Annotated in this window: 61 protein-coding genes and 2 tRNA genes (1 of these 63 running past the window's edge); 55 read left to right on the top strand and 8 right to left on the bottom strand. The window is 68.0% G+C overall.

Annotated features, from left to right (window positions below; genetic code table 11):
• From AB0K08_RS13685 to AB0K08_RS13510, 36 genes are all read left to right on the top strand, one after another.
• Positions 1-167 carry the 3' portion of a hypothetical protein gene (locus AB0K08_RS13685; RefSeq protein WP_363355353.1) on the top strand. Its footprint begins 115 nt before the window's first position, so 167 of the gene's 282 nt are visible here — the last part of the coding sequence; the start codon falls outside the window, past its left edge; the stop codon is at positions 165-167.
• The gene (locus AB0K08_RS13680; RefSeq protein WP_363355351.1) at positions 167-436 is read left to right on the top strand and encodes a hypothetical protein; all 270 of its coding nucleotides are present in this window, start codon (positions 167-169) and stop codon (positions 434-436) included. The genes AB0K08_RS13685 and AB0K08_RS13680 overlap by 1 nt, the downstream gene beginning before the upstream one ends.
• Positions 437-632: 196 nt before the next feature.
• The gene (locus tag AB0K08_RS13675; RefSeq protein ID WP_363355349.1) at positions 633-917 is read left to right on the top strand and encodes a hypothetical protein; all 285 of its coding nucleotides are present in this window, start codon (positions 633-635) and stop codon (positions 915-917) included.
• The gene (locus tag AB0K08_RS13670; RefSeq protein ID WP_363355347.1) at positions 914-1,492 is read left to right on the top strand and encodes a hypothetical protein; all 579 of its coding nucleotides are present in this window, start codon (positions 914-916) and stop codon (positions 1,490-1,492) included. Before AB0K08_RS13675 ends, AB0K08_RS13670 begins: the two co-directional genes overlap by 4 nt.
• A complete protein-coding gene (locus AB0K08_RS13665; protein WP_363355345.1) occupies positions 1,485-1,874 on the top strand; it encodes a hypothetical protein in 390 nt (129 codons plus the stop codon). Before AB0K08_RS13670 ends, AB0K08_RS13665 begins: the two co-directional genes overlap by 8 nt.
• Complete coding sequence (locus tag AB0K08_RS13660) at positions 1,871-2,032, top strand: hypothetical protein (protein ID WP_363355343.1); 162 nt, start codon at positions 1,871-1,873, stop codon at positions 2,030-2,032. Before AB0K08_RS13665 ends, AB0K08_RS13660 begins: the two co-directional genes overlap by 4 nt.
• Entirely contained in the window at positions 2,029-2,430 is a 402-nt protein-coding gene (locus AB0K08_RS13655) for a hypothetical protein (protein ID WP_363355341.1), read from the top strand. Before AB0K08_RS13660 ends, AB0K08_RS13655 begins: the two co-directional genes overlap by 4 nt.
• Positions 2,423-2,692, top strand: coding sequence for a hypothetical protein (locus AB0K08_RS13650; protein WP_363355339.1), 270 nt, complete (start codon positions 2,423-2,425; stop codon positions 2,690-2,692). Before AB0K08_RS13655 ends, AB0K08_RS13650 begins: the two co-directional genes overlap by 8 nt.
• Positions 2,693-2,854: 162 nt before the next feature.
• A complete protein-coding gene (locus AB0K08_RS13645) occupies positions 2,855-3,547 on the top strand; it encodes a hypothetical protein (protein ID WP_363355337.1) in 693 nt (230 codons plus the stop codon).
• Positions 3,544-3,762 carry a hypothetical protein gene (locus AB0K08_RS13640; protein ID WP_363355335.1) on the top strand — a complete coding sequence of 73 codons (219 nt, stop codon included), beginning with the start codon at positions 3,544-3,546 and terminating at the stop codon, positions 3,760-3,762. The genes AB0K08_RS13645 and AB0K08_RS13640 overlap by 4 nt, the downstream gene beginning before the upstream one ends.
• On the top strand, positions 3,755-4,057 hold the full coding sequence (locus tag AB0K08_RS13635) for a hypothetical protein (RefSeq protein ID WP_363355333.1): 303 nt from the start codon (positions 3,755-3,757) through the stop codon (positions 4,055-4,057). The genes AB0K08_RS13640 and AB0K08_RS13635 overlap by 8 nt, the downstream gene beginning before the upstream one ends.
• Positions 4,058-5,194 carry a hypothetical protein gene (locus AB0K08_RS13630; protein WP_363355331.1) on the top strand — a complete coding sequence of 379 codons (1,137 nt, stop codon included), beginning with the start codon at positions 4,058-4,060 and terminating at the stop codon, positions 5,192-5,194.
• Positions 5,191-5,520, top strand: a complete 330-nt coding sequence (locus AB0K08_RS13625; protein WP_363355329.1) for a VRR-NUC domain-containing protein — start codon at positions 5,191-5,193, stop codon at positions 5,518-5,520. Before AB0K08_RS13630 ends, AB0K08_RS13625 begins: the two co-directional genes overlap by 4 nt.
• Positions 5,517-6,209, top strand: coding sequence for a hypothetical protein (locus AB0K08_RS13620; RefSeq protein WP_363355327.1), 693 nt, complete (start codon positions 5,517-5,519; stop codon positions 6,207-6,209). Before AB0K08_RS13625 ends, AB0K08_RS13620 begins: the two co-directional genes overlap by 4 nt.
• Before the next feature lie 72 nt (positions 6,210-6,281).
• Complete coding sequence (locus tag AB0K08_RS13615; protein WP_363355325.1) at positions 6,282-6,551, top strand: hypothetical protein; 270 nt, start codon at positions 6,282-6,284, stop codon at positions 6,549-6,551.
• Positions 6,552-6,699: 148 nt separating this feature from the next.
• Positions 6,700-7,182 (top strand): hypothetical protein, encoded by a 483-nt coding sequence (locus tag AB0K08_RS13610; protein ID WP_363355323.1) that lies wholly within the window; start codon positions 6,700-6,702, stop codon positions 7,180-7,182.
• Positions 7,183-7,235: 53 nt separating this feature from the next.
• Entirely contained in the window at positions 7,236-8,690 is a 1,455-nt protein-coding gene (locus AB0K08_RS13605) for a hypothetical protein (RefSeq protein WP_363355321.1), read from the top strand.
• Positions 8,691-8,707: 17 nt separating this feature from the next.
• Positions 8,708-9,016, top strand: a complete 309-nt coding sequence (locus AB0K08_RS13600; protein ID WP_363355319.1) for a hypothetical protein — start codon at positions 8,708-8,710, stop codon at positions 9,014-9,016.
• Positions 9,017-9,033: 17 nt separating this feature from the next.
• Positions 9,034-10,971, top strand: a complete 1,938-nt coding sequence (locus AB0K08_RS13595) for a phage portal protein (protein ID WP_363355317.1) — start codon at positions 9,034-9,036, stop codon at positions 10,969-10,971.
• A 17-nt stretch (positions 10,972-10,988) separates the two neighbouring features.
• A complete protein-coding gene (locus tag AB0K08_RS13590; RefSeq protein ID WP_363355315.1) occupies positions 10,989-11,744 on the top strand; it encodes an HK97 family phage prohead protease in 756 nt (251 codons plus the stop codon).
• A 67-nt stretch (positions 11,745-11,811) separates the two neighbouring features.
• Positions 11,812-13,122, top strand: a complete 1,311-nt coding sequence (locus tag AB0K08_RS13585; protein WP_363355313.1) for a phage major capsid protein — start codon at positions 11,812-11,814, stop codon at positions 13,120-13,122.
• Positions 13,123-13,202: 80 nt separating this feature from the next.
• Positions 13,203-13,514, top strand: a complete 312-nt coding sequence (locus AB0K08_RS13580; protein WP_363355311.1) for a hypothetical protein — start codon at positions 13,203-13,205, stop codon at positions 13,512-13,514.
• Between the two features lie 22 nt (positions 13,515-13,536).
• The gene (locus AB0K08_RS13575; RefSeq protein WP_363355309.1) at positions 13,537-14,043 is read left to right on the top strand and encodes a hypothetical protein; all 507 of its coding nucleotides are present in this window, start codon (positions 13,537-13,539) and stop codon (positions 14,041-14,043) included.
• Between the two features lie 8 nt (positions 14,044-14,051).
• Positions 14,052-14,411 carry a hypothetical protein gene (locus tag AB0K08_RS13570; protein WP_363355307.1) on the top strand — a complete coding sequence of 120 codons (360 nt, stop codon included), beginning with the start codon at positions 14,052-14,054 and terminating at the stop codon, positions 14,409-14,411.
• Positions 14,411-14,689, top strand: a complete 279-nt coding sequence (locus tag AB0K08_RS13565; RefSeq protein WP_363355305.1) for a hypothetical protein — start codon at positions 14,411-14,413, stop codon at positions 14,687-14,689. The genes AB0K08_RS13570 and AB0K08_RS13565 overlap by 1 nt, the downstream gene beginning before the upstream one ends.
• Positions 14,689-15,063 carry a hypothetical protein gene (locus AB0K08_RS13560; protein ID WP_363355303.1) on the top strand — a complete coding sequence of 125 codons (375 nt, stop codon included), beginning with the start codon at positions 14,689-14,691 and terminating at the stop codon, positions 15,061-15,063. Before AB0K08_RS13565 ends, AB0K08_RS13560 begins: the two co-directional genes overlap by 1 nt.
• 76 nt (positions 15,064-15,139) lie before the next feature.
• Entirely contained in the window at positions 15,140-15,793 is a 654-nt protein-coding gene (locus AB0K08_RS13555) for a hypothetical protein (RefSeq protein ID WP_363355301.1), read from the top strand.
• Positions 15,794-15,905: 112 nt separating this feature from the next.
• Positions 15,906-16,085 (top strand): hypothetical protein, encoded by a 180-nt coding sequence (locus AB0K08_RS13550; protein ID WP_363355299.1) that lies wholly within the window; start codon positions 15,906-15,908, stop codon positions 16,083-16,085.
• A 19-nt stretch (positions 16,086-16,104) separates the two neighbouring features.
• The gene (locus tag AB0K08_RS13545; RefSeq protein ID WP_363355297.1) at positions 16,105-16,509 is read left to right on the top strand and encodes a hypothetical protein; all 405 of its coding nucleotides are present in this window, start codon (positions 16,105-16,107) and stop codon (positions 16,507-16,509) included.
• Between the two features lie 125 nt (positions 16,510-16,634).
• The gene (locus AB0K08_RS13540) at positions 16,635-16,988 is read left to right on the top strand and encodes a hypothetical protein (RefSeq protein ID WP_363355295.1); all 354 of its coding nucleotides are present in this window, start codon (positions 16,635-16,637) and stop codon (positions 16,986-16,988) included.
• A gap of 27 nt (positions 16,989-17,015) precedes the next feature.
• Positions 17,016-20,447, top strand: coding sequence for a peptidoglycan DD-metalloendopeptidase family protein (locus AB0K08_RS13535; protein WP_363355293.1), 3,432 nt, complete (start codon positions 17,016-17,018; stop codon positions 20,445-20,447).
• 28 nt (positions 20,448-20,475) lie between these two features.
• A complete protein-coding gene (locus AB0K08_RS13530) occupies positions 20,476-22,692 on the top strand; it encodes a hypothetical protein (protein WP_363355291.1) in 2,217 nt (738 codons plus the stop codon).
• On the top strand, positions 22,682-23,779 hold the full coding sequence (locus tag AB0K08_RS13525) for a hypothetical protein (protein ID WP_363355289.1): 1,098 nt from the start codon (positions 22,682-22,684) through the stop codon (positions 23,777-23,779). The genes AB0K08_RS13530 and AB0K08_RS13525 overlap by 11 nt, the downstream gene beginning before the upstream one ends.
• Positions 23,776-24,009, top strand: coding sequence for a hypothetical protein (locus tag AB0K08_RS13520; RefSeq protein ID WP_363355287.1), 234 nt, complete (start codon positions 23,776-23,778; stop codon positions 24,007-24,009). The genes AB0K08_RS13525 and AB0K08_RS13520 overlap by 4 nt, the downstream gene beginning before the upstream one ends.
• Before the next feature lie 13 nt (positions 24,010-24,022).
• On the top strand, positions 24,023-24,427 hold the full coding sequence (locus AB0K08_RS13515; RefSeq protein ID WP_363355285.1) for a hypothetical protein: 405 nt from the start codon (positions 24,023-24,025) through the stop codon (positions 24,425-24,427).
• Positions 24,428-24,440: 13 nt separating this feature from the next.
• Complete coding sequence (locus tag AB0K08_RS13510; RefSeq protein WP_363355283.1) at positions 24,441-26,882, top strand: hypothetical protein; 2,442 nt, start codon at positions 24,441-24,443, stop codon at positions 26,880-26,882.
• Between the two features lie 7 nt (positions 26,883-26,889).
• Here AB0K08_RS13510 and AB0K08_RS13505 read toward each other — a convergent pair whose 3' ends face one another.
• Positions 26,890-28,173 carry an O-antigen ligase family protein gene (locus AB0K08_RS13505; RefSeq protein WP_363355281.1) on the bottom strand — a complete coding sequence of 428 codons (1,284 nt, stop codon included), beginning with the start codon at positions 28,171-28,173 and terminating at the stop codon, positions 26,890-26,892.
• 149 nt (positions 28,174-28,322) lie between these two features.
• Between AB0K08_RS13505 and AB0K08_RS13500 the strand changes: the two genes are divergently transcribed.
• From AB0K08_RS13500 to AB0K08_RS13475, 6 genes are all read left to right on the top strand, one after another.
• On the top strand, positions 28,323-28,493 hold the full coding sequence (locus tag AB0K08_RS13500) for a hypothetical protein (RefSeq protein WP_363355279.1): 171 nt from the start codon (positions 28,323-28,325) through the stop codon (positions 28,491-28,493).
• Positions 28,494-28,584: 91 nt separating this feature from the next.
• Entirely contained in the window at positions 28,585-29,049 is a 465-nt protein-coding gene (locus AB0K08_RS13495; protein WP_363355277.1) for a hypothetical protein, read from the top strand.
• Positions 29,046-29,417 (top strand): hypothetical protein, encoded by a 372-nt coding sequence (locus AB0K08_RS13490; RefSeq protein WP_363355275.1) that lies wholly within the window; start codon positions 29,046-29,048, stop codon positions 29,415-29,417. The genes AB0K08_RS13495 and AB0K08_RS13490 overlap by 4 nt, the downstream gene beginning before the upstream one ends.
• A gap of 4 nt (positions 29,418-29,421) precedes the next feature.
• On the top strand, positions 29,422-30,309 hold the full coding sequence (locus AB0K08_RS13485; RefSeq protein ID WP_363355273.1) for a peptidoglycan DD-metalloendopeptidase family protein: 888 nt from the start codon (positions 29,422-29,424) through the stop codon (positions 30,307-30,309).
• Between the two features lie 3 nt (positions 30,310-30,312).
• Entirely contained in the window at positions 30,313-30,663 is a 351-nt protein-coding gene (locus AB0K08_RS13480; protein WP_363355271.1) for a hypothetical protein, read from the top strand.
• Between the two features lie 268 nt (positions 30,664-30,931).
• On the top strand, positions 30,932-31,864 hold the full coding sequence (locus AB0K08_RS13475; protein WP_363355269.1) for a tyrosine-type recombinase/integrase: 933 nt from the start codon (positions 30,932-30,934) through the stop codon (positions 31,862-31,864).
• 68 nt (positions 31,865-31,932) lie between these two features.
• Here the strand turns inward: AB0K08_RS13475 and AB0K08_RS13470 are convergent, their stop codons facing one another.
• Positions 31,933-32,538: a hypothetical protein gene (locus AB0K08_RS13470; protein WP_363355267.1), complete on the bottom strand. Its 606-nt coding sequence runs from the start codon at positions 32,536-32,538 to the stop codon at positions 31,933-31,935.
• Positions 32,539-32,730: 192 nt separating this feature from the next.
• Between AB0K08_RS13470 and AB0K08_RS13465 the strand changes: the two genes are divergently transcribed.
• Positions 32,731-32,803, top strand: a tRNA-Arg gene (locus tag AB0K08_RS13465).
• Here AB0K08_RS13465 and AB0K08_RS13460 read toward each other — a convergent pair.
• Positions 32,804-33,703 carry a tyrosine-type recombinase/integrase gene (locus tag AB0K08_RS13460; RefSeq protein WP_363355265.1) on the bottom strand — a complete coding sequence of 300 codons (900 nt, stop codon included), beginning with the start codon at positions 33,701-33,703 and terminating at the stop codon, positions 32,804-32,806.
• A gap of 674 nt (positions 33,704-34,377) precedes the next feature.
• On the opposite strand from AB0K08_RS13460, the gene AB0K08_RS13455 reads away from it, so the two are divergent.
• Both AB0K08_RS13455 and AB0K08_RS13450 read left to right on the top strand, forming a co-directional pair.
• Positions 34,378-35,337: a GNAT family N-acetyltransferase gene (locus AB0K08_RS13455; RefSeq protein ID WP_363355264.1), complete on the top strand. Its 960-nt coding sequence runs from the start codon at positions 34,378-34,380 to the stop codon at positions 35,335-35,337.
• 232 nt (positions 35,338-35,569) lie between these two features.
• Positions 35,570-37,228 carry a DUF2079 domain-containing protein gene (locus AB0K08_RS13450; protein WP_363355262.1) on the top strand — a complete coding sequence of 553 codons (1,659 nt, stop codon included), beginning with the start codon at positions 35,570-35,572 and terminating at the stop codon, positions 37,226-37,228.
• Positions 37,229-37,286: 58 nt separating this feature from the next.
• Here the strand turns inward: AB0K08_RS13450 and AB0K08_RS13445 are convergent, their stop codons facing one another.
• On the bottom strand, positions 37,287-38,387 hold the full coding sequence (locus AB0K08_RS13445) for an acyl-CoA desaturase (RefSeq protein WP_363355416.1): 1,101 nt from the start codon (positions 38,385-38,387) through the stop codon (positions 37,287-37,289).
• A 268-nt stretch (positions 38,388-38,655) separates the two neighbouring features.
• Entirely contained in the window at positions 38,656-39,717 is a 1,062-nt protein-coding gene (locus AB0K08_RS13440) for a ferredoxin reductase (protein WP_363355260.1), read from the bottom strand.
• A 59-nt stretch (positions 39,718-39,776) separates the two neighbouring features.
• On the opposite strand from AB0K08_RS13440, the gene AB0K08_RS13435 reads away from it, so the two are divergent.
• Together AB0K08_RS13435 and AB0K08_RS13430 are read left to right on the top strand one after the other, a co-directional pair.
• Positions 39,777-41,153 carry a helix-turn-helix domain-containing protein gene (locus AB0K08_RS13435; protein ID WP_363355258.1) on the top strand — a complete coding sequence of 459 codons (1,377 nt, stop codon included), beginning with the start codon at positions 39,777-39,779 and terminating at the stop codon, positions 41,151-41,153.
• Between the two features lie 566 nt (positions 41,154-41,719).
• Positions 41,720-42,610, top strand: coding sequence for a hypothetical protein (locus tag AB0K08_RS13430; RefSeq protein ID WP_363355256.1), 891 nt, complete (start codon positions 41,720-41,722; stop codon positions 42,608-42,610).
• A gap of 195 nt (positions 42,611-42,805) precedes the next feature.
• Here the strand turns inward: AB0K08_RS13430 and AB0K08_RS13425 are convergent, their stop codons facing one another.
• From AB0K08_RS13425 to mptB (AB0K08_RS13415), 3 genes are read right to left on the bottom strand one after another with little or no spacing between them, the layout of a single operon-like run.
• Complete coding sequence (locus AB0K08_RS13425; protein WP_363355255.1) at positions 42,806-44,296, bottom strand: glycosyltransferase 87 family protein; 1,491 nt, start codon at positions 44,294-44,296, stop codon at positions 42,806-42,808.
• A complete protein-coding gene (gene mptB / locus AB0K08_RS13420) occupies positions 44,293-45,903 on the bottom strand; it encodes a polyprenol phosphomannose-dependent alpha 1,6 mannosyltransferase MptB (RefSeq protein ID WP_363355253.1) in 1,611 nt (536 codons plus the stop codon). The genes AB0K08_RS13425 and mptB (AB0K08_RS13420) overlap by 4 nt, the downstream gene beginning before the upstream one ends.
• Positions 45,900-47,471, bottom strand: a complete 1,572-nt coding sequence (mptB, locus tag AB0K08_RS13415) for a polyprenol phosphomannose-dependent alpha 1,6 mannosyltransferase MptB (RefSeq protein ID WP_363355252.1) — start codon at positions 47,469-47,471, stop codon at positions 45,900-45,902. Before mptB (AB0K08_RS13415) ends, mptB (AB0K08_RS13420) begins: the two co-directional genes overlap by 4 nt.
• A gap of 97 nt (positions 47,472-47,568) precedes the next feature.
• On the opposite strand from mptB (AB0K08_RS13415), the gene orn reads away from it, so the two are divergent.
• The 8 genes from orn to def all read left to right on the top strand — a co-directional run bounded on the left by orn (position 47,569) and on the right by def (position 53,293).
• Positions 47,569-48,192 (top strand): oligoribonuclease, encoded by a 624-nt coding sequence (orn, locus tag AB0K08_RS13410; RefSeq protein WP_363355250.1) that lies wholly within the window; start codon positions 47,569-47,571, stop codon positions 48,190-48,192.
• Positions 48,193-48,231: 39 nt separating this feature from the next.
• A tRNA-His gene (locus AB0K08_RS13405) sits at positions 48,232-48,307 on the top strand.
• A gap of 334 nt (positions 48,308-48,641) precedes the next feature.
• Complete coding sequence (locus tag AB0K08_RS13400; protein WP_363355248.1) at positions 48,642-49,136, top strand: hypothetical protein; 495 nt, start codon at positions 48,642-48,644, stop codon at positions 49,134-49,136.
• Entirely contained in the window at positions 49,130-50,353 is a 1,224-nt protein-coding gene (locus AB0K08_RS13395; RefSeq protein ID WP_363355246.1) for a histidine kinase, read from the top strand. The genes AB0K08_RS13400 and AB0K08_RS13395 overlap by 7 nt, the downstream gene beginning before the upstream one ends.
• Positions 50,353-51,030 (top strand): response regulator transcription factor, encoded by a 678-nt coding sequence (locus tag AB0K08_RS13390; protein ID WP_363355245.1) that lies wholly within the window; start codon positions 50,353-50,355, stop codon positions 51,028-51,030. Before AB0K08_RS13395 ends, AB0K08_RS13390 begins: the two co-directional genes overlap by 1 nt.
• 76 nt (positions 51,031-51,106) lie before the next feature.
• Positions 51,107-51,409 (top strand): antibiotic biosynthesis monooxygenase, encoded by a 303-nt coding sequence (locus AB0K08_RS13385; protein WP_363355243.1) that lies wholly within the window; start codon positions 51,107-51,109, stop codon positions 51,407-51,409.
• A complete protein-coding gene (locus tag AB0K08_RS13380; RefSeq protein ID WP_363355241.1) occupies positions 51,409-52,635 on the top strand; it encodes an amidohydrolase in 1,227 nt (408 codons plus the stop codon). Before AB0K08_RS13385 ends, AB0K08_RS13380 begins: the two co-directional genes overlap by 1 nt.
• 55 nt (positions 52,636-52,690) lie before the next feature.
• Positions 52,691-53,293 carry a peptide deformylase gene (def, locus tag AB0K08_RS13375; RefSeq protein WP_363355240.1) on the top strand — a complete coding sequence of 201 codons (603 nt, stop codon included), beginning with the start codon at positions 52,691-52,693 and terminating at the stop codon, positions 53,291-53,293.
• The last annotated feature ends 149 nt before the right edge of the window (positions 53,294-53,442 follow it).

The raw sequence follows: 53,442 nt of genomic DNA, 5'->3' as shown, positions 1-53,442 counted from the left end.
TGAAGGAGGCGGCCCGGGAGCTGGTCTCGGCCGCCGCGGATGACTACGGCCTCCGCCGGGTCGGCTCGGTACAAACGGTGCTTACTCATGGGACGGCCCCGTTCCTGACGGCCCAGGTGGCCGTCCAGTGGGCTGGGAGTCAGCCGGTCATCAGGGGGTGGCTCTGATGGTGGAACAGTCGTTGGCCGATCACATGGTGGCGGAGTTGGCTCGCCGACAGGAGGAGCACCACCGGCTGGTGGTGGACGCAGAGAGGGCACAGGCGGCTCAGATCAGCGCCCAGGAGACCGCGGCGGCCGCGATGCGGGCCACTCAACAGGCGGCCCAGGAGGTCCGTCAGATGCAGACCGCACTGTCGGCCCTGGGCTATGGACCCGGAGGCCGTGGCGCGCAGCAGGAGCCGGCCGAAGGCAGCCAGGGAGGAGATGCCCCGTGATCGGTATCAAGCCGAAGTCGCTGCGTGAGGTGCCCGTCGGGAAGTACTGCTGCGGTATGTGCGGGCGGTTCTCCCACTTCAGGCAGGGCGGGCCCCGGCCGGAGTACTGCGTGGACTGCAGGCCCCAGGCGATCGCCCTGGGATGGCTCGCGCCCCCACCACCACGGAAGAGAAGAACCAGGAAGAAGGCAACAGCATGACGCTCACGAACATCGGTCCCGACTGCCGAGACAACAAGCACCCGGCCTGTGACGCCCGAGCAATGGACCTTGAGACGGACGAAGTCACGGACTGTGACTGCAGCTGCCACGCCCCAGCCGAAGTGGAGTGCTCGTCCTGCGGCCAGCCGCGTCCGGCGGACGAGACGGCCTACAACCCGATGCAGGCCATCACCGGTGGCCCCTTGGGCTGGTACTCCGGGGACGACGGAGAGATCTGCAGTGACTGCATGACCAACATCATCCGAGGGAGCAACCGATGACCACCGCCAAGACCGCCACTGACGTGGCCACGATCCTGCACAAGCACCTGGACGCCCCAATCAGCACCGAGGACGCCCGGAACATCGCCACCGCCCTCGGCCTCACCGTCGCCCCCGAAAAGCCTAAGCCGGGGCTGTATCTGTTCGATGGTCGGTTCCCCGTCATCATCGACGGTGACGGCGACTGGTGGAACCTGACTCTGGGCAGCGATCCCGGTATGGCCTACGAGGACACTCCCGGCGAACCAAGGCACCTCACCCCCGCCCGCGTGGTCCCCGCCGAGCCGCCCGTGCTCACCTCTTCCACTTCGCTCTTGGACGAAGCCCAGATGCAGGAGGACGCCAGCGTCGAGTGGGCGGCATACCGCAAAGACTACGGACCGAAAGACACGGCCACCGCACACAAGGCATTCCACGCAGGCTACCGCGCCGCCCTCGCCAAGCACGACGGGGCGCGGGAACTGCCGGGGCGGGATGAGGTGGAGGAGGCGATTCACAATGCTCTTGGTAAGCACGACTCGAACGCCTGCCGACGCGCATCAGTCGCCGTGATGGAGGTGATCCGCCGTGGCTGACCTGGACCCCCGAGCCATCCTGGCCGAGATGCAGGCCCGCGCTGATGCCGCCACCGAGGGGCCATGGAAAGCGGTGACGGACGAGGGCGTCACCCTCTGCCTGGTTCTGACCGCCGCTGAGGGTGTGGACCCGGAGAGCGAAGACGCCTTCTATGACTCGGGCGTATCGACCGAGACTGGTGGCGACGCCGAGTTCATCGCGCATGCCCGCACCGACCTCCCCGCCATGGCCGCCGCGCTCACCGCCGTGCTGGACCTGCACCCGTCTATCGACGGGGCGGGAGTGGAATGCGACGTATGCGCTGACGACCGTGGCCCGAAGCCTTACCCCTGCCCGACCGTCCACGCCATCACCGACGCGCTGGGTGGTGACCGGGGGTGAGCAACAAGGCTGCCGCGGCATACCACCCGAACAAGTCACCCCACCTCGGCCCCGACTGCAGGGACAACAAGCACCCGGCCTGTGACGGCCGGGCCCTGAACATCATCACCGACGAGGTCACCCAGTGCGGGTGCCACTGCCACCAGGAGAAGCCATGACCACCGAAGCGACCACCACGTACGAGATCCAACTCAGCACCGACAAAGCGGCAACCGTAGAAGGTGCTTGGAGTTACGAGGTCAACGGTGCGGGCATCCTCAGCGTGCGCAACAAGGATGAAGCGCTCGCGACCTACGCAGCCGGGCACTGGACCAGCATCACGAAGGTCAACCCCGAGGCACCCACGGCCTCGGAGCGTGCTGTCGCCCCGACCATGCCGGTCGAGCCGCCGACCGTCTACCAGACCGAGGTCAACGCCCTCTACGAGAAGGCCCAAGCCGACCCCGAGGTCAAGACGAACGGCGAGAAGTTCCTCTACGTCGCCCAGGGAATCGTGGACCTGAAGTGGAAGGCCGCGCTCGCCGGCGACGACGAGCAGGAGGCCCACCGTGGCTGACGCAATCCTCCCCCGAGCACTCCCCCAGCCCCTGAAGATCGACCCGGCCGCGCTCGCTGACCTACCGGAGGGTGCGGTGGTCTACTCCAAGTCCAAAGCCGCTCCGCACGCGGTCGGCGTCATGATCCTGGCCAAGGGCCGGTGGGCGGCTGATGGACGGACGCAGACCGTCCCACAGAGCGACCTGTCCGATGACAGCAACCTCGACGTCATCGAGGAACTGCGGGACACCGTGGACTTCTGGGTGCTGCCCCTGCCATGACCCAGACCGAGTACGACGACCAGTGGGTCTGTGGGTACTGCGGCAAGACCTGGGTGGTCCCATCACTAGCCCGCCGTTGCGAGGCGAAGCACGACGAAGAGGAGCAGGACGATGAGAGTACGAGCTGATGCTGGCGCCCTGTGCGCGGCGCTGAATGCGCTGGTGCCGTTCGTGTCCACGGACAAGGACGCGGGCCCGGACGGGATGATCCATCTGTCGGCGGTGCCGTCCGGGGGCTTGATGGCCACGGCCTACGGGAACGCGCCGGCGGTCGCATGGGTGGCTGCTGAGTCGCTGGACGGTGAGCTGGCCTCGTTCGCAATGGACCGGCAGGACGCGAAGACCATCGCGGGGAACTTCCGGAAAGCGATCGGTGACCTGCTGATCGACGTGGAGGCAAAGGTCCTGAAGTCGGTGGTCCAGACCAACGTAGTGATGATGAACGGCGAGACCATGGACGGCCGGGAAGAGAGACCAGAGACGGCCTACTCGATCACGGTCACAGAGGACTCGGGCCTGTTCGGGAACCGCATGGTGAAGGTGGCGACGGCGGCCCAGCCGGAGGCGAACCTGTCGGCCGTGTGGGCTGCTCTCCTGCAGCCGCTGGTCAGCCCTGTGCCACCGATGGAGGAGTATCACGTGGCGGGCAAGCACTTGGGCATGTTCAGGCCCGCAGAACGCGAGTACGAAGCGAGCCTCACGATCGAACCGGCGACCCTAGCCGGGGCCCTCCTGGTCCGGGTGGGAGCGGACTTCATCGGGTTGGCAAACGGCACCGGAGCCACCGAGCGTGACGACGAGGACCGCAGGGACTGGATGGAGCGGATCCCCGTACCTGACAAGACCGCCCCATGACTCGCCATGCCCGCGGGGAGGCCCGTGAGTGCCAGTGCGGGAAGAACTTCTACGCGACCCTCTCGGACGCGCAGAACGCCCGCTGGCGCATCGGCCTGCAGGCCGGCTACCAGGAACCCGTCAAGTACTACGAGTGCCGCTACAGCGGGTGGCACTGGACCCGCAAGGGCATCCCCGAAGTCCTAACCCAACCGAAGGAGACCGGCAATGCCTGAACTCACCAGCTGGCTCATAGCGGCCATGGCCGGGTACATCACTGGAACGATTGTGGGCTACCTCAAGGAGAGCTCCCGCGAGCGCGGGAAACGTGCGGCTGCGCGACGCCCGTCGGTGGAGATCATCGAGGTCTCGCTGTCCCCTGGCGCGCCGTTCTCCAAGTGGTGTGAGGACTGCAACCGCACTCACCTATGGGTGACGATCTACGCCTACGAGGGCGACGACCCAACTACGGCCCGGCCGATCGGCGTCGCACCCATCGCGGATGACGAGAGCCAGGATGGTGGTGCCTGAGTGGCTTGGCTGAAGACGTCCGACACCAGCGCGAACCACCCGATCGCGCTCGCTGTCCTCGAGGAGGATGAAGCGGATGACCGGATTCTGAATGAGGTGTGGGGCTTCGCTGCGCGGTGTGCGGTGATGTCGGCTCAGCACGAGCAGGACTACATCGTGACGATTGGCACGGCGAAGCAGATGGCCGGGTCTCTCGGCCGGTATCACGTGCTCACCGCGGCCGCGGTCCGTGCTGGGTACTTCACTCGGGTGGAGATCGAGACGGAGGATGGTGAGGCGCGGCCGGCGTTCAAGCTGGTCGAGGACAACGACCTGTTCCACATGATCCTGAAGGACGAGCGTGCCTGGACGAACCAGCGCAAGCGGGACACCGGGAATACGAACCTGACCGTCCCGATTCGGGAGCGTGATGGTGATGGCTGCCGATGGTGTGGCCAGGTCGTCGTGTGGTCCGGTGACCGGAAGTCCGGTCGGTCCGGTACCTATGACCACCTCATCCCCGGGGAGGCTGCGCGTTCCCCCGAGGACATGGTCGTTGCCTGCAGGTCCTGCAATGGGGCCCGCGGGGACGACGAGGACAACACCTGGGACAAGCCGCTCCTGGCAGTCCCTGAGAGCCCCTACTACAGCAAAGCGACCGTCACCTACCTGGCGAAGCACGGACGGACTGTGAAGCCCTCCGAGCGCCGGAAGGCGTTCACCCCGGCTCCTGCAGCAGCGACTGGCAAGCATGCCTCTGTTGAGACCATGGCTGTCGAGACCCCCACTGTTGAGACCCTGACCGCTGAGCGACCCTCGGGTACCGCTCCGGTCGGTGGCGCTCCGGTGTCGGGGGCTCCGGCCCGGGCTCCGGAGGAAGCGCCGAGCAGCGCGGTCGAGACAGGTGGACCTTCTGATTTGCCGGGGGTTGAAACGCCCCCACCTTCTGATCTGCCGGACCCGGCAGATCAGCGGTCTACCGAATCTGGATTTGTCGGGACGGGTCGGGACGGGTCGGGTCTGGCAGGTAAGGGTCTGGGTGGGGCTGGGTCTGGACGGGCTGGGATGGGTCTGGCCGGGGGCACCGCTGGGTCTGGTGGATCTCATCAGGGTGTGCCGATCAGGAAGAAGCGACGGGGAAAGAGGGGCAAGAGATGACGCCGGAGGAGTACAGGGCGATGATCGCCGGGCAGATGAGTGAGAAGGATCTGCAGGACAAGGTGATCGACACGGCTCTACGGAATGGGTGGCTCGTCTATCACACCCATGACAGCCGTAGGTCGGCGCCGGGATTCCCTGATCTGGTGCTGGTTCATCCCGAGCATGGCGTGATGTGGCGCGAGCTGAAGAAGCAGAAGGGCCGGGTGTCCCCGGATCAGAAGAAGTGGTTGGACCGTCTGGCCGCTGTGGATGAGAACGCTGGTGTGTGGCGGCCGAGTGACTGGGTATCTGAGCAGATCGTGAAGGAGCTGATGGGGCGATGATCGTAGACCTGATGAGAGATGTGGACCGGCTGACGATCACGACCAAGACCGTCGTGTCGAAGAACCCGCTCGTGGTGGTGGACGCTCCCCCGCTGCTGGGACAGTTGCGCGCCGCGGTGAAGCCCTCGGGTGAGAAGTCCTCGGGTGGATCGGGTGGCGCGGTATCGGGGACACCGTTGGACCTGTCGGCGTTGGAGCTGATGACGCAGATCCAGGACGAGGTGAACCGGGCCTACTGGCTGGTGAAGGATGCCTCGCGCCGTCCGGGCATCGGCGGGTACACGCTGGAGGAACGGTTGCGGTTCGTGGCTGTCCGGGTGGCTGAGTCGTACGATCGTCCCGAGGGGCCGGCCTTCATCCCTGCTCCACGCCCTGACATCCTCGAGGATGTGCATTCGTGGGTGGAGAAGATCGACCACCTGTTCGATCCCGTGAAGGTGGTCCCCCTGCCTGATCATGCGTGCCCGGTGTGTAGGGCTACCCGGGTGGCTGTCACCCTGGATACTGGTGAGGCCGGGGAGGCCCCCGCCCTGACCGTCCGGTTCGGTACCCCCCTGGTGGCCTCCTGCGGTGGGTGTGAGACCAGGTGGCCCGGGGCCCAGATGCTGGACCTGGCCGCTGTGCTGGGTGGGAACACTCAGGTGATGGCTCACGTACTGGGATCTGGTAACGACAATGGTGTAACCTGAAGGTGCTTGCTACAGGTGTACCTAAGACCCGGACCATTGGTCCGGGTCTTCGTCGTTAAAGAGGTGATCGTCATGGCCCTCGCCTCGACGGCATCCCGCGGCTACGGCGGAGACCACCAGCGCATGCGGAAGAAGTTCGAACCGCAGGTCAGAGCAGGCAAAGCAGTCTGTGCACGCTGTGGTGAACAGATCGATCCGGCGGGCCCCTGGGACCTCGGGCACAACGACGACCGATCCGCGTGGACCGGCCCTGAGCATGTGTCCTGCAACCGCCGCGCCGGCCAGGCGAACGCAACGGAAACTCGGATGCAGCGCAACGCGATGGTGGTCCGCGACTGGTGACACCCTCAAGGGGAGGGGGCGTCGGAATCTCTCGAACGCCCATGTCAGATGACTCTGCCCGGTAGTCATCTCCCTCCCCGACGGCCTCGACGTTACGTTACCGATCCCGGGATTCGAGGTAACGGTACTGGGAAGGACGGTGCTCGGCATGGAGGTCACGTGCGCTGAGTGTGATGAGCCCTTCGAGGCCAAGCGCCGGACCGCCCGCTTCTGCTCGGACAAGTGCCGGGTGAGACATCACCGGAAGAAGGGCCCGAAGTTGCCGGCCGCGGTGAAGAAGGCCGCGGCTGCTGCAACTGCTCGGGCTGCGCTTGCGGATGATGTCCCGGATTTTATGCCGGAGAACATACCGGATGAGGAGAACGAGGAGCCCGTCGAGGAGACGGTGGAGGCCACTGTGCGCGCTGAGCTGGTGAAGGCCGGCAAGCACCGCACGGTCATGGGCCAGGCTGCCCTGGTCCTCGCCCGGCGCCTGGATCTCCCGACGATGGACACGGGGTCCGCTGTCGCGGCCCTGGTGAAGCAACTCGAGGCCACCTTGGAGACCGCGCTCGCGGGTGCTGAGGAAGAGGAAGACGAGCTCGAGAAGATGCGTCGTCGCCGGGAGGAGAAGCTCGCGGCCAACCAATGACGTGATGGAGGTCTGGCATGCTCGGGGCTCCGACGCTGGTTAGTCCGGCGTACATGACAGGGCCGGAGTATGCCGGCACGTTCGGTCCGGAGGTCGCTGACCTGTGCGAGGCCGTCGGGTTCGCCCCGGATCCGGAGCAGCGGCTGGGCTTGGACATGATGTTCGGCTTCGACAGGCGGGGCAAGTCCACGTCATTCGAGTTCGCGTGCATCTGCAGCCGGCAGAACATGAAGACCGGCCTGTTCAAGCAGGCGGCCCTGGGCTGGCTGTACATCACGGATCAGAACCTCATCGTGTGGAGTGCTCACGAGTTCGCCACCGCGATGGAGGCGTACCGGGACATGGCGAACCTCATCGAGGGCTCGCGGTTCTTGTCGAAGAAGGTCAAGCGGATCAGCGGTTCCCACGGGGACGAGACGATCGAGCTGAAGACCGGGCAGCGTCTGAAGTTCAAGGCGCGCACGAAGTCCGGCGGTCGTGGACTCACCGGGGACAAGGTGGTCCTGGACGAGGCGTTCGCGCTGCAGCCCGACCACATGGGCGCCCTGCTCCCGACTCTCTCGGTCCGCCCCGATCCGCAGGTGATCTACGGGTCCTCGGCCGGTCTCGCACACTCCGATGTCCTGCGTGGTGTCCGCGATCGCGGCCGCGCCGGGTCCTCAGCCCGTCTCGGATATTGCGAGTGGTGTGCCCCTCGCCAGGCGTGCGCGGACGAGAAGTGCGACCACGAGCCCGGCAAGTGGGTCGGCTGCCAGCTCGACAAGGTCGAGAACTGGCAGCACGGCAACCCCCTGCTGGGCCGTGTGCGGGCGAACGGGACCGGCCTGACCGTGGAGTACGTCAAGGCCGAACGGGACGCCCTGCCGCCCATGGAGTTCGCCAGAGAGCGGATGGGCTGGTGGGACGACCCATCGACCTCGGACATTTTCGGGCCGGGGAAGTGGGAGAACGGCGAACGCGAGGAGCGTCCGGCCGATCTGCAGCTGACCGGTCTGGCCGTGGCCGTGGCGATGGACCTGAAGTCCTCCGCCGTGGTGGCCGCCGGTGCCAACGACGAGGGGGTGTGGCTGCGCGTTCTGCAGCACGGGCCGGGCATCAACTGGACGGTGGACCGGCTCAAGGCACTATCGGCCGCCTACCAGGTCCCCGTGGTGATCGACGGCAAGGGCCCCGGCTCGGTGCTGATCCCCTCCTTGGAGAAGGAGAACGTGCTGCTGCACGTGGCCACCACCCAGGACGTCCTGGACGCCTTCGCGAACCTCCGCACGAAGGTGACCGCCGGCGAGGTGCTGTACACCCCGTCCAAGGAGCTCGATGAAGCCGTGGCCGGTGCCGCCCTACGCCCGGTCGGTGACCGGTTCGCGATCGGCCGCAAGGCCTCCACCAACGACGTGAGCCCCCTCGAAGCCGGATCCCTCGCCGCCTGGCAGGCCACCATCGGCCCTGCCCAGGGCAAGTCCGCCTACGAGTCCGACGACTACGACGACCCGGACATCATGTACGTCTGAGCGCAAGGAGCCCACACATGGACACGGCCCTCTTCTCCCTCCTCGCAGCCCTGGGGCTCGCGCTCGCGGTCTTCGGCGGCATGGTCGCCGGCATCCACTACGCGAAGCGTCCGGATCGATCCTGGAGCGCCCTGACGGGCCGCCGGGTGATCGTGAACCTGAAGGCAGGGACGGCCGTGGACGGCGTGCTGGTGGCCCGGCAGGGCCCACTGCTGATGATCCGTGAGGCCGTCCTGCACGGCGACTCGGACCAGCCGGTCCCCCTGGACGGTGAAGTCGTGATCGAACGTTCCGAAGTCGAGTACCTGCAGTATCCGAGCACCTGACGTGAGGCGGTGACACCATGGCGTTTGCCGTCAGCCAGGGCCAGGTGGTGGCCCTCAACCGAACCACCATCAACGTCTCGACGTCGATGGCCCTCACGGACGGGTACACCGCGGATTACGCCAAGATCTGGCGCGCCCATGCCAACGTCCGGACGGTCACTGGGTTCCTCGGCCGCAACATCGCCTCCCTGGGCCTGCACCTGTTCGAACGTCTCTCCGATCAGGACCGGCGCCGGAACACGGACCACCCGATCGCGCAGCTGATGTCCCGGCCGTCCATGTGGGCCACCCGGTACGACTTCATCGACGCCATGGTCCAGGACCTCGCGATCTACGACCGCTACCTCGCGGTCAAGATCAAGGCGGAAGGCTCCGACCGGACCCAGTCGCTCATGCGGATCCCCCCGGCCCTCTGGGAGCCGGTCGGTGACAACTGGCTCTTCCCCCAGGGGTTCAAGGTCAAGGGCACCAAGGGGTCCAAGGTCTTCACCCCTGACCAGGTCATGTACATCGGTGGGTACTCCCCCGCGGGCGAACTGGGCGGGGTCTCCCCCCTCGAATCGCTCCGGGCCGTCCTGGCCGAGGAGTATGAGGCCGCCAAGATGCGCGCCCAGACCTTCCGCAACGGAGCCCGCGTCTCCGGATACCTCAAGCGGCCCAGAGAAGCCCCGGAATGGTCAGCCAAGGCCCACAGCCGGTTCAAGACCGCCTGGCGCTCGCAGTACGTGGGCAACGGCACGGAGGCCGGTGGTACGCCGATCCTCGAAGATGGCATGGACTTCGTCAACGCCTCGCAGACTGCGAAGGATCTGCAGTACATCGAGTCGCGGAAGTTGACCCGCGAGGAGGTGGCCTCGGCCTACTACGTGCCGCCGCCCATGATCGGGCTGCTGGACAACGCGACGTTCTCGAACATCAAGGAGCAGCACAAGAACCTGTACCAGGACACGCTCGGCCCATGGCTGCAGCGCATCCAGCAGGCCCTGATGCTGCACCTGTGGGACGAGTTCCCGGACACGGACGGCCTCTACCTCGAGTTCAACATCGAGGAGAAGCTGCGCGGGTCCTTCGAGGAGCAGGCCCAGCAGATGCAGGCCGCCGTGGGTGGCCCGTACATGACCCGTAATGAGGCCCGCGCACGGATGAACCTCTCGCACGTCGAGGGCGGAGACGAGCTGATTGTCCCGCTGAACGTCATCGCAGGCGGCCAGGCGTCCCCGCAGGACTCCGGCACCCAGAACCTCGCCTCCGGCCCGCGCCGGGCGCTGAAGCAGCGCAAGGCCGCGGAGTACGAGATCAAGGCCGTGGGCGAGGACGACGTGCCCGAGGAGCACAGCGACGAGCTGACCAAGCTGTTCCGGAAGTTCTTCGGCCGTCAGCGCGCCGCGGTCCTCACGGCCGCCGGCGCGAAGGCGGCCGCCTGGTGGGACCAGACCCGCTGGGACGAGGAACTCGCAACGGACCTACTCGAGCAGGCCTTGACGGTCTCCACCGCTGCCGCCCTCGGGGTCCTCGCGGATCTGGGCGTGGACACGGACGGATACAGCACGGACCGCACGGAGGCCTTCCTGAAGAAGGTCACCCAGCGGATCGCCGGCCAGGTCAACGGAACCACCTACGAGGCGCTCGCCGCCGCGTTCGAGTCCGGCGACCCTGATGCCGCCGCGCATGTGTTCGACGTGGCCGAGGAATCCCGGGCTTCGAAGTCAGGGATGACGGCGGCCGCGACATTCGTCGGCTTCGGACTGGTTGAGGGACCTCGCCAAACCCGGCCGCAAGCCCAGAAACGGTGGCAGGTCAACTCCGGGAACCCGCGTGCCTCGCACGCATCCATGAACGGCGAGACCGTCGGCATCGATGACGACTTCAGCAACGGCATGCCGTGGCCGGGGTCGTTCACCGGCGACGCGGACGAGGTCGCCGGCTGCCAGTGCTCGGTCGTAATCATCACCTGACCCACGGAAGGAACATCATGCACGTCAAGAATGTGCCCCTCGGGCGGGTCAAGGCCGGCCCCCTCGACGGGCTCGAAGAAGGACAGTTCATCGTCTACCCCTCCACGTTCACCCGGGAGCCGGACGCCTACGGCGACGTCGTCGCCAAGGGCGCGTTCCTGGATGACATCAAGGCGTGGGAGGAATCCGGCAACGTCCTGCCCGGCCTGTTCGGCCACCGCATGGATGACCCGGACTTCTACGTCGCCTGGGCCATCGAACAGGGCGAGGACGAGCACGGCTGGTGGGTCAAGGGCGAGTTCGACATGGAGTCCCCCAAGGGGCCCCACGTCTACCGGCTCGTCAAGGGACGCCGGCTGAACCAACTCTCGTTCGCCTTCGACGTCCTCGAAGAGGGCCGCGTAGAGGCTGAGGACGGGGAGCCAGTCAACGAGCTCCGAAAGCTCCGCGTCTACGAGTTCAGCTTCGTACCGATCGGCGCGAACCAGGACACCTCCGTCCTCGCGGTCAAGGCGCTCGCCGAGGCTGCTGCGGCGGAGTTCAAGGAAGGTCGCGTGCTCGCGGCCAAACACATCAACTCCCTGCGGTCTGCGCAGGAGGCCATCGGCAAGGTCATCGTGGCCGCCGAGGGCGAACAGGACCAGGAGAAGGCCAGCGGTAAGCCCGTGGGCAACGACGAGGAGCCCGACCGGGCCAAGTCGGAGGACCCGCCCGTGAATCCGTCCGCAAAGAACCTGGCAGAGGCGTTCGAGCTGGAACTGGCTCTCGCCTGACCACCTGAAAACCGGGCCCTGGAGACGTTCTCCGGGGCTTTCACCATTCCCAGGAAGGGGAACAGTCATGTCGAAGCTGAAGATGCTTCAGGACGCGGCTCAGGCGGCTGCCAAGTCTGCTCGTGAGATCGCGGAGAAGGCCGACGCCGAAGGTCGTTCGCTGAACGAGACCGAGCGCCACGACTACGACGAGGCGATGGCCAAGGGCCGGGACCTCCTCGGACAGATCAAGACGGCCAAGGACGACGCCGACGTGCTCGACCAGGCCAAGGCACTCGCCTCGGACATCGGCGGCCACGCGCTGGAGGATCTCACCCTCCAGAAGTCGGCCGACAACACCGAGCGCCGGATGATGAACCTCGGCATGTCCGTGGTCAAGTCCGACCAGTACCAGGCCATGATCAAGGGGTTCACCCGGCCTGACGGCTCCGTGAACATCCCGGACCGGGCTTCGGTGAAGTCCGATCCGATCCGGCTGAAGTCGCTCTTCACGGGCGGGTCCGCCACGTCGGCCGGCGCGTTCGTGGTCCCGGAGCAGACCGGCATCGTGGAGATGCTCGGCCGCCGGCCGCTGACGATCCGAGATCTGATCAGCGTGCGCCGCACCGGGTCGGACACCGTGGAGTATGTGCGCCAGACGGCGCACACCAACGCCGCGGCGCCCGTGCCGGAGGCCACCAGCTCGGCTCCGATCGACGGGACGACCGTCACGAACACCATCGGCGGGCTGAAGCCGGAGGGATCGTGGACGTTCGAGCGGGTCTCCACGTCGGTGAAGACCATCGCTGAGTGGGTGCCGGTCACCAAGCGGGCCCTGGCTGACGCAGCGCAGCTCGAGGACCTGATCCGCGACGAGCTCTCCGCGGACCTGGCCGAGGCCGAGGAGGACCAGATCCTCTCCGGCGACGGGACCGGGGAGAACCTGACGGGGATCCTGAACACCTCGGGCACCCAGACCCAGGCGTTCGACACCGACATCTTCACCTCGGTGCGCAAGGCCATCACCAAGGCCAAGGTCGTCGGCCGGGTCGTTCCGAACGGCGTGGTGCTCAACCCCGTCGACATGGAGACGGTGGATCTCGCCCGCGAGAACGGCGACACCGGCAAGTTCATCGGGGCCGGCCCCTTCACCATGGGCCCGCGGACCCTGTGGTCCCTGCCGATCGCCGAGTCCGAGGCCGTGCCGGAGGGAACCGGCATCGTCGCGGACTTCTCGAAGGCCGTCCTGTGGGACCGCGAGGACGCTTCCGTGACGTTCTCCGACTCCCACGCGGACTTCTTCATCCGCAACCTGGTCGCCGCCCTCGGCGAGGAGCGGGTCGCCTTCGGCGTCACCCGCCCGTCGGCCGTCGTGGAAACCGCTGTCGCTGCGGCCTGACCCACACCCCCTGCAGTGGCCCCGCCTCCCATCGAGGGGCGGGGCCACTGTGCCCCACCTGGACTCACACGGAGGACATCATGACCGGCCTCAAGAAGTACGAGATCACCACCGACAAGGGCTTCCCGACGACGGTGAAGCTCAGCGATGCGGACGCCAAGCGCCGTGGCCTGCTGGGAAAGCATGTTGACCCCGAGGCACCCAAGCCGAAGAGCACCCGGAAGGCCGCCGCCCGGCCCAGGAACAAGCAGGCCCCCGCCCCGGCCAACAAGCAGGCCCCCGCGGCCACCGACTCCGCCGATGAGAAGTCCTCGAACGACGCGGAGGGCGACAAGAGCCCGGACGAGGCCGCGAAGACCGGCTTCGGTGCCGCCTTCGAGAACAAGAACTGACCAGCAGGGGAAGGGGTAGGACATGGCACAGGACATGGTGCAGGCAACTGACCTGGCAGGGTTCCGTGGTGCCCCGTTCCCTCAGCCGGTGATGGACTCCGCGGTGGGGGCGATCCGCGACGAATGCGGGTGGCACATTGCCCCCTCGCAGGAGGACACATTCACGATGCGCACCGGCCGGGTGGAGACCATCCTGCTGCCGTCTCTGCACATCACCGAGGTGGTGGCCGTCAACGACCTCACCTCCAGCTACGCCCCGGTGATCCCCCCAGATCGCGTGGACATCCTCGACCACGGAGCCCTCCACCTCGAGGGCGGGTGGCCGGCCAAGGTGTCCATCACCATCAAGCACGGCTACGCGACGTGCCCCGACTCGCTCAAGGCCATCATCGCTGAGCAGTCCCTGGGGGTCGCCGCCGGCCGGATCCGCCAGGAGTCCCTGGCCGGACGCTCCCTCTCCTTGGAAGCTGGCCTCGACCCCATGACCGACACGGTCCTATCCCGGTACCGACTGGACGGGAGGATCTGATGCAGCTGATGACCGAACCCGTCGGCCTCCGCCTCCGTGGCCAGCCCACCGGTGAATACGACGACTACGGCAACCCTGAATACGGGCCCCCCACCACCAAACTGGTCTACGGGTGGATCGAGCCCCGCACCTCCGGGGAGAACACCAACGCCCGCGAACAACAGACCTACGGGTACTGGGTCAACCTCCCCCTGGACGCCCCGCTGGCCGGCGCCGACGCCGTCGTACTCTTCGGTCTCCCCGACAACCCCAACCAGACCGTGACCGACGGCGAGGAATACCACGTCATCGGAGAACCCGGCCGCCAACCCGGAGGCTTCCTCGTCCCCGGCTTCATCAAGGCCGCCGTCGAGAAGGTCACAGGCTGATGGCCGAGATCGAGATCTCCTACGAGTACATCCAACAGGCCGCCCAGCACGCAGACGTCCGCAAGCGCACCCAAGAACTGGCCGAGTCAGTCGCCTCCCGCGCTCGCGGACTGGCATCAGGTGAAGGCGTGGAGATGGAAGTGACGGTGGAGTCGGGGACCCGGCCGGGAGGCCGCCCCTTCTCGAACGTCGTCGGAGACAACCCCGACCAGGAGTTCGGCAGCAGCCGCTCGGCGCGGCGCAGGATCCTCGGTAGGGCAGCGGAGGGGGCGAAGTGATGCGCTGGCAGGACGTCGAGAAGGCACTAGTGGCCGGCCTCCGCGCCGCCGTGGTGGCACGAGCTGGGACCAAGGTCCCTCCAGACGTCGAGAAGCTCACCCAGTTCGTAAGGATCACCCGCGGCCCCGGCACGGACGACCTGATCACGGACTCCCCGCTGATCGACACCGAGAGCTTCGCACAGACCTACGGCGACGCCTCCACGCTCGCCGAGGACGTCCGGCAGTACTTCCACGCACTGTCCGGGCAGTCGGTAGCTGGGGTCCTTGTGGACCGGGTGAGGACCGCGACGGGCCCCACGTACCTGGACTACGGGAACCCGGGGACGAACCGGTTCGTGGCGTCCTACCGCCTCGAATACCGGCAGCAATGACCCACAACTGAATATCCACAACCAGTGGCCCTGATGGGCCGTCAACGCACATCACTGACCCCTAAGGAGGGCCACCATGTCTACGTTCACCGAAGTGAAGGGCCACAACCCGGCCAATATCCGGAAGATCCTCGAGATGTCGATCTTCATCAAGCCCGCCGAGGACGACGACGAGCCGATCGTGGCTGTCCATGACGAGACCGGCGTCATCGTCCCCGTGGGGTACGAGCCGGTCGGCCTGACCACGAAGGACGACGGCGCGAGCTGGTCCCGTGAGCAGGACGTCGCCGACGTGACCTCCCATGGTTACTCCGAACCGACCCGCCGGGACTGGATCTCGGACGTCCGCGGCCTGGGCTTCACCATGCAGGAGTCCAAGCGGTCCGTCTTCGAGCTGCACCATGGTGTGGATCTGGCCGGTGTCACCACGGACGCCAACGGGAACTTCTACTTCGACGCCCCGGCTCGGCCGGCCGGTCGCCAGTACCGCGTGCTCGCCCTGGGCAAGGACGGTTCCGGTCCGGACGCGATCTACGTGGCTCGCTGGATGCCTCTGGCGGACGTCGTGGAGAACGGCGAGCAGGCCTGGTCCGAAGGTGACGAGGTCCGGTACCCGATCTCCCTGACCGGCAAGGTGGATCCCACGTTCGGGACGTCGTTCCGCGAGATCTGGGGCGGCCCGGGTCTGGACCATGCCGAGATGGGCTTCCCCGCACCGGCCGCCGGCTGACCACCACCGCCCCCTGAGACGGGCGGCCCCGGCTGACTGGTGGGCCGGCCGGGGCCGCCTTAGCCAAACCCCAAGCTCACCACCCTCGAGCACTACCAGGAAGGTGCCAGCCATGGACCAGAAGAAGGCTCCCGAGAAGACCGCGCCCATCACCCTCGTCTCTCCCGATGGGAAGCGTGAGTGGACCTCGTCCGACCCGGTCGAGCTCACGAACACGCGAGCGAAGGGCTGGCGTGAGAAGTCCGCCCCGAAGCCGGCCAACAAGGCCGACACCAAGTCCGACAGCAAGTAACCGAGAAAGGCCCACCACCATGACTCAGAAGCAGCAGTTCAAGAGCTGGGACCAGTACACGGAGGAAGCACAGCTTCCCCCGTTCGAGCTACCCGTCTCCAAGGACGAGACCCTCATCTTCCCGGCTCTGTCCGGGGCCGCCCTGATCCAGTTTCAGCGGGCCTACCGGGCCGGTGACGATGAGGCGATGCTGATGGTCCTCGCGGGTGACCAGTGGGAGAAGGTCGAGCCGTTGCTGGCGAAGGCCGGGCACGGGGCGTTCCGGAACCTCGTGATCGACATGATGTTGTACTTCGATCTCGCCGAGGAAGTGGAGATGCAGACCCCGGACGGCCGGAAGGTCTATGAGAAGGACCCCCGCACGATCAAGAACAAGCTGCGTCAGGGGTACCGCGTCGTGGGGGAAGCCGGTTCCCGTACCTGATCGCCCACGTCGACAGGTACGGGGACGCCCTGGAGATCGACCTCCACCGTGAGTTTGGGGTCGACCTCCTGGACTTCTTCCGTGGTCGGCACTCCTGGCGGAAGCTCTACCTCCTGCTCAAGGGCATGCCCTACACCTCCCTGTACGTGGAGGAGATGGTCAACGACCCGGAGCTCGCGGAGGAGGAGATCCGCCGGGAGGCCGAACGCCGCAAGGCCAACGCGCCGAGCCCGAAGGTTGGGCCTAGGCCGTCGGAGTACACCAACGAGGTCGCGCGGCTGGACCTGGTGGTCGAGCTCCTTCAGGCGGTCAACGGCAGCCTGATGCGGCTCGGTGGGGAGAAAGCACCCAGAATCCGGGAGCAGCCGCGGCCGGTCACGGCGATCGCGCAGGCTCGGGATCGCGCGCGCTGGACGAAGCACAACGAGCTGGTTGACGAGGTCAATCAGGCACGGGCACGCCGAGCGGCGGCCTCATAACCAAGCAGTGGACGGGAGGGCATCAGTATGGTGCAGGCAAGCGACGCAGTCTGGCTGCCGGTCCTCCCGTCCATGAAGGGCTTCGGGCCGGCCTTGGCCAAGGGTGCAGGCTCCGAGGCCGATAAGACTGGCAAGAGCGTGGGGAAGCGCTTCGGCACCGCCATGATGGTCGGTGTCGCCGGCGTCGCTGCGGCGGTGGGTACAGCCGGCGTCGCCCTGTACAAGGTTGGCGAGATCTTCGATGACGTCACCGACACCATCCGGGTCGGGTCAGGAGCGTCAGGCGAGGCCCTGGACGGCCTGGTGACCAACGCCAAGAACATCGGCCGGACCGTGCCAGCCGAGTTCGACAAGATCGGTTCCGTGGTCGCTGACGTGTCCACTCGCCTGGGGCTGACCGGACCCGTGATGGAGAAGGTGGCCTCCCAGTACCTCGAGGCCGGTCGTATCCTCGGCGAGGACATCGACGTCGGGAAGACCTCGGCCGCCTTCAATGCCTTCAAGATCGAGGGCGAGGACGTGGCCGGGGCCATGGATCACCTGTTCCAGGTGTCCCAGGCCACCGGCATCGGCATGAATGACCTGGCCTCGCAGGTGTCCATGAACGCCCCCGCGGTGCAGGCGCTCGGCTTCGGATTCGAGGAAGCGGCCGTCATGGTCGGTTCCTTCGACAAGGCGGGCCTGAACAGCTCGCAGATGATGTCCGGCATGTCCCGCTCCCTCGTGAACCTCGCCAAGGACGGAGAAGAGCCGGCCGCTGCCTTCGAGCGCACCGTGAACGAGATCGAGGGTTTCATCGAGAAGGGTGACGAGGCCGCCGCGATTGATCTCGCGGGGAAGGTCTTCGGCACCCGTGGCGCATCGCAGTTCGTGGGCGCGGTGAAGGCCGGCGCTCTGAACCTGGACGACATGACCAAGGCCGCGGGCCAGACCGGGGACACCATCCTCGGGCTCGGGGAAGAGACTATGGACTTCGAGGAGTCCTGGCAGATGTTCAAGAACAACGTCCTGGTCTGGCTCGAGCCGATGGGCGCCAGGGTGTTCGGGGCGCTGGGCGGCTTCATGCAGGAGCTCACCGGAGGGGTCTCTGCCTTCTCTGCTGCGTGGTCGGATGCCGGCAACGACATCACCTCGTCCGGGCTGGCCGGCTTCATGGAGCGAATGGGGTTGGCCCTGCGTGGAGTCTGGGACATCCTCAGCGCAGGCGACTTCTCCGGCAAGCTGCGCGGCGCGTTCGGCTGGGAAGAGGACCATCCGATGGTGGGGTTCCTCTTCAACGTCCGCGACCTCTTCCTCGAGGTCACAGGTGGGGTGGAGGCCTTCACCGCGGCCTGGACCTACAACGACGGCGAGATCACGTCCTCGGGGTTCCCGGGCGTCATGGAGCGCCTCGGCTACTGGGCCCGGCAGACGTTCGACTACCTGAAGGATACGGCGATCCCTGCCATGGGTGACCTGGCCACCTTCATGTGGGAGAACAAGGAAGTGATCGGCATCGTCGCGGGTGTCATCACCGCCCTGCTGCTGCCCGCCCTGGTCCGGAAGGGGATCACAGCAACTGTCTCGGCGGCGAAGTCTGTCCTCGCATGGGCAGCCGAACGGACCGCTGCGGCCACCACCGCCGCATCGTACGTCGTGCAGTCCTACAAGATCATCGGCACCTGGGTGGCCAACAGCATCGCGGCCATGAAGTCCGGCGTGCAGACCGTGGCCGTCTGGGCGATGTACAAGGCAGAGGCCATCAAGGGCGCCGCAGTCCAGGCCGCCCAGTCCGCCCGCGTGGTGGGCAGCTGGGTCCTCATGCGCGTCCAGGCGGCCGGCAACGCCGTCCGCATGGCAGCCTCGTGGGCTGTGGGCATCATCGTGCCCGCAGCCAGCGCCACCGCCGCAATGGCCGTCCAGGCGGGCCGCGTGGTCGCGCGCTGGGTGTTCATGGGCGCTCAGTCGCTGCTGCAGGCCGCACGGATGGCCGCGGCCTGGCTGATCGCGATGGGCCCCATCGGCTGGGCGATCGCCGCCATCGTGGGTATCGCCGCGATCGTGATCGCCAACTGGGACAAGATCAAGAAGTTCACCATCGACGCCTGGAACGCCATTTCCGGCAAGGTCAAGGAGGTCTGGCAGAACAACATCAAGCCGATCTTCCAGGCCCTCGGTGACTTCATCGAATCCCACGTCAAACCCGCCTTCAAGCGCGGCGTAGACGCGATCAAGGGAATCTGGGACGGAATCCGCGCGATCGCGGCGAAGCCCATCAACTTCGTCATCGACACGGTCTACAACAACGGCCTGCGCAAGGCGTTCAACTTCGTGGCCGGACTCATCCCTGGAGTCGACAAACTCGGACCGATGGCCACGATCCCCGGATACGCCAAGGGCGGCCGCATGGTCGACGGAATGAAGCTCGTCGGCGAGGAAGGCCCCGAGCTGATCGACACCCGCCCGGGATACGTCTACACCGCATCCGAGACGAAGCGCATGCTCAACGCAGGAGGCATGACCGACGACCAGCTCTCCGTGGCCGCCGGCACCCGTCCGTCCGAGGCACTCCTACCGATGGGCGGCTGGTGGGACAACGTCGTCACCGGCGCAAAGGACGCCTTCTCAGCCGGAACGAAGTGGGCACTCGGCGGCCTTGCAGACCTCGCCGGCAAAGCCCTGAACCCCATCAAAGACGCGCTCGCAGAGGCGATCCCTGGTGGCGGATTCGGTGCTGTTGCTCGTGGGCTGGCGACGAAGGCAATCGATTCGACGCTGAGCTTCCTGCGGGGCAAGGATGACAAGCACATCTCGCAGGGATCGGGGGCGCTGACCTTCAACGGCCCGCTGGGAAGGACGACGCGCCCGCATGGCCCCATCACCTCCCACTTCGGGCGGCGCTGGGGTGGCAGGCACGACGGAACCGACTGGGGCGGCGGAGGAGCGATCCGTGCCTTCTGGGACGGCATCGTCCGCAAGGTCGGATGGAACGCAGCTCCGGGCCGTACTGGCATCGGGACGATCATCGACCACGCGCAAGGCCTGTCGTCCTACTACGGGCACCAGGCTCCAGGGTCGCCAAGAGTGAAACGCGGCGACATTGTGAAGTCCGGCCAGGTCATCGGCCAGCGCGGGCTCACTGGCAACACGACAGGACTGCACCTCCACGGCGAGACGTGGAAGAACGGGCAGCCTCGGAACCCGTTGTCGTACCTCTATGACGACGGGGGGGTGGTCCATCCGGGCCTCACCACGGTGGACAACCGATCACGCAAGCCGGAGGCGCTGCTGTCCAGCCAGCAGTGGTCCGACATCCACCAGCTGGCCAAGAACGGGGCCGGCGCGGCGGTCCCTGGCCGCATGACGGTCAGGATCGGCGAGAAGGAGTTCGAGGGATACGTGGAGTCCATCGGGGACGCCCGGCTCGAACAGCACGTCGACGGGCTACGTCAGGTCAGCCGGCAGATGGCCGGCCGGTAACAACCAGTGAGAGGACGGTGAGCAGGCGATGGCCATCACCTGGGGACCCGCAGTAGGGTCCGGAAACCAGATGCGGCTGGGATACGAGCTGTTCTACTCGCCGTCCTCTCCCTCCGCATCGACGTCGGAGGTCTTTGCCCGGCTGCGGGTGTACCTGGGGACTCGGTATGCGGTCTCGGACTCGACCAACAGCTTCACCGTCTCCGGAGGCTATTCTGCCTCCGGGTCGCGGTCGATCAGCCATGGGTCGTCGTCGTCGTGGTCGTCTTCGAATGTGACCCTCCTCTTCGAGGAGGTGAAGACGTTCAGCATCTACTACGACACCCGCCCGGTCCTGTCGTTCTCGGCGTCGATGTCTGGCATCAACGCGATCTCGGGCACCGCTCAAGTGTCGGGGTCGATCACCCTGCCCCGCCGGCCATACATTGCCCCGAACGCGCCGTCCAACGTAGGGGTGGTCCGTTCCTCGGATACGGGGCACACGGTCACCTGGGATCGGAACCCGACGGCTGCGGGGCCGTACTCGGATCAGGTCGTCCAGCGGTGGGACAGCGCGGGGAACGTGTACAAGACGCTGGCCACCGTCTCCGGGACGGCGTCCAGCTACTCTGACCGGTCCACGGTGGCAAACCGTCGCTATCGGTGGCGCGTGCGCGCTAGGAACTCGGCGGGCACGTCCTCCTACGAACCGAGCCCCTACGTTTCGACTACTCCGGCCGCGCCGACCGGCGTCACCGCGGCTAAGACCTCCGCCGGAGACGTCCTGGTCAGCTGGACGGGCAGCCATATTCACGCCCTGTCTGGGTACCACGTTGGGGAGAGCACTGACGGTGGTCAGACGTGGAGCTTCCTCGGTTCCGTGATCAGCGGTACCAGCTACACGCACACTGACCCGTCCAACTTGCTCACGCACCGGTACCGGGTCCGTGCGGTGGCCGGCTTGGACAACCCCACTTTGGAGTCCGCGTGGGTTGAGTCGAACACGGTGCAGCTGCTGGCACCGCCGGCGGCGCCGTCGAATCTGAGCCCGGCCAACGGTGCGTTCGACGCGGACGAGGACAGGGTCTTCACCTGGAATCACAACCCTGTGGACACGACCGATCAGTCCGCGTATGGGCTGCAGTATCGGGTCGACGGGGGCAGTTGGACCTACGTCAGCGACGCGACGTCCGAGAGTGCTCACCTCCTGGCCGCGGGCACGGTGCCGAACGGTGCTGTGGTCGAATGGCAGGTCCGGACGTGGGGTACTCACGGAACGGCGTCGCCGTGGTCTGCGGTCGCTGTGGTCGAGACCTCTGCTCGTCCCACGGCCACGATTCTGGCCCCGACTGGGACCCTGAATGGGTCAACGTTCCGGGTTGAGTGGGCGTTCTACGACACCGAGGAGTCGGTGCAGACGGCCCACCGGGTGGCGCTCTATGACGACGGTGGAGACCGGTTGGAGTACGTGTCCAGGACCGGGCCGGCTAAGAGCGTCTTGCTCGGCACCCGGGCCCAGGATGGGCAGGCCTACACCGTCGGAGTGCAGGTCCGGGACGGCTCAGGGGTCTGGTCGCTCGAGGCCCGCGAGGCCATCCAGGTCGAGTACCTACCCCCACCGGTGGGGCAGGTATCCGGCCGGTGGGACATCGACACCGGGACGGTCGCGATCCAGGTGTCTCATCCGGAACCGGCCGCGGATGAGGTCCCCGCCGTTTCGTGCGAGGTGTGGCGGTCAGCGAACGGCGCGGACTGGGTACGCATCGCCAGCGGGCTGCCTCTCGCTACGACCGTGGTCGACATGATCCCGGCCACTGAGGGCGTGAACCATTACCGGGTGGTCACCACCTCGTCCCTGCCGTCCACGGTGGAGTCGCCGACGGTGGCTGTAGAGGTGGCGTCTCGCGGGTGGATCTACGTCAATGCTGGGCCGGCCTTCTCTCAGATGGTCAAGGTACGGGACAACGCGAGGACGAGCTACGCCCCGGACCGTGCCAGGTCCATGCACCACTTCGCGGGACGCATGTATCCGGTGGAGGTCGCCGGGCAGGCACGCACGCTGAAGATCACGGCTGACGTTCGGCTCGGCGGCGGGTCGTCCACATGGGACGAGATTGAGGCGCTGCTGGACCAGCCTGCGCCGTTCGTGTTCCGAGACTCCACCCGGCGGGAGTTCGTCGGTGCGCCGCAGGTGTCGCATTCCTACGAGCGGATCTTCCGTGACATGTCCTTGAGCTTCGAGAAGGTGGATCACCATGAGCAATGAGCTGTTCCTGGTCGAACCGCCGACGTGGATCGATCCGGCCCCGCTGCTGGCGTCCAACCGGGAGCAGTCGTGGTCGTTCCGGCTCTTGAACAAGAAGGACGTGGTGCTCGATGAAATGGACGGCGTGACGGCATGCGATCTGAACCTAAACGTCAACGCCGAGATCCGTGGCGGCGGTTCGCTGTCCTATGCGGGCCCTCCAGTGGACTGGATGAGTCACCGGATCCAGCCGTGGATCACCGTGAAGGGGGGCGGTCAGGAGGTCACCTGGCCGCTGGGGGTGTTCATCCCGTCCGCCCCCCGCAGAGACTTCGGTGATGAGGACCAGCCGGTCAGCCTGGAGCTCTACGACAAGGGCTACCTGATGACCGCGCAGGCCGCGACCGCGAACACCTACGCCGTGCCGGCCGGGACGGTTGTCACCGACCGGGTCAGGATGCTGCTGGTCAACTCGGGCAACCGGTGCTCGGTGACCGACGCCCCGGACACGCTGCGCACCTCGATGACGTGGCCGGCCGGGACGTCGTACCAGCGGATCATCAACGACCTGCTGGACAGCATCAACTACTTCGCCCTCTACGTCGACGCCTACGGGACCTTCCGGGCGGACCCGTACATCAGGCCCCAGGACCGTTCCCCGGCATTCGGGTTCAAGGACGACGCCCAGGGGATCTACTCCCCCTCGTTCACCCACGAGCGGGACGACTTCTCAGTACCGAACCGGGTCATCCTGCTCTCGCAGGTCGAGGGCGAGGAACCGGCTCTAGTGTCGGTGGCCACAGACGACGACCCGAACAGCCAGTACTCGTACGAGGCCCGCGGGATCCGCATCGTCCACACCCAGGAGGGCGTGGAGGCCACCAGTCAGGCCAAGCTCGACCAGATCGCAAGACGGAGACTGGAAGAGCTGCAGCGCGTGACCAGCACCTATCAGATCCAGCACCTGCCGGTTCCGCTCGAGCTCAACGACACGGCCCGCTTCATTCGAGACGCCCACGGCATCAGAGCACTCACCACGATCCAGACCATGAAGCTCTCCATGGGCAATGCACTCTGTGAGACCACGCTGAGGGAGGTGGCAGCATGACCAGCCCGCTGGCCGGCATGATCCCCCAACGGCCGTCACTGCCGGTCGTCGCCCGCCGGTTCGCCACGGTCACCTCAGTGGCTCCACTCCGGGTCCGACTCGACGGCGACGACATCCCCGCGGACGCCGACCCGATCAGCCTCGTGGCCGGCCTGGCAATCGGCCACCGTGTCCGGATCGAGATCGACAACCGGCAGCTGATCATCACCGGCCGGATCCACACCTACTGACGGGGAGACGCAGATGCCTTTCAACACCTACGACGGCGGAGTCGTCGCCGACCAGGCCACCGGCCGCCCACTGATGGGACTGACCGCCAAGGTATTCGACGCAGAGACCGACGCCCCGGTCCAGGTCTACCGCGACGAGCAGCCCATCACCCTCATCACCGGCGCCCACGGACTCCTCGCCCCCTTCCAGACCGAAGACACCACCCGGAGGGTCCGCCTCGAAACCGGCCCCGTCAAGCTCCACCAGTGGTGCCTCGAAGTCGTAGGGGCCTCCGGGGACGCCGTCGCCGAACTCGAACGCCTGACCGTCTCCCACATCGCCATCGACACCGACGGCACCCCCTACTACGCCCCCGGATCCGCCACCGTCAAGGTAGGCCAGGACACCGACGGCACCCCATTCCTCGTCCTCGCCTGAGAAGGAGCACCCCATGGCACAGCCCCGCAACGTCCGCCTGGTCACCGAGACAGCCCTGGATGACGCGCTCGCGGATCCAGACTTCCAGGACCAGATCAAGGGACCAGTGGGCCCGGCTCCGGCGCTCGCCGCCGGCACCACGACTCAGGTGGCCTCCGGCCAGCCGGCAGAGTTCTCTCTGGTGCAGACCGGTGAGGACAGCTACAGGGTGGACGCTAAGATCCCGAAGGGCGTCGACGGGGATCCCGCGGGGATCACCGACTTGGACAACGCGATGGCGTCCGCGATCAACACGGATGGTTCCGCCCCGAACTCTGCACTAAAGGCCCAGATTGCCGGGACGATCACGGAGCAGACGGGCGTGTACCGGTTCCACGGGATGCCTGACAATGCAACAGACAACCACGCCGCCCTCCAGGCGTTCGCGGACTCCCTGCCGGACGGGGCTGTACTGGACTTGGGCAGCCGGAACAAACGGTACCGGCTCAACAACATGGTGGACGCGGGAACGAAGACCATCACACTCAAGGGCGGCACCCTCATCCAGGGGTACAACGGCCCCATCCTCGGCCACACCGGCACCTTCGGCAACATCAACTACGTCTCGATCGTGGAGTCCGTGCCCCACGTCCTCGGGGACGGGTCCGCCAGCCGCGTCACCCGACTCACCGCGACCGGCCACGACCTGCGCGCTGGTGACATCGTGAAGGTCATCGCGGACGACCTACTGGAAGCCGCCCGGTCCGCCACGGCACGATCCGGGGAATACCAGATGGTGCAGGAGGTAGACGGGGACCACGTGTACCTGTCCGGCCAGCTACGCCAGATCGACGCGTACACGCAGAACGTCCGTGTCGTCCGCCACGAGTCCGGTGCACTGCACTTCGATGGGCTGGCCGTCGCCGTCGCAGACGAGGGCATGGGCGTCTGGTCCGAAACGATGATCTACGCCAACGGGTCCATGGCACCCCAGTGGGCCAAACTCCACGTGGAGTCCGCCACCGGCCCAGTCGTTGAAGCCGCTGGATGCTACGCCTACCGGGCACGGAGCTGGGACCTGTCCAACATTCTCAACGAGGCCCAGTTCGGCCGGTATGGGTACGGGCTGAACGACCGGAACAGCGTCTACGGCCTCACTCACGGCCTCATGGTGTCCTACGCCCGCCACGGGTGGACCACCAACGGCCTATCCCCGGACGAGAACGACACCCGGGTCTGGCGATACGGGCGCACCGCACACACCGTCGTCTCCGACTCCCACGCCTTGGGCTGTACCAACGCGCCCTTCGACACCCACGAAGAGGCCTACGGGGTCACGTTCGTGAACTGCACCGCACGCGGCACCGTGTTCGGCAACCAGTCCTCTGGGGCCGGGTTCCAGGCGCGTGGCAAGAACCACCGCTACATCAACTGCCACGTCGAGGACTCCAGCGTCGGATTCGCCGTCCTGTCCTCCTACGCCGGGGACACCGAGGCACCCGAGTACATCAACTGCTCCACCAATGGAGTCACCTGGTCCAGCTTCACCGCCAACAGGGCATCCGGGCACGACCGGCGCATCCCACGGATCAAGATCGACGGCGGCAACTTCCGGTCAGAGCGCCACTTCATGACCGGATACGACGTGCAGGCACGCATCGGAGGGAATGCCACCATTGCCCCAAAGCTGAACGGCACCAACCTGGAAGGAGCGTTCCACCTCAACGACTGCGACATCCGCCTCGATGGGGTGCTGTTCGACTACACCGGAGTCACTGGGACCAGCAGTGTCCTCGCCCGGTTTGAGGACACCGCCAACCCCGGCAACTGGGCCTTCCGTGGCCGCAACATCGAGATCATCGGCGGGGCACTCATGGCCGCCATGTTCCGGTCCATCGGGGGGGCATCCGCGCCCCTCGACGCCACTGACAGGGTTGTCATGGACAACGTGCGCATGGACACCCCCGTAGCCACCGGGGGGACGGTCACAGGTGCAGTAGTCACCCGAACCGTGGAATCCACCGGCGAAGTCACTGGACTACAGCCCCCACATATCGTCCAGGTCAACGCTCACGCCACCCCGTCATTCAGCCGGAGCTTCAACGCGCCCTCCATGAACATGGACCTGCCCGGAGGGTGGCAGCTCGTCGGCGGTGAAGGGACTAGTGGCGGCACCGGTGGGGCACAGATCGAATGGGATCTAGTGCTGGCGAAGGGCACATACCAGATGCGCCTGTTCTTCTACGGAGACACAGACGGGGGAATCGCCACCCCGCTCCTCGGGTCCGCACCAATCCCCGGCGCACCAGGAATTAACACGTACCTGGCATTCCCATCCCCGTGGAACACCTCCCAGACCATCACCATCCCCTACTCCGGGTTGCACAGGTTTGGGTTCCGTTCCATGTTCAAGGACAGCGCATCATCTGGGTACATGCTCCGGATCGGCGGATACTCCCTGACCAAGATCTCTTGACGGGAGGCTAGCGGGCGATCGCCTCTGTTGTGGTCGCCCGCTGGGAGTACGCAAAGCCGGAGACGACGCCCAGCGCCGTAAACACCATCGGCGCGCCGCCCGCGTCGGCCAGGTAGGGGTGGATCACCATGAATCCGGCGAGCATCACCATGAGGAATTTCATGGCCCGGGACGCACCAGACAGCATCGGAGCAACCGCCGTACTCGCAACGGCCCGCATCCTCGCCCACGCGGCAACCACTAGGACAGCAAGCGCCAGGAGTAGCGGGATGCCGCCGTAGACCAGGACGGTGATGTACATCGACTCCATGTACTCAAACAACCCAGCCTCAGCGAGGACCGGGCCGTGCCCGGTCCACGGGCTCTGCTCGATCAGGGGGATGAAGTCACGCTCCCAGATCCGCACTCGGTACATGAACGAGCTCGGGATCAACGAATCCCCATCGAACTGCACGGCGATGCGCTGTGAGATGTTCTCCCAAATCGGGGTTGCCGTGGCGCCGACGGTCAGGACAACGCCTGCCAGCACCACCAGGACCGCGTTCCTTGGGGACAGCAGATACAACAGGATCGCCACGGCAACGATCACCATTGGCGTGCCGGTGGTGGTGGTTAGTATGCCGATCGAGCACATGATGGCCGCCACGAACAGCCAACGCCGAGTGCGAGGTTCGAGGGTCTCTCGGCCGATGAGTACGATGGCGATCACCGCGTGGATGGCGAGGTACATTCCCAGCGCGTGCCAGCTTGGGAACAACCCCGTGCCGCGATAGACCTGCCATTCAAGTGGGTCCAGGAGCCGTTCCGCGCCGGTCAGGACGGACAGTATCTCCCTGGTCGGCCCAACGTCGAGGACCTGTACCACCGCCAGCAAGCCCATCAGAGAAGCGATGATCATGGTGGGCTTTAACCAAACAGTCAGCCGGTCGGTCTTCTGCCCAATTGCGAAGGCCACCAGGTAAAGGAGTAGGAACTGCGGCCCGGAGAGCAGCTCCGGCAGCAGCTCCGACACGGGGAGTTCTGGCCTCTGCGCGAAGTTGATGAGCGTCATCAACGCGTAGACACCTGCGTACCCGAGCACTGCTAACCCGAGCCCGTCGATGATCCGCCAGCGGCCTAGCCAGCGCACGAAGATTGCGCCGATCAAGACCACCAGGACGATGTCGCTGAGTTTCAGTCCAGGGACGATCAGCCCACGTTCGGTGCCAGATGTCGCTGCGACCAGGGCCAGCAGTAGTGCAAGCACGTGCGGTGACCGTTCCTGCTCCATCAGCGGCGTGGCACGGGTCATGGCGCTGCCTCGTGATGCCGGAGCATCGTATCGCCGACTGACTGCTTGAACAGACAAAGCTCCCCCTCAAAGTGCTAAGACTGCATCAGCTTACCGGGCACCACTTCGCCTGACTGCCGGAATAGCCGAGTCCCAGCCGAGAGGACACCATGAACTGCAAGCACTGCGGCCGGCCCATCGAGGGCACCGTCCACATCGAGGGCGGGTACCGCGGAAAGCAACGCTGCGATCCGGCGGACAGCGGCCTGTCCTACGGGTACAACGCGGAGCCCGAGGGGGACGACTGCCAGGACCCCTGCCTGGGCGCACCGAACTCTTAACTCTGGGTTAAGAGTTCGCCCCATAACCGAACACCACCACGCGAGGCCCCGACCACACCGGTCGGGGCCTCACCCATGCCCAGGAGGGGCCATGTCCAGACCCAGACCGCACACGCGGGTCCGCATCGGGCGGAACGTCGCCCTCACCGCCGTGGCCATCTACTGCGCCACCAGGGCCGTGGCCTACATGCCCGGGATCGTCGGCGGGACCATGGAGAACGTCATCGCCATGATCAGCCTCGGCGGCCACCTCCTGTGGGCGTGGGCACTGGCGTGGGCGCTCGCCGCCGTGCTGTGCGTGGCCGACATGGCCGCCGGCCACACCCGGCGCGGGCTCCCCCTGGCCGTCGGACTCGGGGCGGCATGGGGGGCCGCCTACCTGGTGGCCTGGGCCGTGTCCGGGCTCCACGGCCAATGGACCACCGGCTGGGTCACCGCCATCAACTACCTCGCGCTCTCCGCCGCCATCGGTGGGCTCCTCTTCAAGGTCACCGCCCTGCATGACATGGCACATCCGGCCGGGATGGAGGAAGCAGACGAGGAAGACGCCGCATGATGAACGGCGAAGAGACCTTCCTGGCCACCATCGGAGCGCTCGCCCTCAGCCTCGACCCCCTCCTCGGTGACTGGATCGTCACGGTCATCGTCGCCATCATCGCCGTCATCGGCACGTGGATCGCCTCACGGATGCAGCACCGTGGCCGTCCCGAGCACGCCCTGATCGACCAGCTACAGGAGGAGATGGTCGTGATGAGAGCCGACGTGACCGGCCTCAAAGCGCAGCAGAACCAGGCCCTGCGGCGCGAACGCATCCGGGACGACTACATCAGCAAGCTCCGCCGCCACATCGATGAGGGGCAACCACCACCACCGCCACCGTGGCCCGCAGAACTGTCCCGGCACCACGACTACGACGAGGAATGAACCGATGACAGTAGAGAACCGATCCCGACTCACGTCCGGCTACGGCTACCAGGCGTGGAGGAAGTACACGCACACGGGCGTGGACTTCGGTGGAGTCGTCCCCGGCCAGTCCAGCCCGGTCTACGCGGCCGCTGACGGGGTAGTGGAGATCGCCGCAGACGGCACGATCCCACTCCGCACCGGCCCACAGATCAAGCTCCGCCACCCGGACGGATCCGCGACCACTTACGGCCACACCCGGTACTGCAAGGTCCGGCGCGGGCAGGTCGTCCGCCGCGGTGACCGGCTGGCCGACACCTGGCACACCGGCCTCAAAGCCTCTGCCGGCATCCACCTGCACTTCGAGTGGTGGAAAGACTCCGACAACCCGTACAGCCACCACGACCCCATCGCCCGCCTGGCCGACTACGGCTGGACCATCCGGGAGGGGCGCCTCTACGACGACTGGGACGGACGCTCCACCGCCACCCCCATCTACCAGCACGCCAGCACCACCCCGAAGGAGGACACCTTGTCCGCAGCAGAAGTCAACGAAATCAAGGCCCACGTCACCGACGAGGTAGACCGCCTGTATGACCGCCTCATCACCTACGGAGGCCTGTCCTGGGCCAAGGTCGGCCACAACGGCGAGAACCTGCGTTCCTTGCTCTGGGATGCCGCCGTGGGCTCTCAGGCTGCGTTCGCCAACACCAACGCCATCAAGGCAGCCAACTCGGAGGTCATCAAGGCCGTGGCGGAGGTGTCCGCCTCTACCGGGCTCACCCCCGGTCAGGTGGCCGACCTCGTGGACCGAGTCGCCGCCGCAGCCGAGAAGGGCGCATCCGAAGCCGTCGAGGCCGGCTTCACCGTGGACATCACCGCCACAACCACCGCCAACAAGAAGGAAGGCTGAACCATGGCACCCATCGAGGGAACCATCATCGAACCGGGCACCCCCACGCAGGTGGCACACCCGGCGAAGGCCACCGTCCGCACCGTGGTCCAGACTCTGGTGGCTGTTGCCATCGGCGTCGTGGTGCTCGGCCCGCCGATCATCGACGCCATCCTGGCCGAACCCCTCGTGCCGGACGAGCTCCGCGGGGCCCTGCTCGCCGTGTCCGCCGTCGTCGTGGCCATCGGCGGCATCGCCACCCGCATCATGGCCATCCCCGGCGTCAACCGACTCCTCGAGCGCATCGGCCTCGGAACCGGCGTGGAGAACGAGCCCGGCCGGCACGAGGCCGTTACGTCCCGCGTGCTGGATTGACCCGCTGACCCCCGAGCGGTGGCGGGATTGTGACCACCGCACCGCCGGGCTCCCGGACCGCCGGCCCACCCGGGAGCCTGGCACACTCACAGAACCGCCCCCACCGCATCACGCGGTGGGGGCGGCTTTTGTGCGTTCGCCAACTGTGGAATGCCCCTGACAGGCCGGGTGGGCCGGGTGTATCCTCGTCGGATAACAAAAAGGGCCCCGCCCGGTGCGCTAACACCAGACGGGGCTGCCGAAACCAAGACGAACCCTTGGAGACGACATGGAACAGAATAGCCCCGCCCTGCCCACCCCAGAAGCACCCACGCTTCCTGTGACGGATCCCGCGGCGCTCGCCGCCAGGACCTTCCTCGCCCGATACACCAGCGGCACCCGAGTGACCTACACATTCGCCCTCCGCCGGTACTTCAACTGGTGTGCTGACCAGGGCGTCCCGCCGATGTTGATCAAGCGGCCCCTGCTCGAGGCGTACGTCCGGTCCATGGGCGAGGACGGGCTGGCCCGGGCCACGGTGTCTCAGCAGCTCGGCATCATCCGCACCTTCTACAAGACCTGCGTCTTGGACGAGTACCTGGACAAGGACCCGTCGGTGCTGGTGAAGGGGCCGCGGAACTGGCGTGATGACTCCCAGCTAGTCAGCATGAGCCGGTGGCAGCTCAGCGACCTGTTCAAAGCCGCCCACGAGGACCCAACCGAGCGGTGCGCCGTGGCCCTCATGGGAGCGCTCGGCCTCCGCGTGTCAGAGGCCTCCGCCCTGCGCATCGAGGACACCCAGCACGAGGCCCAGAGCCACCGGGTCATCCGGTTCATCGGGAAGGGCGGCAAGCCCGCCACCATCCCACTGCCGGTGAACGTCCAGCGCGCCATCGACGCCTGCATCGGAGACCGCGCTGAGGGGCCCCTGCTGGTCCGCCGGCGGGGCCCGAAGCAGGGCGAGGCCCACGACCGGCGGTCGCTGGCATGGATCGTCCAACGCCTCGGAGTGGAGGCTGGCATCCCGTTCAAGGTCCACCCGCACATGCTGCGCCACGCCTTCGTCAGTACCGCCCTGGACACCGGCCTCGACCTCCGCACCGTGCAGATCGCCGCCCGCCACGCTGACCCACGCACCACGGCCATGTACGACCGAGCCCGCCACGCCCTCGACCGCCACGCGGTCCACACCGTGGGTTCCTACCTCGGCGGGATCGTCTAGACGGGGCACAGAAGAGCCCCCGCATCCTCTTCTGGAGGGTGCGGGGGCTCTTCTGGTGTGTCCTGCAGCTACCAGCTGCTCAGCAGCATGCCTGAGGATCCGAGGTCGTTGACGATCTCGTGGGCGCGGCCGATCTGAGCATTCGGGAGGCCCGTGTCTTCCGCTGGTAGTTCGATGGGTCCCACCATGTGGCCTTCCCCGGTCACGTAGGCGATGTACCCGCCCGGGCTCTCGATCGGGATGGTAGCGAGTACCTGGTAGGTCGTGCCCGGTGCGTAGGGGCCAGAGTTCCAGGTGTCGACGTCGCGGCCGACCCAGTTCTCGCTGTAGTCGCTCGTCATTTGGAAGAAGCTCTGGGCGTCGCTTCCGTCGGGGCTGGTCGCGTACACCCAGTCCGTCCCCTCGATGGGCGAACCGAAGTGGGTGGGGACCTCTCCGGTGGGTGTGAGTGTGAAGGCCAGGGCAGCCACGGTCGCACCGTCCGGCCCCTCGCTGTATTCCACGGCATCCAGTGCAGTGGCCACCTCGGTGCCTTCGGTTCCCACGATCGTGATGGTGTCGATCGGGTCCCCCTCGGCCGGGGCTACCGCGTCGGGGTTGCCCCATGCGCCTGCCGACGCTGGCGAGCTTTCGACCTCCGGAGACGAAGGCGACGAAGGTGAGGTTTCAGCCATTGAAGCCTCTGGGCTGGCGTCCTGCGCGCTCGCTGACGGTGCTGGGGTGGAATCATTGCCCTGAGGGCCTGTCTGACCACAGCCTGCTAGCAGAAGGCCGGCAGCCGCCGCTATGGCAATGAGCGATGTCCTGTTCTTCATGGTGTCTCCTTGCTCGAGTGATGATGTCCTCACGGTACGATGGTCGCCGCGGCCCCAGTAGCTCAGTGGATAGAGCAGCGGCTTTCTAATCCGTCGGTCGGGGGTTCGACTCCCTCCTGGGGCACTATGCAGCCAACCGGCCCGCAGCCGTCCGGCCTCCGCGTCGTTGCCGGCGCTCGCTGTCCAAGTCCACGACGGGCAGCCGGTTGAGCCCGTCTCGGACGGCTTCGAGGTCGACCTTCGTGTAGATCTGCGTGGTGGCCATGGACTCGTGGCGCATGCCCTCCTGGACGACGAGGGAGGCCACTCCGGCCCGGTTCATCTCGGTAGCCGTCGCGGCGCGCAGCTGGTGGCCACGGTGGGCCAGGCCGGCCCGCTTGATGGCGTCGTTGATCGACTCGCTGATGCTCTTGCCCAGCACGTGGCCCTCGCCCGCGGCGTACAGGCGGTTCGCCTGCCGGTTCGGGAACCAGTACTCATCAGATGGCATCGACAGCACCAGGGCGTGCACGGCGTCCGGGAATGGCAGCGGCGCCCGCTTCGAGCCCTTGCCGACGACACGCACGACCATGCGCTCTCGGTCCACGTCCCGACCGTGCACGGCCGCGATCTCAGACACCCTCAGGCCGAGGTAGTAGTGCAGCGCGATCGCCGCCCTGGTCTTCCGGTAGACGCCGGAATCGAGTAGTGCCTGGATCTCCGGCACGCTGAAAGGATCCGGGGCATGTTTCGGCACCCGGACCCTCGGCAGCCGAGCAGCAGGGTTGTCCGTCCGTAGGCCTTCGTCCTGCATCCAGGTGAAGAACGTGTGCAGCAGGCTCCGACGGTTGTTCCGCGTGGACGGCGCCCACTCGTGCATGCCGAGCCACATCACCAGGTCGCGCCGGCCGACGGTCTCCAACGTGGTGTCAGTCTCTCGCAGCAGCTTCTCGATCGACTGGATGCGCTCGCGGATGACGCGCTCGCCGAGGCCTTCGGCTCGTTGCCAGGTGGCCCAGTAGTGCAGGGGTGCGGGGATGGTCACGGTGTAATCCTCCATCGGGGGTATGGGGGTGAGTAATGGGGGTGCGCACATGACCTACGCAAGCACTGAAAGAATGGTTTGACATGCCCCAAAGCAGGAAACGAGACCGTTTCGTTATGGCAAGTGGTGGGCGTAGTTTTGCGTGCCAGAAAACAGGAGCGGGCTATTCGGCGGGAGGTGGAGCGTCAGCGCCGGCGGCAAGCCAGGCCCTGTACGCAAGACGCCGCGGGTCCACCTGGGAACGGCAACGCTCGTAGTAAGAGCGCGAGTATCTGGTGTCCCGCCCGGCATCGTGGTCCTCCACGAGCTGCAATGCGGCGTAGAGCATCAGGTCGTACGCATCCGGCGGAGCCGCTTCGTTGCTCTTGGGCATGGTCGTCGTCTCCTCGGTGAGGTATGCCGTGGTCACGCGGCGGCGATCTGGGCCATGCGGGCGGCTCTGGGGAAGAGGTCAATAACCCCGATCATGTAATCTCTTGGTCGGGGGTTCGACTCCCTCCTGGGGCACCATCGGATCAGCTGACGAGGCAAAACGCTTATTTGGCGGGTCTTCCTCATCGTGACGCTGCGGGTCGCGTAATGGTCGATGACCCGCAGGGCATGGTCGAGCGGCGCTGACATCGACGTCAGGCCCAGAACCACCCATGATGGAGACACCGACCCGAGGGAGCTCCATGCTGCATGTCATCACGCCGTCTCCGGAACGCTTCAGCGCGCTGGCCCCCGACCCCGAGGAAGACCTCGAGCGGCTGCGGCGCAACCTGGTCCGCGGAACGGTCCGGCCCGAACACCTGATCGTCGCCGCCACCGGCGACGGGGCCGACCTCGGGCGGGTGGGCCTGTATACGCATCCCGACGGCGTCACGGTCGCCTATGCGCAACGACTCGCCTCCGGCGGGACCGACCTGGCGGGGACCGACCTGGCGGGGATCGACTTGGCGGAGATCTACGGGGTGCTCTTGGACGGCATCGCCTCCTCGGCGCGGTCCACGGCCCTGGCCCGGGTCGAGGTCACGGTGGTGGATGCCGACGAACCGGATCCCGAAGTGAAACGCGCTGTCCTGGCGGCCCGTGGCTGGCAGATCGACGGCGACCGGCTGGAGCTTCAGGCCGAGACCGGGGCGACCACCGACGCCCGCGGGGACGGCCGGGACCGCATCGTGGAGATCGACCCCTTCGATCCCCGGGTGGTTCAGGTGATGGCGGCGGCCATGGCCGACAGCCTGGACCACCACGACCGGACCCAGGTGGCGAGGCTCGGTCCGGAGGCGGCGGCCGCCGCCCACCGGGACATGATGACAGAGGGCCCCGCGTCCGTGCCCTGGCTGGCGCATCGGGGGTCCGCCCCGGGTCCCGGCGCCGACGAGATCGACAGCATCGTGGGCATCGCGGCCATCCAGGCATACCCCACCGACTGGAGCCTGGGCTACCTGGCCGTCGACCCCCGAGCCCGCCGGGCCGGCATCGGGACCGCCCTGGCCCGTTCCATGCTCGCGGCCACCGGCGCGTCCGGCGTCCGGCTGGCCACCTCGAGCGTCGACACGGCCAACCCCAGGATCCGCGGCACCCTGGGGAAGGCCGGCTTCACCGTCCGCTCCGCACACACGGACTTCGTGCTGCACCTGGAGGGCTGACCACCAGCCCGTCCTCCCCGTCCGCGAGCGCATCCGCCGTGGACAACAGCACGCGCCGCAGGGCAGCCGCGGCGCGGGTGGGGCTCACGTCCTGGCGGCGGGCCAGGCTGATGGTCCGGGTCAGCCGCCCGGGCCACCCTGGAGGCGGCCCTGGAACGGCGCGAGACCCGCGCGCCCGCCTCCGGTCATTACGATGGTGGGGATGTCCCAGTCCCGAACCGGAAGGTGGCCTGTGCCCCGGACCCCCACCCCCGACCCGTCCCGTGGTGCCACGTCCGGCCGCGTGCCCGGCCACCCGCCCCGCTGGGTCATCGGCCGGCAGCCCGAGCGCCGGGACGGGGCCGTGGACACCGCACCACGCACCACGCGCCGGCAGTGGCTGCAGCTCGGGGCCGTCATGGCCGCCGCCGTGGCGCTCTACGTGGTCCACTCGTTCCTGCGCTTCCGGAACTTCGAGGCCAAGGGCTACGACCTGGGCATCTTCGACCAGGCAGTGCGTCAGTACGCCCTGTTCCGGGAGCCCATCGTCCCGATCAAGGGCGTGGACTTCAACATCCTCGGGGACCACTTCCACCCCATCCTGGTGCTGCTGGCCCCCCTGTACTGGATCTGGGACGACCCGCGGATGCTGGGCATCGCCATGGCCCTGCTCCTGGCCTCCTGCGCCATCCCCGTCTATCTGTTCGCCCGGCGCCGCTGCGGCCACCTGCCCTCGCTGCTGGCGTCCGCGGGCCTGATGCTGTGGTGGCCGTTCCAGGCCATGGTCAACTGGGACCTCCACGAGATCACGCTGGGCGTCCCGATCATGGCGTGGGTGATCTGGGCCATCGACGCCCGCCGGTACTGGCTGGGGTTCGGCCTCTCCCTGTCCCTGCTGGCCGTGCGCGAGGACATGGGGATCACGGTGCTGGCCATCGCCCTGGTGTTCGCTCTCAAGCGCGCCTGGGCCCCGGCGGTGCTCTCCGCGGTGGCCGGCGTGGCGGGCTACTGGTTCGCAACCTCCGTGGTCATCCCGCACTTCTCCCCCGAGGGTGAGTTCGGCTACTGGCAGTTCACGGCGCTGGGCCCGGACATGGCATCCTCGCTGCAGTTCATGCTCACCGAACCCTTCGCCGCGGCCGCGGTCCTCTTCGACCACCCGCTGAAGATCGGGCTGTGGCTGTTGCATTTCGTGCTGCTGTGGCTGCTGCCGTTCCTCTCCCCCTATGCGCTCATCGGCGCGCCCATCCTGCTCTCCCGCCTCTTCAACGACCGACTCAACGTCTGGAGCCCGGTCTACCAGTACGACGCCATCCTCGGGGTCATCTTCCTAATGGCCGCCCTGGAGGCACTGGCCCGGATCGTCGCCTGGCGCGCCCGGCGCCGCGCCGCCGCCAGTGCCGGTGAGCCCAGCACCGGCGAGCCGGACGCCGTGGCCGAGGGCCGGCGTCGTGCCTCCGGGTCTTCAGGTCCCCGGGTCTTCACCGTCTTCACCGCCGTGTTCCTGGCCGCGGGGGTGGCCGGCACCGCGGTCTTCCCCCAGGTCTTCCCGCTGCACCGGACCGTGACGGGGCAGAACTGGCAGATGACCGAGTGGGCCCACGCCCTGGACCGTGCGGTTCAGTCCATCCCGGACGGCGTCTGCGTGGAGGCCGCGGACAACGCGGTGCCGCACCTGGTGGACCGCACCTACGTGGGGCTGCACGGGGACATGGGCGACGACCTGGCCACGTGGATGATCATCGACACCACGGCCGAGGAGCTCGGCGGCTGGGACCCGCTGACCCCGGACGAGGCACTGGCCCGCGCCGAGCGGCTCGGCTACGAGCCCGTCACGCGGGACGACCACGGCATCTGGGTGCTGCACCGGGACCAGCCGGTGGACCCGGTGTGCGCCGGCTACGTGCCGTAGGCCTCACCAGGTACCAGCCGGGCCCGCCCGGCCCGCGTGCAGGCCTTTCCCGCCGCGCTCAGCGGTTCGGCAGGGCCAGGCGGAAGATCTTGCCCCAGGTGGAGCCGATCTGCCGGTGCAGGGGCCCGATGTTGTAGGGCAGCCCGTAGCGCTCGCAGATCTCGCGGACCTGCACGGCCACCTCGGCGTAGCGGTTGGACGGCAGGTCCGGGAACAGGTGGTGCTCGACTTGGTGCGAGAGGTTGCCCGTCATGAAGTGCATGGCCTTGGAGCCGGAGATGTTGGCGGAGCCGATCATCTGCCGCACGTACCAGTCGCCGCGGGTCTCCCCCTCGACCATCTCCTCCGTGAAGGTCTCGGCGCCCTCGGGGAAGTGACCGCAGAAGATCACGGCATGGGCCCAGATGTTGCGCAGCCCGTTGGCGGTGGCGGTGGCCAGCAGCGCCGACCGGCCGGAGCCGGTGAGCAGCTGGGCGGCCAGCGGGGTGGCCGCGTAGTCCTTGGCGAACTGCTTGGCGGCCTTCGCCCCGACGACCTTCAGGTCCCGGACCAGCTCGGCCTTGGACTTCTCCCCCGTCTTGACCCGGTCCAGCTCCAGGTCGTACAGGGCGATGCCCCACTCGAAGATCGGCGCCAACCCGGCGTTGATGACCGGGTTCAAAACGTGCTTGGGCTCCCAGGGCTGGTCCCGGTCCACCCGCAGGACGTTGTAGCCGACGTCCCGGTCCTTGCCGATCACGTTGGTCCAGCGGTGGTGCATGTCGTTGTGGGTGTTCTGCCACGACTTGGAGGGGGTGACGAAGTCCCATTCCCACGTGGTCGAGTGGATGTCCGGGTCCCGCATCCAGTCCCACTGACCGTGCAGGACGTTGTGCCCGATCTCCATGTTCTCGATGATCTTCGCGACCGTCAGCATGGCGGTGCCGGCCACCCAGGCCAGCTTGTGGTTGGCGCCGAGCAGACAGGTGCGGCCGGCGAACTCCAGTCCGCGCTGGACGCGGATGACCTTGCGGATGTAGGCGGCGTCCGTGGCGCCGCGCTGCGCCAGGACCCCGTCCCGGACGGCGTCGAGCTCCCGCCCGAGCTCGGCCACCTGCTCGTCACTGAGGTGGGCGGCGGCCGGCGGGCGCACGGTGGGGCTGCCGGCGGCGGCCAGCATCCCGGCACGCCCCGCGCCGGTTGCGGGGGTGCCGGCCCCCGAGGCACGACGCCGGCCCTCGGCCTGTGCGTGCTGGGCCGCCTTCGGCTGTGGTTCCCCGGAGGGTCCCTTGCCGCGGCCGGGGGCCCAGCTGACCGTGTCCGGACCCTGGATGGTCTTGGTCTTGGTCTTGCCGGTGATCTGCTGCAGGTCGGTGAGGGTCATGCTGCTCCTAGGGGGTTGGAGGCGGGAGATCGGTGGGTTCTGAGCGTTCTGAGGTTCTGACGTTCTACAGCGCCAGGCTCACCGGTCCGGCGGCGGCGCTGACACAGGTCTGGATGAGTTCCCCGGGCTCTCCGTGCACCTCGCCGGTCCTCAGGTCGGTGACCTGGCCCGAGCGCAGGGGCACCAGGCAGGCATGGCAGATGCCCATCCGGCAGCCGCTGGGAGCGGCCACGCCGGCGTCCTCGGCCACCAGAAGCAGCGGCAGGTCCCCGTCGGCCTGGACCTCGAGGTCCGAGGTCTCGAACACGGCCACGCCACCGGCCCCGGCGACACCCGCCGTCAGGCCGGCCTGGAACCGCTCGATCCGCAGGCCTTCGGCGCCGGGCCCGATCTCGCGCGACCAGAGCGCCTCGGCGTCATCCAGGAAGCCCGTGGGCCCGCAGGCATACGCGGCACGGTCCCGCCAGTCCGGGCACACCTGGTCCATGGCGTGGGGGGAGGTGAGGTCCAGTCGACCCTCGTCCGCGGTGAGGTGGTGGAGAACCCGCAGGCCCGGGAACTGTTGGGCCAGCTCCTCCAGCTCCTCGCGGAAGGCGGAGGCCTCACGGGTGCGCACCGAGTGGATGAGCACCACATCGGCATCCGGACGGCGCGGGACCAGCGTGCGGATCATGGACATCACCGGGGTGATCCCGGACCCGGCCGTGAGCATCAACAGCGGACGGGGGTGCTCGGGCAGGGTGAAGTCCCCCTCGGGCCGGGCCAGGAACAGCACGTCACCGGGCTCGGTGTCCCGCACCAGCGCCCCGGAGACCTTGCCGATGTCCGAGACCGTGATCTCCGGGTCCATGCCCGCCGCGGCGGAGAGCGAGTAGGAACGCCACTGGCGCACGCCGTCCACGTCCACCCCGATCCGCGCCCACTGGCCGGCCTGATGGGCCTTCCACCCGGAGCCGGCACGGAAGGAGATAGTGGCCGTCCCGGGGGCGGGGCGCTCGACGCGCGTCACGATCCCGCGCAGTTGCCGGGACGAGTGCACCGGGTCCAACAGGGCCAGGAAGTCCTGGGGGGATCGAGGGGTGGAGAGCACTGAGGAGAACAGGGACAACAGGGAACGACCGGCCATTGACCCAGACTATAGGCCCGCAGGACAAAGTTCTTCACTGCGGGGATACGATTGACTCCATGAAGTTGTCTTCCCATGACAATCCCTCGCCGCATCCCCTCGCCGGTGGCCCGCCGGCCCCGACGGTCGGGGACACCTCCGGTGCCCAGCGTTCCCACGGGGCCGGGACGGGCGGCGCGAAGGATGTCTCGGGACCCCCGTGGCAATCGCTGCCCCCGGAGCTGGCGGAGCTGTTGGCCCCGGCGGTGCCGGCCGTCGTCGATCAGATCATCCAGACGGTGCCGGACCAGATCCCCGCCTATCGGATGGCCAGGACGGAGCGGTTCAGTGATGTGCTCTTCATGGGAGTGCAGGGCGCCCTGGAGCAGTTGCTCTCCCTTCCGGGCACGTCCGCCCCGGGGCTGGACGAGGAGTCCCGCCAGTTGGTGGCGGCCCTCGGGGCGGGAGAGTTCCGGCAGGGCCGGAGCATGGACGCCCTGCTGGCCGCGTACCGCACGAGCGCCCGGATCACCTTCCGCGGACTGTCCGAGGCGTGCGCCGAGCAAGGCATGGCCATGGACGTGGTGGTCGACCTGGGCGAGACGATCCTGGCCTATATCGACGAGCTGTCCGCGGTGAGCGTGCAAGCCTACGCGGTCGAGCAGTCCGCCCATGCGGGGGCCCTGGAGATGCGCCGGGCGGACCTCGTGGCGGCCCTGGTGGGCGGCGGTGTCGAGCTGCACGAGGTACGTCGGCTGGCCTCCGGGGCCGATTGGCACCTGCCCCAGCAGATGGCGGCCGCGGTGTTCCCCCTCGCGGCGGCTGCCGGTGTCCGGACGCGACTGGGCACCTCGGGGATCGTGGTCGAGCGCGAGTCCGAGGCCACGGCGATCGTGTCCGTGCCGCACGCCGAGCGGCTCCGGCCCCGGCTGAGGGAGGTCTTCGCCGGTTCCTCCGCCGTCCTGGGTCCGCCCGTCGCCTGGGACGGGTTGCCGCACTCCCACCGGGTGGCCCAGCTGGTGGCGGCCCAGCTGCCGCTTGCCTCACCCGGAGAACGTGCGGGACCGGCGGACCCGGCGCAGCCCGCAGACCTCGCGTCCACGGTCGACCCGGCGGGACCGGTCTTCGCGTCGGATCACCTCTCCCGCATCGTCCTCGGGTCCGAGCCGCAGGTCATGGCGGACCTCACCGCCCGCCGGCTGGCTCCCCTGGAGGAGTTGACGGAGGCCAAGCGCCGTGTCCTGGAGGAAACCCTGTTGTTGTGGCTGGTCCACTGGGGCCAGCGCCTCCCGGTGGCGCGCGAGCTGGGGATCCACGCCCAGACCGTGGGGTACCGGGTGGCGAAGCTGAAGGACCTGTTCGGCGGCGACCTGGACGACCCCGAGGCGCGGTTCGAACTCGAACTCGTGCTGCGTGCCCGCCAGGCTTCAGGGGGCCAGGGGGCCGGCGCGGAGTGATCTGCGTGCGGTGACGGCATACCTCGTCGCAGCCGAGGTGGTCATGCCGCGTGGTCCTGGTGACTGATCCTGGCGACCGGTCGTGCCGATCATGCAGAAATCCGGGTGTCGCGCTCGGGCTCCGCCGTGACACCCGGATGAACGCATGATGAGCCGGCAGCCCACGGTCACTCGCCGCGCCGGTGCAGGCACGTGTCCAGACGCTGCTTCTGACGCGCCCACTACTCCACAGCGGACCGTTCTCGCAGCATCGTCCACACCGGGAGGGGACGCGGCGGCCGAGCGGACGGCCATCCGCCCAGCATGGAGAGGTGCCCCATCGTGTTCCGCTCTCTCCAGAGACTCTGCTCTCCCCTCCTGACCCCTTCAACGCCGGTCCCCCGATCCTCCTGTCGTCCCAAGGGGATCCGTGGCGAAGTGAAGTCCTCGCCCACCAGGCACGTCAGGGTCAACTCGCTCGATTGGCCCGCGGAATCTACTGCGACCTGGAGACCTGGCTTCGTTGCGCCCCCTGGGACCGCCATCTCCTGGCCGTCGTAGCCCATGCCAAATCACGCCGCCGAGAAGTGGTTTTCACCCACCAGACGGCCGCCGTTCTGCATGGCCTTCCCGGTGGGGACTTCCCGGACGTCATACACACCCGCGCCACCTCCCGAGGGGGATCCGGCCGCTCCATCCCGCCCAGGCCCTACCCCAACGCCAAAGCGGCTTCACGACTGGCCGGTTCCCTCCGCGGGGAAGGCGTCAAGCTCCCCCGCGGAAAGCTACCCACCCTTCCCGTCACGAGCGCGCTCTGGAACATCCCAGCGACGCATCCGCCGGCCCGGTCCGAGTTCGAGGTCGTTCCGGTCCACCTGGGTGATGGCCAGTTCGTCGGTCACGTGCTGGCGGACACCATCCAGTGGGCGTGTGCCACCGTCTTCAGTACCGATGCCCTCATTGATACCGTCGCCATCGCCGACCACCTGCTCCGCCACCATGCGGAGTCGTTCGCAGCCACCGCCACCCTGCTCGAGGATCTACCCCTCCCCCGGGCCAGGCGTCGCCGGGCCCTGCACACGATGTCCTTCGCCGATCCCCGGTCCGAGTCTCCCAAGGAATCCACGAGCAGGGCACTCATCTACCAGCTGGGATTCGAGGTGCCAGATCTTCAGTACCAGGTCATGGACGCCGACGGCCATGAAGTGGCCAGAGCCGACTTCCGGTGGAAACGCAGCACCGTGCGGTCGAGGGTCCTCCTCGGCGAATTCGACGGCCTGTGGAAATACGGGGCCGACCTGGCCGGGCCGAACGGCGGTGCCGACGCCCTCGCACGCGAGAAGCAGAGGGAGCTGAAGCTGGCCCGCCTCGGCTACGACGTGGTGCGGTGGATCGACCGCGACCTCAAGGACCCTCCGGCGTTCTGCCGGTTACTCACGGAGAACGGAGTCCCGCTGAGGAGTCCCCCACTGATCTGACCCAGAGCTGTACTGGCCCAGCCCCGTGCCAACCGAGCGCGCCGTTGGCAAGTCGGAACTCCAGGGCTGCCAAGGGTCTACGGCGGACTGCGGCAGACTGCGGCAGACAGACATCTCATCATCCGATGATCCGGGTGTCCCGATCGAGATCCACGGTGACACCCGGAAAACCGCATGACGCATGTAGGGCAGGCGTCACCCGGTCCGGACGAGGCCCCTCCCGGCCGGTGGCAAGAGGAAACGGTCCGGCTCCCCAGCCAGGATGCCGGCGGAGGGGTCATACCTTGGCACGGGGTCATGCATCGGCGCTGGGACAGCGTCGGAGCCAAGCGCCGGATCAGCGTGGGAGCCAAGCGCCGGATCAGCGTGGGAGCCAAGCGCCGAATCAGGGTGGGAGCCGGGCGCCGGGGCAGTGCTGACGCTGCTCGGTGGTGCAGTTTCCTCCGGGCGGCGAACGAGGTCGCGGTCCGGATCGCGGATGTCCCTGATGACGGAGACGCAGATCCAGATCACGGCGGCCATGTGCAGCACGATCCCGGAGCCGTACCAGAGCGGGATCCACAGCGCCCCGCCGCCGAATTCGCCGTCCGAGGTGATCCGGGCGGACTCCATCCAGACCCCACCCCAGTGGTAGACCTCCACGGCCTGCCAGATCCAGAACTGCCGCCAGTCCGGCCGGGCCAGGACCACCAGGGGGATCAGCCACATCACGAACTGCGGGGAGTACACCTTGCCCAGCAGGATGAAGGCCGCCACGATGAGCAGGCACAGCTGGGCCATCCGGGGCCGGTGCCGGGAGGAGAGCCCCAGGTAGGCGATGCCCAGGCAGCAGAGGGCGAAGAGTCCGTTGGAGATCAGCGAGAACGCCTCCCCCGACCACCCGGTCCAGGTGAAGGCCAGCCACATCGAGGAGAAGGACACCTCACGGTCCCCCGAGAACGTGTAGAAGCGGCTCCACTGGTCGAAGGCGGTGAGCATGAACGGCACGTTCACGGCCAGCCAGGCCACGGCGCCGGCAGCCAGTGACTTGAAGAAGACCCCGAGCTTCCCGGCGCGCCAGCACAGCACGAGGATCGCACCGAAGAAGAACAGCGGGTACAGCTTCATGGCGGCCCCGAGGCCCAGGACCACCCCCGCCAGGACGGGGTGGCTGCGGGACCACAGCAACAGTCCGAGGGCTGCCAGCATGACGGCCCACAGGTCCCAGTTCAGGAACGAGGTCAGGATGATCCCCGGGGCCACGGCCACCATCAGGGCATCCTTGGACCGTCCCCGGGCGGTGTAGGCCGTGGCGATCACCAGGATCAGCCAGCAGATCAGGGCGCCGGCCGCATTGACGTCGAAATAGGTGACGGTGCGCTCCAACAGGGTCCCCTCACCGGGGACGAACCAGGCGCTCACCCCGGCCACCACGGCCAGCAGTGCCGGGTATTCCATCCACTGGTCCTCCGGCAGCGGCGTGTAGAACGGGAAGTACCCCTCGGCCAGTCCGCGGGTGCCGAACAGTTGCCCGAAATCCGAGTAGCACATGTGGATGTGCACCCCCGGCGCCTCCCAGCCGTTGACGCGGCACCACTGCTTGGACAGCACGGCGATCACGGCCGCCAGCAGGGTGGCTCCCACGAGGACGAGCAGCAACCGGCGGTCCGGGCCTGCGTGGGGGGCGGCTGGTCCGGTCTGGTTCACGGCATCTCCTGATGGGTGGTGCGTCTCGGGCGGCGGGACCGCCAGCGGGCGGTCAGGGGGAACAGGGTGGACGTCTTGGGGTCCAGAAAGACAATGAACACCATATAGGCGAGACCGACGATGCCGGTGGTGACCCGCACCCAGAACAGCGAGATCCACTGGGCCACGGACAGCTGGTCCACCACTCCGATGGCCACGAGCAGCATGACCAGCAGGTACAGCGTCCAGACGGGCCAACCGTGCCACCGCCGGACCACGGCGAACAGGGGCAGGACCCAGAGCAGGTACCACGGCTGGATGATCGGGGCCAGCACGACGGCGGCCAGCAGGGCCAGTCCGGTGGCCAGGACGGGATGTACCGGCCGCCGGGTCAGGGCCAGCCAGGCGGTGAACACGACCGCCACCACCTTGCCCAGCGTGTAGACGACGTCGGCCACGGGGCGGACTCCGGACCCGGACACGGAGTCCACGAGCCAGCCGATCCCCAGGCCGACCAGCCCATAGGGGGCATAGGGGAACGCGGCGTCCCCCGAGGTGAGCATCGCCGGCGCCCACCCGAACCACAGGCCGGTCAGGGCGCCGAGGCCGGCCAGCACGACGGCGGCCACGGCCAGGCACAGCGCCCAGACCTTCACCCGGGCCAGCCAGCCGGGGTGCTCTCTGAGCATGAGCAGACCGGCGAAGGGCAGGGCGATGAGCGTCAGGGGCTTGATGGCGATGGACAGGGACACCAGGACCAACCCGGTCAGGTTCCGGCGGCGGGAGGCCTCCGGGCCGAGCAGGACGAATCCGGCCAGCAACAGTCCCACCATGAGCGAGTCGTTGTGGATGCCGGCGATCATGTACAGGGCGAACAGCGGATTGGTCACGGAGATCCACACCGACCAGCCCGGGTCCGTACCGAACCGCCGGGCCAGCCGCGGTACCGCCCACAGGCACAGCGCCAGCCCCAGCACCGAGACGAGCCGGAAGAGCAGGAACCCCGGCTCCGGGCTGCCCCCGGTGATGAACCAGACCGCCCGGGACACCAGCAGGAACAACGGGCCGTACGGCGACGGGGACTCGGCCCAGATCGAGTCGGCCCCCTGCATGAACCACCCGGGCAGCTCGGAGATCCAGTCCTGGTACGGGTTCAGCCCGGCGTGCAGGAGCCGCCCCTGACTGAGATACGAGTAGACGTCCCGGGAGAACACGGGGAACGCGAGCATCAGCGGGGCCGCCCAGAGCCAGGTGGCCCGGGTGACGGTGGAGCCGGCGGTGTGGGTGTGCCACTGCCCCTCGAGCCGTTGCCCCAGCCGCAGCCAGGCCCGCACGAGCAGCAGGGAGCCCACCACCAGCAGGATGGCACAGGCCACCACGCCCACCGGTTCCACGCGCAGCGGATTGAGCACGGTGGTCCGGGCGAAGAGGGAGGTCGGGGTCATCGCGAGCCAGCCGACGCCCCAGGAACCCACCATGATCATCACCGAGCCGATCAGCCCCTGCCACTGGCTCGGAGCCGTCAGCTGGTCCGGCCCGCCCACCAGCCGGCGGGTGAACGGCGCCTCGCCCAGGCGGCGGCGCAGGCCCTCCAGCCGCCCCGGGGCCACACTTCTGGGTTCCGTCACGGGGCGGTCGGCTCCGACGGCTCCCGGTGACGCCGTCCACGGAGGCGCGCGACCGTGCGGCGCAGGGCGGCCCGCACGTGCCATTCCTCCTTCATGATGGAGCTCGTCCACGGGTCCAGCAGCAGGATCCACAGCATGCAGCCCCAGGACAGCAGGGTCGCGCCCTGCGCCAGCTGGGGGCCGATCCCCAGGAACTGCCAGACGAAGAGCTGGTCCGCGGCGCCGAAGGCCACGAAGAAGGCCACGGTGAACACGACCCACTTCAACTGCCAGTCGCTGCGGATGCCGATCACCGCGAAGAACGGCAGCAGCCACAGCAGGTACCAGGGCTGGATGATGGGGGTGAGCACCACCAGTGCGGTGAAGGCCCACGTCATCCGCTGCATGAGGTGTTCGTGACGGCCGCGGAACATGAGCCAGATGACCACGAGCACGGAGAGCAGCCGGCCGGCGGTCTTGAAGGCCTCGAGCACCCACTGGTTGTCGATCCCGAGGGAGCCGAGGATCACCTTGGTGCCCTCGGCCAGGATCCCGACCGGCGACCAGGGCACGGATCCGGTCCCGGTCCCGAGCATGACGGTGAGCCAGCCGAAACCGAAGTCGTTGAGGAGCCCGACCAGCACCATGATCGCGCCGGCGATCCCGGCCGTGAGGAACCAGTAGCCGAAGCGCCGGGCCCAGCTGGCGCCGCGACCGGCCCAGAGCAGGCCGATGAAGGGCAGCAACACCATGGTGATGGGTTTGATGGCCAGCGAGGCCGTGACGAGCAGGACCCCCAGCAGGCCGCGGCCGGTGGCGGCATACCAGACACCGGCCACCGCCAGTCCGGTCATGAGGGCGTCGTTGTGGCCCGAGGCCACGAAGCTGATGAGGAACAGCGGGTTGGCCACGGTGATCCACTGGGCGCGCGCCCCGTCGGTGCCCAGCAGGGAGGCCAGCTTGGGCACGTAGACCATGATGAGCACGACCCCCGCCACGGCGGCCAGCCGGAACAGGAAGATCGCCAGGTCGGGGTCGTCGGGACCGGCCACCGCCATGACGAACTGCTCGATCCAGAGGAAGCCCGGCCCGTACGGGGTCTCCGTCTGGGCCCAGGTGGTGTCCGTGCCCAGCTGGAACCAGTTGGAGAGCGTGGAGATCCCGTCCTCATAGGGATCCTGGCCGGCCACCATCAGCCGACCCTGCCCCAGGTAGGCGAAGATGTCCCGGGAGAAGATCGGCAGGCAGGCCAGCAGCGGCAGGATCCAGGCCGTCGTCGTGAGGTTGACGATCCTCAGGGCCCCCGGCCCGAAGGGCCGCAGCACCGTGCCGAGGCGCAGCCACCCCCAGAACATCAGCCAGCAGCCCAGCGTCAGCACCGCGGTGCCGGTGATGACCCCGTACTCGGTGGTGCGCCAGGGGATCAGCCAGGCCCAGCGGTTGATCGGGGAGACGGAGGCAAGCCACCCCACGGAGAGGGAACCGGCCAGCACCGCGCAGGATCCGAGGAAGCCGATCACCGCCGGGACCCAGACGGACACCGTCCACGAGGCGGTCACGGATACCGTCCGGGTGCTGGACACGCTCATCGCAGGCGGGATCCTTCCATGCAGTGGGCGGCCGGTCCACAGCCCGCCGCGGGCTCCGACACAAACTACCACCGGGCCTCAGGCTACTGTGGGAGGCGTGGCAGCTACAGCAGAGAACCTCGTGTGGATCGATTGTGAGATGACCGGGCTGGATCCCGTGGCAGACGCCCTGGTGGAGATCGCCGTGCTGGTGACCGATCCGGAGCTCAACGTGCTGGGGGACGGCGTGGACATCGTCATCAAGCCTCCCCAGGCGGCGCTGGACCAGATGGTGCCGTTCGTGCGGGACATGCACACCTCCTCCGGCCTGCTGGAGCGGCTGGACGACGGCGTCTCCCTCGCCGAGGCGTCCGAGGCCTGCCTCGCCTACATCACCGAGCACTGCCCCACCCCGGGCAAGGCGGTGTTGGCCGGCAACTCGGTGGGCCAGGACAAGCTGTTCCTGACCCGGGACCTGCCGGCGATCACGGACCACCTGCACTACCGGATCGTGGACGTCTCCACGCTCAAGGAGCTCGCCCGCCGCTGGTACCCCAAGGCGTACTACCAGTCACCGGCCAAGACCGGGGGCCACCGTGCCCTCGGCGACATCGTCGACTCGATCAACGAGCTGCGGTACTACCGCGAGGCCGTCCTGGTGCCCGCCCCCGGGCCCGACTCCAAGGCCGCCCAGCGGATCGCCGCCGGCATCGGTTCGGACGCCCCCGGAAACCGTGTATGATGGAACGCGCTGTCACGGTCGGTTAGCCGATCGAACATGGTGGGTATAGCTCAGCTGGTAGAGCGTCTGGTTGTGGTCCAGAAGGTCGCGGGTTCAAGCCCCGTTACTCACCCCATATCGCCGGCCCGGTCCTGATTCCTCAGGTCCGGGCCGGCGTTCTTTGTGCCACCCTCCCTCGTTCGCTTCACCCGGGATGACCCGGGATACCGCCCTGGGCTGACGACCCGACTGACCGGATCGGCAAGACTGGAGGACGTTCACGGTCGAGCAGCCCACTGGTCGGCGGAACGCGCTCCGTCTCATGGAACGTCTCGGGGAATCCGGGTTCGGGTGGTCCTGCCTCCATCACAGGGTCATCCGGACCCGCGAGACGCCGCAGTGCCGCAGGCCTCCGCTCCGGAACCGAGATGGGGCAGGATACCGGTACAGGTCCTAAGCAGAGGAGAACCGTGCGCACTTCATCCGATGACGGCACCGGACGGGCCGAGCCACCCTCCGCCGCACGGCCCGCAACACCACCCGCAACACCACCCGAACCGCAGGAGCCGTCCTCCGAGGCGGCCACGTCCGTGCGACTGCGTGACGCCCAGGGCCGAGAGGTGGCGGGCTGGGCGGTCCGACGGGACCTGGTGGTGACCCGCACGTCCGGGCTGCGGCCCCCGGTCACGGTCATCCTCGGCGCCCGGGTGTCCGAGTCCCTCGCCGTCTACGAACGGACCGTCGAATCCGACGACGGCGCCGCTTGGACCGCCGCCGTCCTCCCCGAGGGGACCCTGCCCCTGGACGGCGAGCTGCTGCCCCCGGGCTTCAGCCGCCTGGCCCGGTCCGCCCTGCCCCACGCCAGGGGCCGCACGGGCCCCGGTACCGAAACCCCTGCGGAAGCCCCCGCACAGGTCACGAGGTCGATATGGTGTTTCCTGTTTCCCCGTATCAAGGGATGCTGACGGGACGGGCCCTGGTGATCCGCGGGTCCGTCACCGTGGTTCTCCTGGCCATCGACCTGCTGATGTGGGGCGGGCTGAGCGTCACGTGGTCGGGCGCGGACCTCTCCCCGTGGGCCGACGTGGCCGTCGTGGCCGTCATGGTCCTCGCCTACGGCTGTCTCGCCCTGTTCCGCTCGGCCGTCCCCGGCTACCTGGCCGTGCTGGGCGTGGCCCTGTGCTCACTCGTGGTCCCCGCCATCGAGACCTTCGCCGGGTTCGCCATGGCGCTGTTCCTCCTGGCCCGCCAGGCGGACCGCCGCCTCGCCCTCCTCGGGCTGGCCGGCGCCGCGGTGCCCGTCACGGTGAACACGGCCACCGCCTACCACTTCGCGGCCAGCCCCGGCACGCAGTACCTTCTCGTCTCCGCGTCCCTGTGGTCCCTCCTGTACCTCGCCGCCTGGATCGCCGGGAGGATGCTCGGGGCCGCGGACGGCCGGTTGTCCCGCGAACGGCGGCAGGCCTCGGAGGCACGCCGGGAGGTCCTGGCCGAAGAACGCCGCCGGATCAGCCGGGAGCTGCATGACAACGTGGCCCACTCCCTGACGGCCATCGTCCTCCAGGCGGCCGGGGCGCGGACCGGGCTGACCCGGCAGTCGGCGTCCACGGACGACCTCGTCCGTTCCCTGGAGGGGATCGAGTCCACGGCCGCACAGAGCATGCGTGAGCTCCACCGCATGCTGGGGATCCTGCGCTCCCCCGCCCCCGAGGGCGCACCCCCGTCCGGCCTGCTGGGGGTAGAGGACATCGACGGGCTGATCCGTTCCGGCCAGGACTCCGGTCTCGATCTCCTCCTGTCCACCACCGGCACCCCCGTGCCGCTGGACCCGAGCGTCAGCCATACGGCCTACCGGGTGGTCCAGGAGGGGCTCGCCAACACCATGAAGCACGCCGGGGCCGGCACCGCGGCGAGGGTCGTCCTGGAGTGGCGGCCGGCCACCGTGGTGGTCACCGTGCACAACGGACCCGGCCCCCGCCCACAGCCGCCGGTCTCCGGTGGCTTCGGCCTGACCGGGCTCCGGGAACGGGTCGATGTGGTGGGCGGGACCCTTCGGGCCGGCCCCACCGAGGACGGGTACCTCCTGCAGGCCACCGTCCCCGTCACCCCCGGCCGACCGTCAGGCAGCCGCATCGCCGGGCCCGCAGAACCGCCCGAGCGGCAAACCCGGGAGGCGGGCTGATGGCCGTCACCGTGATGATCGTGGACGACCAGGCCATGGTCCGCGCCGGGATCTCGATGCTGCTGGGGCCGGAGGAGGATCTCGAGGTGGTGGGCGAGGCGGATTCCGGGACCGAGGCCGTCACCAGGGCCCTGCAGCTGAGACCCGACGTGGTGCTGATGGACGTCCGGATGCCCGGCATGGACGGGGTCGCCGCCACCCGCGCGTTGCTGGCCGAGAACGGCGCCAGCCCGGACCGGCTGATCCGGGTCCTGATCATGACCACCTTCGACGACGAGGACCTCGTGGTCGATGCGCTCCGGGCCGGCGCCAGCGGCTACCTGCTCAAGCATGCCTCCCCCACGGAGGTCGCGGACGCCATCCGCCGAGTCTCCCAGGGCGACACCTGGCTGGACGCCACCGCGGCCAGCCGGCTCGTGGACCGGCTCCGGCCCCGGTTCACCGACCAGACGGACGTGCCGGCCCTGCTGTCCACCCGGGAACAACAGGTGCTGCGCATGATCGCCGCCGGGATGTCCAACCCCGAGATCCGGGACCTGTTGGTCCTGAGTGAGGCCACCGTGAAGACCCATGTCTCCCGGATCCTGCTCAAGACGGGGTCCCGGGACCGTGCCGCCGCGGTGGCCCTGGCCTACCGCAGCGGATTCGTCCGTCCGGATGACCCCTTGCCGCAGTGACGGGGTGATCCGCCCGTTCCGTTCGGCCTAGGATGGCCCCGCGGAACCCTCCGCCTGACGAAAGGCCTGCCCTGACATGAGCGTCGTGAAGATCAATGCCATCAGCGTCCCGGAGGGCTCCGGCCCCGAGCTGGAGGCGCGCTTCGCCGCCCGCAAGCACGCCGTGGACGGTTCCCCCGGCTTCGAGGGCTTCCAGCTGCTGCGGCCCACCGCCGGCGAGGACCGCTACTTCGTGGTCACCCACTGGGCCACCGAGGCCGATTTCCAGGCCTGGCGCGAGACCCGGGCCGCCGCGGCCCACGGCGGCCCGGTCGGCGAGCAGAGGAAGCCCGTCGCCAGCGGGGCGGAGTTGCTGGAGTTCGAGGTCGTGGACCTCTGATGGCCGCCGCCGGGGTGCTGGACACCCTCCCGGGTCAGTTGGAGTGGCAGCGCGAGCTCTACCGCCACTTCCACCGCCATCCGGAGCTCGGGCTCCAGGAGCACGGGACCTCCGAACGCATCGAGCGGGAGCTGACCGGGCTGGGCCTCGAGGTCATCCGCTGCGGCGGGACCGGACTCGTGACCGTCCTGCGCAACGGCGACGGCCCCACCGTGCTGGCCCGCGCGGACATCGACGCGCTGCCGGTCACGGAGGACACCGGGCTGGACTACTCCTCCCAGACCGAGGGCGTCATGCACGCCTGCGGTCATGACCTGCACATCGCCGCCCTGTTGGGGGCTGTCCGGCTGATGGCTGAGCACCGCACCGCGTGGTCCGGGACCTATGTGGCGCTGTTCCAGCCCTCCGAGGAGAACGCGGCGGGCGCCCGGGCCATGATCGACGACGGCCTGGTGGCGCGGGTACCGGCCCCGGACGTCGCCCTCGCCCAACACGTCATGCCCGCCGAGGCCGGCACCATCGGGACGGTGCCCGGTCCCGCCCTCTCCGCCGGTGATTCGATCCGGATCACCGTGTTCGGCCGCGGCGCCCACGGGTCCATGCCCCACCAGGCGGTCGACCCGGTGGTGCTGGCCGCCTCGATCGTGCTGCGCCTGCAGACCATCGTCTCCCGCGAGACCGAGCCCGGGCAGTTCGCCGTGGTCACGGTGGGTGCCTCCCATGCCGGCACGAGCGCCAACACCATCCCGGACCGGGCGGAGCTGCGGCTGAACCTCCGCACCTATGACACGCAGCTGCGCCAGCGCATCATCGCCTCGATCGAGCGCATCGTCCGCGGCGAGTGTGCGGCGGCCGGCTCCCCGCGGGAGCCGTTGTTCGAGTACTACGACCAGTTCCCCCTGACCTCCAACGATCCCGAGGTCACGGAGACCGTCACGCGGGCCTTCACGGAACACCTCGGGGCGGAGGCGGTGCATCAGGCCACCCCGGCCACGGCCTCCGAGGACTTCAGCCGCCTGCCCGGGGCCTTCGGCATCCCGTACACCTACTGGTTCGTCGGTTCGGTCCCGGCCGAGACCTGGCGCGCCGCGGTGCTGGCGGGCACCGTGACCACGGACATCCCGGCCAACCACTCCCCCTCCTTCGCCCCGGCCCTCGACCCCACCCTGGAGGTGGCCACCCGGGCGCAGGTGCTGGCCGCGCTCGCCTACCTGCCCGTTCGCTAGAATCACTGGGGCGTCCGGAGCGCGGCGCCACCGTAGCGAAGGAGCCCCCAGCACCATGACCGTCCGTCCGATCACCATCCACGGCGAGCCCGTCCTGCACCGCCGGGCCGCCGAGGTCACGCAGATCACCGATCAGATCCGCACCCTCGTGGCGGACATGTTCGAGACCCAGGACGCGGCCCGCGGCGTCGGCCTGGCGGCGCCCCAGGTGGGCGTGGGGCTGCGCGTGTTCACCTGGACCTTCGAGGACTCCGGCGAGGCACCCTCCCGCGGTCACGTCATCAACCCCGTGCTGACCCGCCTCGGCAAGACCTCCCAGCAGGACCCGGATCCGGACGAGGAGTCGGAGGGCTGCCTGTCCGTCCCGGGGTACAGCTTCCCGCTCAAGCGCTCCGACCACGTGCGGCTGACCGGGATCGATGTGGACGGAGCGTCCATCGACTTCGAGGCCACCGGGTGGTTCGCCCGGATCATGCAGCACGAGTTCGACCACCTCGACGGCTACCTGTACATCAACCGGCTCAACGGCAAGTGGACCCGCCGGTGGAAGAAGTCGCTGCGCCGCGAGGGCTGGAGCGTGGCCGGCAACACCTGGCTCCCCGGCGTGGACGCCGACCCCTTCGGTCACGACGAGGCGGACGTCGGGGAGAACGTCTAGGGAACGGCTGGAACGACGTGGGGGGGGGGGGGGGGGCCGGGCGCGGGGGGGGCCGCGGGGGGGGGGGGGGGGGGGGGGGGGGGGGGGCGCGGCCCCCCGGGGGGGGGGTTTGGGGGGGGGGGGGGGGGCCCCCCACGCCCGCGTCCTAC

The organism is Citricoccus sp. NPDC055426 (genome assembly GCF_040677445.1).
GTDB lineage: Bacteria > Actinomycetota > Actinomycetes > Actinomycetales > Micrococcaceae > Citricoccus.
The sequence above is the reverse complement of the archived record's forward strand: the minus strand, read 5'-3'. Positions and strand labels throughout refer to the sequence as shown.

What these genes read in the sequence shown, in the direction of transcription:
- AB0K08_RS13675 (WP_363355349.1), top strand. Translation starts at nt 633, where the DNA reads ATGACGCTCACGAACATCGGTCCCGACTGCCGAGACAACAAGCACCCG.
- AB0K08_RS13545 (WP_363355297.1), top strand. Translation starts at nt 16,105, where the DNA reads ATGACTCAGAAGCAGCAGTTCAAGAGCTGGGACCAGTACACGGAGGAA.
- AB0K08_RS13515 (WP_363355285.1), top strand. Translation starts at nt 24,023, where the DNA reads ATGCCTTTCAACACCTACGACGGCGGAGTCGTCGCCGACCAGGCCACC.
- AB0K08_RS13550 (WP_363355299.1), top strand. Translation starts at nt 15,906, where the DNA reads ATGGACCAGAAGAAGGCTCCCGAGAAGACCGCGCCCATCACCCTCGTC.
- AB0K08_RS13635 (WP_363355333.1), top strand. Translation starts at nt 3,755, where the DNA reads ATGCCTGAACTCACCAGCTGGCTCATAGCGGCCATGGCCGGGTACATC.
- AB0K08_RS13655 (WP_363355341.1), top strand. Translation starts at nt 2,029, where the DNA reads ATGACCACCGAAGCGACCACCACGTACGAGATCCAACTCAGCACCGAC.
- AB0K08_RS13535 (WP_363355293.1), top strand. Translation starts at nt 17,016, where the DNA reads ATGGTGCAGGCAAGCGACGCAGTCTGGCTGCCGGTCCTCCCGTCCATG.
- AB0K08_RS13485 (WP_363355273.1), top strand. Translation starts at nt 29,422, where the DNA reads ATGACAGTAGAGAACCGATCCCGACTCACGTCCGGCTACGGCTACCAG.
- AB0K08_RS13390 (WP_363355245.1), top strand. Translation starts at nt 50,353, where the DNA reads ATGGCCGTCACCGTGATGATCGTGGACGACCAGGCCATGGTCCGCGCC.
- AB0K08_RS13625 (WP_363355329.1), top strand. Translation starts at nt 5,191, where the DNA reads ATGACGCCGGAGGAGTACAGGGCGATGATCGCCGGGCAGATGAGTGAG.
- AB0K08_RS13580 (WP_363355311.1), top strand. Translation starts at nt 13,203, where the DNA reads ATGACCGGCCTCAAGAAGTACGAGATCACCACCGACAAGGGCTTCCCG.
- AB0K08_RS13440 (WP_363355260.1), bottom strand. Translation starts at nt 39,717, where the DNA reads ATGGCCGGTCGTTCCCTGTTGTCCCTGTTCTCCTCAGTGCTCTCCACC.
- AB0K08_RS13445 (WP_363355416.1), bottom strand. Translation starts at nt 38,387, where the DNA reads ATGCTGGCCGCCGCCGGCAGCCCCACCGTGCGCCCGCCGGCCGCCGCC.
- AB0K08_RS13615 (WP_363355325.1), top strand. Translation starts at nt 6,282, where the DNA reads ATGGCCCTCGCCTCGACGGCATCCCGCGGCTACGGCGGAGACCACCAG.
- AB0K08_RS13490 (WP_363355275.1), top strand. Translation starts at nt 29,046, where the DNA reads ATGATGAACGGCGAAGAGACCTTCCTGGCCACCATCGGAGCGCTCGCC.
- AB0K08_RS13620 (WP_363355327.1), top strand. Translation starts at nt 5,517, where the DNA reads ATGATCGTAGACCTGATGAGAGATGTGGACCGGCTGACGATCACGACC.
- AB0K08_RS13455 (WP_363355264.1), top strand. Translation starts at nt 34,378, where the DNA reads ATGCTGCATGTCATCACGCCGTCTCCGGAACGCTTCAGCGCGCTGGCC.
- AB0K08_RS13470 (WP_363355267.1), bottom strand. Translation starts at nt 32,538, where the DNA reads ATGGCTGAAACCTCACCTTCGTCGCCTTCGTCTCCGGAGGTCGAAAGC.
- AB0K08_RS13600 (WP_363355319.1), top strand. Translation starts at nt 8,708, where the DNA reads ATGGACACGGCCCTCTTCTCCCTCCTCGCAGCCCTGGGGCTCGCGCTC.
- AB0K08_RS13520 (WP_363355287.1), top strand. Translation starts at nt 23,776, where the DNA reads ATGACCAGCCCGCTGGCCGGCATGATCCCCCAACGGCCGTCACTGCCG.
- AB0K08_RS13670 (WP_363355347.1), top strand. Translation starts at nt 914, where the DNA reads ATGACCACCGCCAAGACCGCCACTGACGTGGCCACGATCCTGCACAAG.
- AB0K08_RS13605 (WP_363355321.1), top strand. Translation starts at nt 7,236, where the DNA reads ATGACAGGGCCGGAGTATGCCGGCACGTTCGGTCCGGAGGTCGCTGAC.
- AB0K08_RS13590 (WP_363355315.1), top strand. Translation starts at nt 10,989, where the DNA reads ATGCACGTCAAGAATGTGCCCCTCGGGCGGGTCAAGGCCGGCCCCCTC.
- AB0K08_RS13505 (WP_363355281.1), bottom strand. Translation starts at nt 28,173, where the DNA reads ATGACCCGTGCCACGCCGCTGATGGAGCAGGAACGGTCACCGCACGTG.
- AB0K08_RS13435 (WP_363355258.1), top strand. Translation starts at nt 39,777, where the DNA reads ATGAAGTTGTCTTCCCATGACAATCCCTCGCCGCATCCCCTCGCCGGT.
- AB0K08_RS13595 (WP_363355317.1), top strand. Translation starts at nt 9,034, where the DNA reads ATGGCGTTTGCCGTCAGCCAGGGCCAGGTGGTGGCCCTCAACCGAACC.
- def (WP_363355240.1), top strand. Translation starts at nt 52,691, where the DNA reads ATGACCGTCCGTCCGATCACCATCCACGGCGAGCCCGTCCTGCACCGC.
- AB0K08_RS13395 (WP_363355246.1), top strand. Translation starts at nt 49,130, where the DNA reads ATGCTGACGGGACGGGCCCTGGTGATCCGCGGGTCCGTCACCGTGGTT.
- AB0K08_RS13560 (WP_363355303.1), top strand. Translation starts at nt 14,689, where the DNA reads ATGCGCTGGCAGGACGTCGAGAAGGCACTAGTGGCCGGCCTCCGCGCC.
- AB0K08_RS13640 (WP_363355335.1), top strand. Translation starts at nt 3,544, where the DNA reads ATGACTCGCCATGCCCGCGGGGAGGCCCGTGAGTGCCAGTGCGGGAAG.
- AB0K08_RS13500 (WP_363355279.1), top strand. Translation starts at nt 28,323, where the DNA reads ATGAACTGCAAGCACTGCGGCCGGCCCATCGAGGGCACCGTCCACATC.
- AB0K08_RS13540 (WP_363355295.1), top strand. Translation starts at nt 16,635, where the DNA reads ATGCCCTACACCTCCCTGTACGTGGAGGAGATGGTCAACGACCCGGAG.
- AB0K08_RS13555 (WP_363355301.1), top strand. Translation starts at nt 15,140, where the DNA reads ATGTCTACGTTCACCGAAGTGAAGGGCCACAACCCGGCCAATATCCGG.
- AB0K08_RS13610 (WP_363355323.1), top strand. Translation starts at nt 6,700, where the DNA reads ATGGAGGTCACGTGCGCTGAGTGTGATGAGCCCTTCGAGGCCAAGCGC.
- AB0K08_RS13380 (WP_363355241.1), top strand. Translation starts at nt 51,409, where the DNA reads ATGGCCGCCGCCGGGGTGCTGGACACCCTCCCGGGTCAGTTGGAGTGG.
- AB0K08_RS13680 (WP_363355351.1), top strand. Translation starts at nt 167, where the DNA reads ATGGTGGAACAGTCGTTGGCCGATCACATGGTGGCGGAGTTGGCTCGC.
- AB0K08_RS13570 (WP_363355307.1), top strand. Translation starts at nt 14,052, where the DNA reads ATGACCGAACCCGTCGGCCTCCGCCTCCGTGGCCAGCCCACCGGTGAA.
- AB0K08_RS13385 (WP_363355243.1), top strand. Translation starts at nt 51,107, where the DNA reads ATGAGCGTCGTGAAGATCAATGCCATCAGCGTCCCGGAGGGCTCCGGC.
- AB0K08_RS13510 (WP_363355283.1), top strand. Translation starts at nt 24,441, where the DNA reads ATGGCACAGCCCCGCAACGTCCGCCTGGTCACCGAGACAGCCCTGGAT.
- mptB (WP_363355252.1), bottom strand. Translation starts at nt 47,471, where the DNA reads ATGAGCGTGTCCAGCACCCGGACGGTATCCGTGACCGCCTCGTGGACG.
- AB0K08_RS13565 (WP_363355305.1), top strand. Translation starts at nt 14,411, where the DNA reads ATGGCCGAGATCGAGATCTCCTACGAGTACATCCAACAGGCCGCCCAG.
- AB0K08_RS13480 (WP_363355271.1), top strand. Translation starts at nt 30,313, where the DNA reads ATGGCACCCATCGAGGGAACCATCATCGAACCGGGCACCCCCACGCAG.
- AB0K08_RS13495 (WP_363355277.1), top strand. Translation starts at nt 28,585, where the DNA reads ATGTCCAGACCCAGACCGCACACGCGGGTCCGCATCGGGCGGAACGTC.
- AB0K08_RS13525 (WP_363355289.1), top strand. Translation starts at nt 22,682, where the DNA reads ATGAGCAATGAGCTGTTCCTGGTCGAACCGCCGACGTGGATCGATCCG.
- AB0K08_RS13585 (WP_363355313.1), top strand. Translation starts at nt 11,812, where the DNA reads ATGTCGAAGCTGAAGATGCTTCAGGACGCGGCTCAGGCGGCTGCCAAG.
- AB0K08_RS13575 (WP_363355309.1), top strand. Translation starts at nt 13,537, where the DNA reads ATGGCACAGGACATGGTGCAGGCAACTGACCTGGCAGGGTTCCGTGGT.
- AB0K08_RS13530 (WP_363355291.1), top strand. Translation starts at nt 20,476, where the DNA reads ATGGCCATCACCTGGGGACCCGCAGTAGGGTCCGGAAACCAGATGCGG.
- AB0K08_RS13475 (WP_363355269.1), top strand. Translation starts at nt 30,932, where the DNA reads ATGGAACAGAATAGCCCCGCCCTGCCCACCCCAGAAGCACCCACGCTT.